This window comes from Pseudomonas sp. GW821-FHT09A09 (assembly GCF_059418405.1).
The window spans coordinates 241,413-283,842 of sequence record NZ_JBWKPU010000003.1 but is presented as its reverse complement, the minus strand read 5'-3'; the positions used below and the strand labels follow the sequence as shown (position 1 = coordinate 283,842).

At 61.0% G+C, this 42,430-nt stretch carries 40 protein-coding genes and 1 tRNA gene (1 of these 41 running past the window's edge); 18 read left to right on the top strand and 23 right to left on the bottom strand.

The features are described from left to right. Positions 1-84: 84 nt before the first annotated feature. The 7 genes from AC07OV_RS04360 to AC07OV_RS04330 all read right to left on the bottom strand — a co-directional run bounded on the left by AC07OV_RS04360 (position 85) and on the right by AC07OV_RS04330 (position 6,775). A complete protein-coding gene (locus AC07OV_RS04360; protein ID WP_495091672.1) occupies positions 85-1,038 on the bottom strand; it encodes a D-2-hydroxyacid dehydrogenase family protein in 954 nt (317 codons plus the stop codon). A gap of 26 nt (positions 1,039-1,064) precedes the next feature. Beyond that, the gene (locus AC07OV_RS04355) at positions 1,065-2,066 is read right to left on the bottom strand and encodes an alpha/beta fold hydrolase (protein WP_495091671.1); all 1,002 of its coding nucleotides are present in this window, start codon (positions 2,064-2,066) and stop codon (positions 1,065-1,067) included. A gap of 45 nt (positions 2,067-2,111) precedes the next feature. Beyond that, complete coding sequence (locus AC07OV_RS04350; RefSeq protein ID WP_176995945.1) at positions 2,112-2,555, bottom strand: YqaA family protein; 444 nt, start codon at positions 2,553-2,555, stop codon at positions 2,112-2,114. Continuing rightward, complete coding sequence (locus AC07OV_RS04345; protein ID WP_495091670.1) at positions 2,552-2,998, bottom strand: DUF411 domain-containing protein; 447 nt, start codon at positions 2,996-2,998, stop codon at positions 2,552-2,554. The genes AC07OV_RS04350 and AC07OV_RS04345 overlap by 4 nt, the downstream gene beginning before the upstream one ends. 112 nt (positions 2,999-3,110) lie before the next feature. Beyond that, positions 3,111-3,569, bottom strand: coding sequence for an SRPBCC family protein (locus AC07OV_RS04340; protein WP_494995908.1), 459 nt, complete (start codon positions 3,567-3,569; stop codon positions 3,111-3,113). An 81-nt stretch (positions 3,570-3,650) separates the two neighbouring features. Then, on the bottom strand, positions 3,651-5,645 hold the full coding sequence (locus tag AC07OV_RS04335; protein WP_495091669.1) for a methyl-accepting chemotaxis protein: 1,995 nt from the start codon (positions 5,643-5,645) through the stop codon (positions 3,651-3,653). A 134-nt stretch (positions 5,646-5,779) separates the two neighbouring features. Beyond that, positions 5,780-6,775 (bottom strand): aldo/keto reductase, encoded by a 996-nt coding sequence (locus AC07OV_RS04330; protein WP_495091668.1) that lies wholly within the window; start codon positions 6,773-6,775, stop codon positions 5,780-5,782. A gap of 117 nt (positions 6,776-6,892) precedes the next feature. Here AC07OV_RS04330 and AC07OV_RS04325 point away from each other — a divergent pair, with 117 nt between their 5' ends. After that, positions 6,893-7,804, top strand: a complete 912-nt coding sequence (locus AC07OV_RS04325) for a LysR family transcriptional regulator (protein ID WP_495091667.1) — start codon at positions 6,893-6,895, stop codon at positions 7,802-7,804. Positions 7,805-7,819: 15 nt separating this feature from the next. On the opposite strand, the gene AC07OV_RS04320 is transcribed toward AC07OV_RS04325, so the two are convergent. After that, the gene (locus tag AC07OV_RS04320; RefSeq protein WP_176995951.1) at positions 7,820-7,960 is read right to left on the bottom strand and encodes a hypothetical protein; all 141 of its coding nucleotides are present in this window, start codon (positions 7,958-7,960) and stop codon (positions 7,820-7,822) included. 186 nt (positions 7,961-8,146) lie between these two features. Here AC07OV_RS04320 and AC07OV_RS04315 point away from each other — a divergent pair, with 186 nt between their 5' ends. Then, positions 8,147-8,341: a hypothetical protein gene (locus AC07OV_RS04315; RefSeq protein ID WP_176995952.1), complete on the top strand. Its 195-nt coding sequence runs from the start codon at positions 8,147-8,149 to the stop codon at positions 8,339-8,341. Position 8,342: 1 nt separating this feature from the next. On the opposite strand, the gene AC07OV_RS04310 is transcribed toward AC07OV_RS04315, so the two are convergent. Then, positions 8,343-8,723 (bottom strand): fe2+ zn2+ uptake regulation protein, encoded by a 381-nt coding sequence (locus AC07OV_RS04310; protein ID WP_176995953.1) that lies wholly within the window; start codon positions 8,721-8,723, stop codon positions 8,343-8,345. Between the two features lie 238 nt (positions 8,724-8,961). Here AC07OV_RS04310 and pvdQ point away from each other — a divergent pair, with 238 nt between their 5' ends. Beyond that, a complete protein-coding gene (gene pvdQ / locus AC07OV_RS04305; protein WP_495091666.1) occupies positions 8,962-11,250 on the top strand; it encodes a bifunctional acylase PvdQ in 2,289 nt (762 codons plus the stop codon). 212 nt (positions 11,251-11,462) lie between these two features. Beyond that, positions 11,463-11,536: transfer RNA gene (locus tag AC07OV_RS04300), tRNA-Cys, on the top strand. Between the two features lie 406 nt (positions 11,537-11,942). On the opposite strand, the gene AC07OV_RS04295 is transcribed toward AC07OV_RS04300, so the two are convergent. Next, positions 11,943-12,239, bottom strand: coding sequence for a hypothetical protein (locus AC07OV_RS04295; protein WP_495091665.1), 297 nt, complete (start codon positions 12,237-12,239; stop codon positions 11,943-11,945). Positions 12,240-12,302: 63 nt separating this feature from the next. On the opposite strand from AC07OV_RS04295, the gene AC07OV_RS04290 reads away from it, so the two are divergent. Continuing rightward, positions 12,303-12,503, top strand: a complete 201-nt coding sequence (locus tag AC07OV_RS04290) for a hypothetical protein (RefSeq protein WP_494995901.1) — start codon at positions 12,303-12,305, stop codon at positions 12,501-12,503. Positions 12,504-12,594: 91 nt separating this feature from the next. Here AC07OV_RS04290 and AC07OV_RS04285 read toward each other — a convergent pair whose 3' ends face one another. The 6 genes from AC07OV_RS04285 to AC07OV_RS04260 form a co-directional block, all read right to left on the bottom strand. Then, the gene (locus AC07OV_RS04285; RefSeq protein WP_495091664.1) at positions 12,595-14,565 is read right to left on the bottom strand and encodes an acyltransferase family protein; all 1,971 of its coding nucleotides are present in this window, start codon (positions 14,563-14,565) and stop codon (positions 12,595-12,597) included. 494 nt (positions 14,566-15,059) lie between these two features. Continuing rightward, entirely contained in the window at positions 15,060-15,605 is a 546-nt protein-coding gene (locus AC07OV_RS04280; protein ID WP_495091663.1) for a hypothetical protein, read from the bottom strand. 414 nt (positions 15,606-16,019) lie between these two features. Then, positions 16,020-16,499: an ankyrin repeat domain-containing protein gene (locus tag AC07OV_RS04275; protein WP_495091662.1), complete on the bottom strand. Its 480-nt coding sequence runs from the start codon at positions 16,497-16,499 to the stop codon at positions 16,020-16,022. A 136-nt stretch (positions 16,500-16,635) separates the two neighbouring features. Continuing rightward, on the bottom strand, positions 16,636-18,057 hold the full coding sequence (locus tag AC07OV_RS04270; RefSeq protein ID WP_495091661.1) for an efflux transporter outer membrane subunit: 1,422 nt from the start codon (positions 18,055-18,057) through the stop codon (positions 16,636-16,638). A gap of 2 nt (positions 18,058-18,059) precedes the next feature. Beyond that, positions 18,060-19,622 carry an MDR family MFS transporter gene (locus tag AC07OV_RS04265; RefSeq protein ID WP_176995960.1) on the bottom strand — a complete coding sequence of 521 codons (1,563 nt, stop codon included), beginning with the start codon at positions 19,620-19,622 and terminating at the stop codon, positions 18,060-18,062. Beyond that, the gene (locus AC07OV_RS04260) at positions 19,615-20,724 is read right to left on the bottom strand and encodes an HlyD family secretion protein (RefSeq protein WP_495091660.1); all 1,110 of its coding nucleotides are present in this window, start codon (positions 20,722-20,724) and stop codon (positions 19,615-19,617) included. The genes AC07OV_RS04265 and AC07OV_RS04260 overlap by 8 nt, the downstream gene beginning before the upstream one ends. Positions 20,725-20,823: 99 nt before the next feature. On the opposite strand from AC07OV_RS04260, the gene AC07OV_RS04255 reads away from it, so the two are divergent. Next, positions 20,824-21,534, top strand: coding sequence for a CerR family C-terminal domain-containing protein (locus AC07OV_RS04255; RefSeq protein ID WP_495091659.1), 711 nt, complete (start codon positions 20,824-20,826; stop codon positions 21,532-21,534). 24 nt (positions 21,535-21,558) lie between these two features. Here the strand turns inward: AC07OV_RS04255 and AC07OV_RS04250 are convergent, their stop codons facing one another. Both AC07OV_RS04250 and AC07OV_RS04245 read right to left on the bottom strand, forming a co-directional pair. Further along, positions 21,559-22,083, bottom strand: coding sequence for a phospholipase D family nuclease (locus AC07OV_RS04250; RefSeq protein ID WP_494995894.1), 525 nt, complete (start codon positions 22,081-22,083; stop codon positions 21,559-21,561). Positions 22,084-22,107: 24 nt separating this feature from the next. Beyond that, positions 22,108-23,031, bottom strand: coding sequence for a LysR substrate-binding domain-containing protein (locus tag AC07OV_RS04245; protein ID WP_495091658.1), 924 nt, complete (start codon positions 23,029-23,031; stop codon positions 22,108-22,110). Positions 23,032-23,223: 192 nt separating this feature from the next. Between AC07OV_RS04245 and AC07OV_RS04240 the strand changes: the two genes are divergently transcribed. The 12 genes from AC07OV_RS04240 to AC07OV_RS04185 all read left to right on the top strand — a co-directional run bounded on the left by AC07OV_RS04240 (position 23,224) and on the right by AC07OV_RS04185 (position 36,729). Then, positions 23,224-24,144, top strand: coding sequence for an ABC transporter permease (locus AC07OV_RS04240; RefSeq protein WP_495091657.1), 921 nt, complete (start codon positions 23,224-23,226; stop codon positions 24,142-24,144). A gap of 7 nt (positions 24,145-24,151) precedes the next feature. Beyond that, positions 24,152-25,015, top strand: coding sequence for an ABC transporter permease (locus AC07OV_RS04235; RefSeq protein ID WP_495091656.1), 864 nt, complete (start codon positions 24,152-24,154; stop codon positions 25,013-25,015). 58 nt (positions 25,016-25,073) lie between these two features. Continuing rightward, positions 25,074-26,654 carry an ABC transporter substrate-binding protein gene (locus AC07OV_RS04230; RefSeq protein ID WP_495091655.1) on the top strand — a complete coding sequence of 527 codons (1,581 nt, stop codon included), beginning with the start codon at positions 25,074-25,076 and terminating at the stop codon, positions 26,652-26,654. 6 nt (positions 26,655-26,660) lie between these two features. Next, entirely contained in the window at positions 26,661-28,166 is a 1,506-nt protein-coding gene (gene argH, locus AC07OV_RS04225; RefSeq protein WP_495091654.1) for an argininosuccinate lyase, read from the top strand. A 10-nt stretch (positions 28,167-28,176) separates the two neighbouring features. After that, on the top strand, positions 28,177-30,009 hold the full coding sequence (locus AC07OV_RS04220) for an ABC transporter ATP-binding protein (protein WP_495091653.1): 1,833 nt from the start codon (positions 28,177-28,179) through the stop codon (positions 30,007-30,009). 170 nt (positions 30,010-30,179) lie between these two features. After that, complete coding sequence (locus tag AC07OV_RS04215) at positions 30,180-30,644, top strand: hypothetical protein (RefSeq protein WP_176995965.1); 465 nt, start codon at positions 30,180-30,182, stop codon at positions 30,642-30,644. Between the two features lie 202 nt (positions 30,645-30,846). After that, entirely contained in the window at positions 30,847-31,791 is a 945-nt protein-coding gene (locus AC07OV_RS04210) for an alpha/beta fold hydrolase (RefSeq protein ID WP_495091652.1), read from the top strand. 69 nt (positions 31,792-31,860) lie between these two features. Then, positions 31,861-32,469, top strand: a complete 609-nt coding sequence (locus AC07OV_RS04205; protein ID WP_494995886.1) for a LysE family translocator — start codon at positions 31,861-31,863, stop codon at positions 32,467-32,469. A gap of 153 nt (positions 32,470-32,622) precedes the next feature. Continuing rightward, positions 32,623-33,630, top strand: a complete 1,008-nt coding sequence (locus tag AC07OV_RS04200) for a hypothetical protein (RefSeq protein WP_495091651.1) — start codon at positions 32,623-32,625, stop codon at positions 33,628-33,630. Positions 33,631-34,043: 413 nt separating this feature from the next. Then, entirely contained in the window at positions 34,044-34,712 is a 669-nt protein-coding gene (gene lepB, locus AC07OV_RS04195) for a signal peptidase I (protein ID WP_494995884.1), read from the top strand. A 70-nt stretch (positions 34,713-34,782) separates the two neighbouring features. Next, positions 34,783-35,766 (top strand): GlxA family transcriptional regulator, encoded by a 984-nt coding sequence (locus AC07OV_RS04190; RefSeq protein WP_494996017.1) that lies wholly within the window; start codon positions 34,783-34,785, stop codon positions 35,764-35,766. A 45-nt stretch (positions 35,767-35,811) separates the two neighbouring features. Then, a complete protein-coding gene (locus AC07OV_RS04185) occupies positions 35,812-36,729 on the top strand; it encodes an ADP-ribosylglycohydrolase family protein (protein WP_495091650.1) in 918 nt (305 codons plus the stop codon). Here AC07OV_RS04185 and AC07OV_RS04180 read toward each other — a convergent pair. The 5 genes in view from AC07OV_RS04180 to AC07OV_RS04160 are tightly spaced (at most 58 nt apart) and all read right to left on the bottom strand, a layout consistent with a single transcriptional unit that may run on beyond the window. Then, on the bottom strand, positions 36,711-37,970 hold the full coding sequence (locus AC07OV_RS04180) for an NAD(P)/FAD-dependent oxidoreductase (RefSeq protein ID WP_495091649.1): 1,260 nt from the start codon (positions 37,968-37,970) through the stop codon (positions 36,711-36,713). The two genes, AC07OV_RS04185 and AC07OV_RS04180, sit on opposite strands and share 19 nt — an antisense overlap. A 3-nt stretch (positions 37,971-37,973) precedes the next feature. Beyond that, positions 37,974-39,545 carry an aldehyde dehydrogenase (NADP(+)) gene (locus tag AC07OV_RS04175; RefSeq protein WP_495091648.1) on the bottom strand — a complete coding sequence of 524 codons (1,572 nt, stop codon included), beginning with the start codon at positions 39,543-39,545 and terminating at the stop codon, positions 37,974-37,976. A 58-nt stretch (positions 39,546-39,603) separates the two neighbouring features. Beyond that, positions 39,604-40,551, bottom strand: a complete 948-nt coding sequence (locus AC07OV_RS04170; RefSeq protein ID WP_495091647.1) for a dihydrodipicolinate synthase family protein — start codon at positions 40,549-40,551, stop codon at positions 39,604-39,606. A gap of 42 nt (positions 40,552-40,593) precedes the next feature. Continuing rightward, complete coding sequence (locus AC07OV_RS04165; RefSeq protein ID WP_495091646.1) at positions 40,594-41,520, bottom strand: 4-hydroxyproline epimerase; 927 nt, start codon at positions 41,518-41,520, stop codon at positions 40,594-40,596. Positions 41,521-41,531: 11 nt separating this feature from the next. Next, positions 41,532-42,430, bottom strand: the 3' portion of a protein-coding gene (locus tag AC07OV_RS04160) for an APC family permease (protein ID WP_495091645.1). 727 nt of this gene lie beyond the right edge of the window; 899 of the gene's 1,626 nt are visible here — the last part of the coding sequence; the start codon falls outside the window, past its right edge; its stop codon occupies positions 41,532-41,534.

Sequence of the window (42,430 nt, the reverse complement as noted above, 5' to 3'; positions counted from 1 at the left end):
CCCCCCCCCCCCCCCCCCCCCCCCCCCCCCCCCCCCCCCCCCCCCCCCCCCCCCCCCCCCCCCCCCCCCACTACAGGTACTTTTTCAGCCGAGGGGGCGGATGGGCGCGCCGTTGGCCCAGGCCTGGATGTCTTCGATCATCTGTTGGTAGAACTGGTGGTAGTTTTGCTCGCTTACGTAGCCGACGTGGGGAGTGGCCAGCACGTTGGGCAGGCGGCGGAACGGGTGATCCACCGGCAGTGGCTCTTCGGCGTACACATCCAGTGCAGCCCCGGCCAGCCCGCCACTTTCCAGTGCCTGCACCAGCGCCTGCTCATCCACAATGGGGCCGCGGGCGGTGTTCACCAGGCGCGCGGTGGGTTTCATCCAGCCCAACGCCTGGGCATCTACCAGCCCACGGCTGCGGTCGCTGAGCACCAGGTGCACGGTGAGGATGTCGGCCTGTTCGAACAGTTCTCTCTTGCTGACCCAGGTCACCCCCGATTCGGCGGCGTGCTCGGGCGTGAGGTTTTCGCTCCAGGCGATCACGTTCATGCCAAACACTTTGGCAAACTGCGCGACCTTCTGGCCGATGCTGCCCAACCCCAGGATGCCCAAGGTTTTGCCGTACAGGTCGCCGCCCAGGCCAACTTGCCAGTGGCCGGCACGCAGGGAGTTGGCTTCGGCCAGCAGGTTGCGGGTGGACGCCATGATCAGTGCCCAGGTCAATTCCGGTGCGGCCTGTTTGTAGCTCTCGGTGCCACACACCTGGATCCCCAGGGCCTTGGCGGCGGCGATGTCGATGGCCGCGTTGCGCATGCCACCGGTCACCAGCAGCTTCAACTTCGGCAGGCCCTGCAACAGCGCCTTGTCGAAGGTGGAGCGCTCGCGCATCACGCAAATCACCTCGAACCCCTGCAAACGGTCGATCATCGTGGCGGTATCGGCGGGGTAGTCGTGCAGGAAATGCACCTGGCCGACGGTATCAAGCACCGACCAATCCACCACGCCACTGGCCACATTCTGCCAATCATCAATGACTGCGATCTGTACCGACATTCACGAGTGCCTCGAAAAAGGTTGGATTAAAGGGCGTTCAAACCCTGCAACAGCGCTTTATGAAACTGGGCCGGTTCTTCCATCTGCGGCGCATGCCCCAGGCCCGGGAACTCCACCAGGGTGGCGTGGGGGATCAGCTGTGCAGCCTGCTTGCCCAGCACGTCGTAGTGACCGAGCTTGGCCTTGACCGCTGGCGGTGCGATATCACTGCCGATGGCGGTGGTGTCGGACGTGCCGATCAGCAACAGGGTGGGCATCTGCAAGTCCTTGAACTCGTAGTACACCGGCTGGGTGAAGATCATGTCGTAAATCAAGGCCGAGTTCCATGCGACCAGCGTATGCCCCGGGCCTTTATTCAGGCCGGCGAGCATGTCGACCCAGCGGTCGTACTCGGGCTTCCAGCGGCCCACGTAGTAGGTGTTGAGTTCGTATTGTCGAATGCCCTCGGCGCTCAGCTTCAGCTCGCGCTCGTACCACTGATCGACACTGCGATAGGGCACGCCGAGAGCCTTCCAGTCTTCCAGGCCGATGGGGTTGACCAGCGCCAATTGTTCGGTCTGGGCCGGGTAGAGCAAGGCGTAGCGGGTGGCGAGCATGCCGCCGGTGGAGTGGCCGACGAGGGTGGCTGTGTGAATGCCGAGTTTTTCCAGCAGTTGGTGGGTGTTGGTGGCCAGTTGCTGGAAGCTGTATTGATAATGCTCGGGCTTGCTGGAGGTGCAGAAGCCGATCTGGTCCGGCGCGATCACGCGGTAACCGGCATCGCTCAAGGCTTTGATCGAGTCTTGCCAGGTGGCGCCGCAGAAGTTCTTGCCGTGCATCAGCACCACACTGCGGCCGTTGGCTTTGCCCTTGGCGGGGACGTCCATATACCCCATCTGCAGGGATTTGCCCTGGGATTGGAACTGGAAGTGCTCAACCGGATACGGGTATTGGAAGCCTTGCAGCTCGGGGCCGTAGGTGGCGGCGAAGGCGGGGGCGGCACTGGCGGTCAGCAGGCCGGCAATGCAGAAAGCGCGGATCAGAGGCATCGGCTGGGCTCCTAGAGAAGGTGCTCGGATGCTGTTGGGAGGCGATTAAGTGGGGATTAACACCCACTGCAGGGTCAAGGCAGCGAGCACGCCGTAACGTACGCCTTTGGCGAGGGTAACCAGCAGCAAGAAACGCCACAGTGGCTCACGCATCACCCCGGCCACCAGGGTCAGTGGGTCCCCGATGATCGGTACCCAGCTGAGCAGCAAGGTCCAATGCCCCCAGCGCTCGTAATGGTGGCGGGCCTTGCCCAATTGCTTGTCGCTCACCGGAAACCAGCGTCGGCCCTTGAAGTGCTCCACCCAACGCCCGAGCCACCAGTTCACCAGCGAGCCCAGCACGTTGCCCAGGGTCGCAACCCCCAGCAATAGCCACAGGCTGTAATGGCCGCTGAGCAGCAGGCCCACGAGCACGGCTTCCGATTGCAGGGGCAATAATGTCGCGGCGCCAAACGCCGCGAAAAACAACCCCAGGTAACCCGCGATCATTGCGCCGGGTAGTCAGCCACCACCACGTCGTTGCCTTCACGGGTCAGGCCGATGACTTGGTAGGCCTCGCTGCGGCCTGGGACTTCCATGCCGGGCGAACCCATGGGCATGCCTGGGGCGGCGATGCCCAGCAGGTCATTGCGTGTGCGCAGGGCCAGGACCTGTTCGGCAGGCACGTGGCCTTCGACGAACTTGCCGTCGATCACGGCGGTATGGCAAGAGCCCAGGCGCGGGGCCACGCCCAGGCGTTGTTTGACGGCGCTCATGTCGGCTTCGACGTGGTCATTGACCTTGAAGCCGTTGCTTTCCAGGTGGCTGATCCATTTTTTGCAGCAGCCGCAGTTGGCGTCGCGGTGGACGTCGATGGGAATGAGGTCGGCGGCTTGGGCCAGGGAGGGGATCAGCAGGGCGGAAAGCAGGACCAGGCGCAATGGGGTTTTCATGGTGGGGCTCGTAGGTCAGGTAAACGTCGTCATGAGGGGGGCGATCATGACGACGTCATCGCAGGCAAGCCAGCTCCCACACGATGCCGCGTGGGGCGGTAATGTTTCTAAATTATACGGAGGCGCCGTTTTCCAGGCGATGTTTGAGCTGGTCGAGGGCAATGCCCGACAGCTCGATCATGCGCTCATGCAGGGTGGCCAGTTGCAGCTCGGTTTCGTAGGTCAGCACGCGCTTGAACAGGGTGCCACCGCGATGGGGCTGCAGGAAATAATGGATGGAGCCATCCACGGCCAGGGAGGTGAACACGGTCTTGAATTCGCCGGGGCGCCGGGCGATCTGCACGCGGTAGCTCATGGGGACGCGTACGCCCAACAGGTCGATGATTTCGGTAAACCGCGTGCCCGCAGGCAGCGAACCGGTGGTGCCGGTGTCGGCACTCAGGGACGTGGGGTGCCACTCGTGCCAGCGGTCGGGCTGGGTCACATAGTCATAAACGGCATCGATGGGGGCCTGGATAAAGCGTTCCTGACTGATCCGCTCCAAGCGGACCGATTGCTCGGCAGCGCGCATGGCACACCTCCTGTGTGACGACTAGGAAATGTCAGAATAGTCCTACTCCCGCGCTTTGCACGGGAGCCTCCAGGCAATTGATCAACGGACTTTGAAGCGGCTCATCAGGGCAATCACCCGGCCATTGGCGTCCAGCAGGCTCTGGGTGTTGGTTTCGGTGGCATGGCCGCTGTGCACCAGCTCTTCGACCATTTGTCGGATCTGCACCATGCTGCGGTTGATCTCCTCGGTCACCGCGCTCTGTTGCTCGGCCGCCGTGGCGATCTGGGTGCTGAGGTTGTTGATGTGGCTGACCGAGCCGGCCATCTCATCCAGGCCGGTGTTCACCCGCGCCGTTGCATCCGCCGCCGACTGGCAACTGGCCTGGGTGTTTTCCATGGCGGCCACCGACGAACTTACGCCGGTGGTCAAGCGCGCCAGCATTTCGTTGATCTGCGAGGTGCTGGCCTGGGTGCGTGCCGCCAGGGCGCGTACTTCGTCGGCTACCACCGCAAACCCACGGCCTTGCTCGCCGGCACGTGCCGCTTCGATGGCGGCGTTGAGCGCCAACAGGTTGGTCTGGCCGGCAATCGCGCCGATCACGCCGAGGGTTTCGGTGATGCGTGCAGCGTCCTGGCGCATGTTTTCCACGGTGTGGGTGGCGCTGGAGACTTCGCCGATCAACGCGCTGACGCTGGTGGAGGCTTCACCCACCACCACGCGGGAACGGTCGGCGTGCTCGTTGGCGCGCTGGGTGAAGGCGGCGGTTTCGGCGGCATTTTGCGCCACGGTCTCGGCGGTGGAGCTCATTTCGGTGATGGCGGTGACGGTCTGGTCGGTTTCCGAGGCATGACGCACCAGGATCCGGTTGGTCTGCGCCGAGACCTGTTGCAACTGCTCCAGGCCCGACGACATGGCGCCCGTGGCCTGGGTCACTTCGCCGATCATGTTTTGCAGGTAGACGATAAAGCGGTTGACTGAATGGCCGATGGCGCCCAACTCGTCTTCCGCACGAATGGTGATACGCCGTGTCAGGTCCGCATCACCGGCCGACAGCGCGTCAATGTTGGTCTTCAGCGACTTCATGCGCTGCACCAGTTGACGAATCGCGTACACCGCGAGGAGCACCAGCAGCAACACCATCGGAATTTGCAGCAGGGCTAGGGTGCCGAGGACATCGTCGCGCTGGGCGGTGATCAACGAGGTGGGCAGGGCAGTGGCAAGGAACCACGGGGTGCCTTCGATGGGGCGCAGGTAGAAGGTGCTGGCCATGTCGCCGTTGTCGAACTCACTGCGTTGCAGCCCCTGGTCACGATGGGCAAGGGCTTTGCTGACCTGCGCGGCAAACGCCGAACTGCCGGCCAGTTCGCTGATGTTTTTCAACACCACCGGGCCATTGATGCGCGAGCTGTTGCTGATGATCTTGCCGTCGCCTTCGACGATGAGCATCTGGCCGCCGATGTCTTTTTCCTTGCTGGCCACCAGTTCATTGAAGAAACCCAGGGTCACGTCGATGGTGGCCACACCGTAGGCCGCACCGTCGCGCTGGATCGCCATGGCGCAGTTGGTGCGCGGCTCCTGGCTGGCGTCATCCTTGTAGGCAGCAGCCCAGGCACACTGGCCGCGTGGCGAGGCGAGGCCGCCTTTGTACCAGCTCTGGTCGTAGTAGTTGGGGGCGGCGTCGCTGTTCCAGAAGGTGTTCACCGTCAGCTTGCCCGAGGCATCGCGGTGCCAGAACGTGCTGTGCTTGTTGCGCCCCGGGGTGCGCTGGTTTGGCAATGGCCAGATGCCGCCGCCGAAGACTTTCAGCTCGCCATACTGGTCTACCAGGCCCGGCAGGACCTTGTCGATGGCATCGCTGTCGAGCAGAGGAATGGTTTGGGTGATGCTGCGTTGCTGGGCTTGAACCTTGTTCAATTCGCCCTTGATCTGTTCGGCCACCTCGGCGATGCGGTTGAGCACCACCTGTTCTTCGGTGTGGCGCAGCGTGGGCGCGACCAACTGGCCGATACCCACTACGGTCAACACGAATAACACCAGGACGAACAGCACCAGAAACAGGGTATAGCGGGCTTGGATGGAGCGCAGTGGGGGCATGGGGTCGTCCTTACGAAGCGTTTATGACCGACGTGGCTTTGTTAGAGCTTCGTAGGGCTATCGGCTTGGCAGGGCGGAGCTTTAGGTACGATCGTACAAGAAAGTGCGGGCGCCGTTGACCGGCGCCCCACGGGTCAGATATCCAGCATCGCCATGACCGCTTCGGGGTAGCGCAGGCCCGCGGTAGCGTTGGCGGGGAAGATCGTTTCGAGCGCCGCCAACTCAGCCGGGTTGAGGCGGATGGACTCGGCGGCTACGTTTTCTTCCAGGTATTTGCGTTGCTTGGTCCCGGGGATCGGAAGGATGAATTCGCCCTGGGCCAGCACCCACGCCAACGCGAGTTGCCCGGCTGTCACGCCTTTATCGGCGGCCAGTGCCTCGACCTGTTTCACCAGCAACAGGTTCTTTGCAAAGTTCTCGCCCTGGAAGCGCGGGCTGAGGCGGCGGTAGTCATCGGCGGCAAAGTCGTCCGGGCTTTTCAGGGCGCCGGTCAGGAAGCCCCGGCCGAGTGGGCTGTAAGGCACAAAGGCGATGCCCAGGCGTTGGCAGGCGGCGAGGCAGCCGTTTTCCTGCTGGTCGCGGCTCCACAGCGAGAACTCGCTTTGCAGGGCGCTGATGGGGTGCACTTTATGCGCTCGCTCCAGAGTGGCGGCGGACGCTTCGCTCAGGCCCAGGTAGCGCACTTTGCCTTGTTTCACCAACTCGGCCATGGCGCCGACGGTTTCTTCGATGGCCACTTCCGGGTCGATACGGTGCTGGTAATAAAGGTCGAGCGTCTCGATGCCAAGGCGGCGCAGGGTGCCGTCGATTGCATTACGGATGTACTCGGGTCGGCCATTCACGCCGCGCAGTGCCGGGTTGGCCGGGTCGCGCACGATGCCGAACTTGCTGGCCAGGAACACCTGGTCACGCTTTCCGGCGATGGCCTGGCCGATCAGTTGCTCGTTGGTGTGGGGGCCGTAGATGTCGGCGGTATCGAGAAAATTGACCCCCAGTTCCAGGGCGCGGTGCAGGGTGGCGGTGGCCTCTTGGGTGTCGGCGCCGGTGGTGTAGAAGTCGGTCATGCCCATGCAGCCGAGGCCGATGGCGCTGACGTGGGGACCGTTTGTTCCGAGTTGACGAGTGTGCATGGGTACAGCTCCTGGGTGAGTAGGCGCCCATTGTCATCCTCGACAAAACTGCGATAAACCGGCTAAAAGCACTATCACTGTTTGTAATTTCTAAATAATCGCCCCGGGAGCTTGCCTTTGGACCGATTCAACGCCATGCGTGTGTTTACCCGAATTGTCGAGTTGGGCGGGTTTGCCAAGGCGGCCGACAGCCTGCAGTTGCCGCGTGCCTCGGTGACCATCCTGATCAAGCAGTTGGAAGCGCACTTGGGCGTGCAATTGCTGCAACGCACCACGCGCCAGGTCAGTCCTACGCCGGATGGCGCCGCTTACTACCAGCGCTGCGTGCAATTGCTGACGGACCTGGAAGAAACCGAGGCGGTATTTTCCACCCATCGCCAGAACCCACGGGGCACTCTGAGTATTGATATGCCATCGGGGATTGGGCGGCTGATCGTGATTCCCGCATTGCCGATGTTTACGGCGCGCTACCCGCAGATCGAGCTGGAAATCGGCCTCAACGACCGCCCCGTGGATCTGATTCGCGAAGGTGTCGATTGCGTGCTGCGCGGGGGCCTGGCCCTGGATGAGTCGCTGGTGGCACGGCCCTTGGCGATGATGGACCAGTTGACCCTGGCCAGTCCTGGCTACCTTGAGCGTTTTGGCGTGCCCGAGACACTGGAAGCATTGGCCGGGCACCAGATGGTCGAGTACGTCTCTAGCGCCAGTGGCAAACGTTTTGGCCTGGAGTTTCAGGTGGGTGCTGAATTACGCGAGGTCAATTTGGCCAAGCAGGTGGCGGTGAACAGCTCTGACGGCTACTTCTGTGCCTGCGAGGCCGGGTTCGGCCTGATCCAGGCGCCGCATTATCACGCGATGCGGCAATTGGCGGCTGGCACATTGGTGGAGGTACTGCCCCAGTTGCCGGTGCCGAAGATGGCACTCACCGCCCTGTACCCGCCGCATCGGCAATTGTCACAGCGGGTCAGGGTGTTTGTGGATTGGTTGGTGGAGCTATGCGCTCAGCCCGGCACTGGGTTGCGACGCTAAATCGCTGTCAGTGGATCAGCGACGTTCGTAACCGTGACCGCCGTCATCGTAACGGTGGTCATGCCAGCCGCCACCGCCGCCATGTGGGAAGAAGAAGCAGCCGCTCATGCTCAGCATGATCAGCAATGGAATCAGCAGTGTGATTCGACGCAACATTTGAAAATCCTCAAGGGTACACACAAGGTCAGTCAGGCAAGCTCAATCAGGCTTGGAACAAGCCAAAGTTTTACATCGCCTGTAACATAGGACCCTGCCGACCCCCGTCCATCCCCGTAACCGGGTATGTGCTTGGCATGTTCGGCGATACAAAGTGGATACATCTATCAGGTTCAGGAACCCGTCATGACTCAAAAGCAGCGTTTGAAATATTCGATTCTGATTGCCCTGTCGGTACTGGCGATCATGTTTGGCCTGTCCTACCTGCAGAACACCGGCGTGATCAGCGAGAAAACCTTCCAGTACATCGCCATTGCCGTGGCGGTGATCGTGGTGGTGATCAACGGCATCATGCGCCGCAAGGTCAAGCCGCACTTCTGATTCAGGCGCGACCTTCCAGTACTTTGGCAGCCTCTTCATGGAGGCTGTAGCTTTTATCGGCATTGAGGGTGATCACGCCCTCGCTGCACAGGCGCTTGAGCACTTCGCGCACGCTGAGAAACGACAGCGGAATGCCCAGTTCCAGCAAATGGCTGTGCACGCCGCGCACCCCCAGGGTGCGCTGGTTGTCGGCAGCGGTGAGCAGGGCGTCGATGACCTTCAGCCGAATCAGGCTGGTGCGCAAACCGAAACACTTGAGCAAATGGCGAATCCGCTGGTTGCCTTGCTGTTCAGGCGCTTTGCCGAACGCGTGTGTGCCGTTGCCAAAGTTGGCATCGGCGGTCGGTGAATGTCCGTCCGTGGGCAGTTGCGAGTTGTACATGCAAAAAACTCCTTATCAGAGCCTGATCAGGAAAATGATGGCGCTCTTATTAAGTAAGACGTATGAGCGACAGAAATCATGAAGTCCCGGATGTAGAAATTTTGTCGGTATCCGGTTTGTGACCTTGTGGTTGCCCTAAATAAACGTGCCCGTCCGCTAAATTATTCCCGGTGCATTGCGTCCTTACGGTGGGGTAGTTGCCCCTTGTGAGGGTGTTCAATTTGACGGTGGAGTCGGCGTGATTATTTCCAATGGGTTGTCCAGGGCGTGCATGGCAGGGGTGTTGCTGGGGTTGAGCTTCGCTGCGTCGGCACGCGAGCCGGTGGTACAGGCATCGGCGGATATCCGTCGCACCACATTCGGCGTACCACACATTCGCGCCAACGATGAACGTGGTCTGGGCTACGGCATCGGTTACGCGTATGCCCAGGACAACCTGTGCCTGCTGGCCAATGAAGTGGTCACGGTGAACGGCGAACGCGCCCGTTACTTCGGCCCCGATCAGGCAACCCTGGAGGAGCGCAACAACCTCGCCAGCGACGTGTTTTTCACCTGGCTCAATACCCCACAGGCGGTCGCGACCTTTTGGAATGCGCAAACCCCGCAGATGCAGCAGCGCATGCAAGGCTACGTCGCGGGCTACAACCGTTACCTGAAAGAGCAGGGCGCGCCGGTGCAGTGCCAGGCGGCGTGGGTGCGGCCACTGGTTGTTGAAGACCTGGTGAAACTGACCCGTCGGCTGCTGGTGGAAGGCGGTGTCGGGCAGTTCGCCGAGGCCCTGGTGGGCGCGACGCCACCCCAGGCGACTGCCGGCGTGACAGTCGACGGCAAAGCCTTCGCACTGGCCGCTGCCAATCAGCAGCGTTTTACCCTCGACCGTGGCAGTAACGCGGTTGCGGTGGGCCGAGACCGTTCCTTCAATGGCCGGGGCATGCTGCTGGCCAACCCGCATTTCCCTTGGGTGGGCGGCATGCGCTTTTATGAAATGCACCTGACCATCCCGGGCCAACTGGATGTCATGGGCGCCGCGTTGCCAGGTTTGCCGGTGATCAATATCGGCTTCAACCAGCATGTGGCGTGGACGCATACCGTCGACACTTCCAAGCACTTCACCCTGTACCGCTTGACCCTCGACCCCAAGGATTCCACCCGCTACCTGCTGGACGGCAAATCCATCCCGCTGGATAAAAACCCGGTCACCGTGCAGGTCAAGCAGCCCGACGGCAGCCTCAAAACGCAAGCCCATACGGTCTACAGCTCGCAGTTCGGCCCGGTGGTGCAATGGCCGGGCAAGCTCGATTGGAACAACCACTACGCGTTCAGCCTGCGCGACGCCAACCTCGGCAATGACCGCGTGCTGCAACAGTGGTACGCCATGAACCGCGCGACCAGCCTCAAGGAACTGCAAACCTCGGTGCACACCCTGCAAGGCATCCCGTGGGTCAACACCCTGGCGGCTGATGACCAGGGCCAGAGCCTGTACATGAACCTGTCGGTGGTGCCCAACGTCAGCGCCGCCAAGTTGGCGCAGTGCAGTGACCCGCGTGCCGGCCTGCAACTGATCCTGCTCGACGGCGCCCACAGCGCCTGCGCCTGGGATGTCGACCCGCGTGCGGCCCAGCCCGGTATCTTTCCGGCTGACCAACTGCCGCAACTGGAGCGCACCGACTACGTGCAGCATTCCAATGACTCGGCATGGTTGGCCAATCCCAAGGCGCCGCTGACCGGGTTCTCGCCGGTGATCAGCCAGGACCACATCGGCCTCGGCCCGCGTGCACGCTTCGCCTTGCAACGCCTGCAATCCCTGGAATCGCAGCCCATCACCGTGGCCGCGCTGCAACACATGGTGATGGACAACGAGGTGTACCTCGCCAGCCAGGTCATGCCTGACCTGCTCGCGTTCTGCGCCAAACGCCTGGGCGCTGATGCAGTGGCCCTGCAACCGCTGTGCACCAGCCTCAAGGACTGGGACCAACGCGCCAACCTCGACAGCGGCCTGGGCCTGGTGCACTTCATCAACCTGGTACAGCACCTGCAGCAAATCCCCGATGCCTGGCGCGTAGCCTTCGACCCGGCCCAACCGCTGACCACACCACGCGGCCTGGCCATCGACCGCCCAGTTGTAGCCAACGCCTTGCGCGAGGCCATGCGGGCCTCGACCGCCGAAGTGGCCAAAAATGGCCTGACCGCCAACAGCCGCTGGGGCGACGTGCAGGTCAGCGGCCAAACGCCCATCCACGGCGGCCCGCAAGAACTGGGCATCTACAACGCCATGCAAACCGTCCCCCGCGCCGACGGCAAGCGCGAAGTCGTCAGCGGCAGCAGCTACCTGCAAATCGTCACCTTCGACGACAAGGGCCCCAACGCCCTCGGCGTACTGGCGTTCTCACTGTCCAGCGACCCTGCATCGAAATACGCGAAGGATCAAACCCAGGTTTTCTCCGAGAAAAAGCTGCGCCCGCTGCCGTTTACCGAGGCCCAGATCAAGGCCGACCCGCAGTACCAGGAACAGGTCATCAAGGAGTAGGGTGGCCACGCAACCCCTTGATGTCCCTACGAAATATTTTTGAAATCAAGGGGTTGCACGCATTGGCAAATACGTACATAATGGCGCCCATCGAACGCAACGAAGCATTAAAAACTTCAATGTATTCAATGAGTTAGAGTAGAGGCAGGGTTTTACAGCCCACTCAAGTTTTTATGCGGTGAGTGCCGGTAACCAGGGCATTGATCGTTTGAGGCCGAGTAGCAAAATGGTTATGCAGCGGATTGCAAATCCGCCTACGCCGGTTCGATTCCGACCTCGGCCTCCACTCTTAAAAACCCCGTAGATTAACGTCTGCGGGGTTTTTTATTGCCTGCAATTGAAGAACCGTTCCGCAACTATTGGCATGTGTTCCGCAACTCCCTGGGATTTTGGTCGCATCTAGGGAGCGGAGCGGCACCTGGTCATGTGGTGGGGATTTTCACTCCACCTGGCCACCCATCTGCATTTTACTTGACCAGCACAGTCCAACTTCGATCCAGAATAGTGGGACAGGTCAGACAGGGCACCAGAAGCGATAGCCGATTGAATGCGTTGTCCCTGCGTTGCGCCATGGCATTAAAACTCCCTTGCTGCCACCGGAATCGACCTGTAAAAAGTACCCATCTTCGATAGGTGCGACCGCAAGCAGCGGGACTCACCACCACACTGAACCCGGTCATTGCGCCGGGTTTTTATTTTTCAGGATTCTTCCTCTCCAGAGATTCACGCAGGTGGCACTTTAGGAATGCGCCCGTTGCCAATAAGACCAACACGCCTATCGCAGCCACGTTCAGTGTCAGGATTCGAAACAGAGTCATTGGCTCAGTGCTGCTGCACAACAGGTAGAGGCTGTGTGCATGGCTAATAACTAAAACTGCAAGACCGCACCAGGTAGCGAAAACTTTCAAGTCAATCAGCCGCTGGCCGCTAATCGAGAAATAAGTGAGAACGCCGGAAACGATGGCTGTGGCAACAGTAAATTTTTCCATTTAACACCATTAATTAATTAATTAATTAATTGAGTTGAGGACCCGAGATTAACGCTCGCGCTTTTGCTGACAGCCTGCGCGGAGCGGCAGACGGCCTTGCCGCTCGACTCGCAGCCAGTCAAACCAGCAGCCATTCCTGCACTGCCGCCGCAAGCGCGGCAGCTTCCCGTGCCGTCCTGGTGCTTACCGACGTGCTCAAGCGCTCTGATGCGAGATCGGGCGATCTGGCAGGATATGCTGATCAAAGCCGGAGCAGGGGAGTGACGTGCGAGCAAGCCTTTGACGGCGTAGTGAAGGCCACCAGCAGCAGACCTTGATTCGACCGGGATGCATTAATAGCATCCCAGGGCTTGGCTTATCTGCTGGACTCTAGAGCCTTGGCAAACATGGGGACAAGATAGGATGCGCCGTGCTCACTCAGATGATCGTCATCATAATAAATAGGAAGACCGCCCTTGGATCCCTTGCACCACTTCTCATCGCAGAAGTAAGGGATAGGGTCTAATATTTTTATTCCGCATTGTTCAACTGCTGTATCTTGAGCTTTCCGTGCAAGTTTTTGCCTTTGTGTATATTCATCAACTGATAGCATTACTTCTGGGTCTCGGCCTAGAAGTAAGGATTTCCCCATGGATTTAGGGACGAGAACGTGCATTTCTGGAATTGGGCGGACCATAAAGACTTGTCTTGTTTTGGATAGCCTGCAAGCTGTGTTGACAATTCCGTCTGTTAGTTCTTTGTTGAATTCTTCAGTTCTTGTATCTGATCTTTTGCTAATGTAGTAGCTAGGCTTTGTTATTTCGGCTTCAAGCCCTGCCTCTGTTGGGCCAACAATATAAAGGGACAGCCTATTCATTATGATTATCGGCGCTTTGCGATCCAGATTTTCCTGCTCGCTCACGGCCCAAGAAACAAAATCGCCGCATCGGTAGCCATCAATCTTGTCATTATGGATTCCTTCAATTGTGGGGCATTCACTTAGGCTCCAATCGAGCACATATAAATCTTTAGACGGCAAAGACTTTTCGACTGCGCGCATTATTGATGCCGAGTGACTGTCACCTATGACAATAGCCCCTAGCTGTTTGTCTCCGCCGTATCTGCATTGCGGTACGGGCTTCGCGCCATCCGCGAAGCATTCTGAGAATCTAGGGTTTTTATCTGCTGATTCGTTGAAGACACTATCAATATATGGATCAATCCTGTTTTTTATCCCCTTGTTAAGCCATATGAAAAGCGTAGGGACGGCTACTAGCAAAGATGCTGTCAACAGTATGGTGGTGACATTTTTATTTGATTTGCTAGCTATTTTATTTGTCAAGAATCTTTCTATAGTGGCATGCGATATGAAACCGAGTAAGAAAGATATCAGTAAGCCTACGATGATGGCGGCGGGCTCGCTCTGTAGTTCAAGATACCTAATGAATACAATGACCGGCCAATGCCACAGGTAGAGTGAGTAAGAAAGATTCCCAGTCAGCTGAAGAATGGGTGTGGATGACAGTGGCGAGCTATGCATGGATGATATGATGACCATCGCAGCTCCAGCAGATGGAACTAAGGCTCTCCAGCCCGGCCATGAACTTGATTGGTCAAACATAAATATTGAAGCTGCAATTAGTGAAAAACCTAAAAGCTCTAGTGATTTTCGTAAGTTAACTGACAGTGTTCTCGGATCGAAAAAGAAAATTATTCCGCCAAGCAACATCTCCCAAGCTCTTGTTGGTAGCATATAAAACGATGCGGCTTGCTTGATGGGAGTTAGGTATATGCACAGGGCTAGTGAAAAAATTAGTCCTGCAGCGGACGATAAAAATATTGCCCGCCTGTTGCTTTGCAGCTTCCAGATTATGCTCAGGGCTATTGGTAGTATTAAATAAAACTGCCATTCTGCGGAAAGAGACCAAGTATGAAGTAGCCAGTTATATTTTGAGTCTTCAAAGAAGTAGCCGGTCTCTCTCCAGAATTTAATGTTTGAAGTGAAGGTGAGTGCGGCAATTGTATTTATACTTAATGTGCTGTATTCGCTGGCTGGTAGTAGCACCCAGCCAATAGAAATTAGCACTGCGCAGAGTGCGATTAGCGCCGGTATTATACGGCGCGCTCTGGCCATGTAAAATGATGAAATTGAAAAGCCATTTTTGCTTTCTAATCCTTTTATTATTATTCCTGTCATCAGGAATCCGGAAATGACGAAAAATACGTCTACTCCGACAAAACCACCGTTAAAACCTGGAACTCCAAAGTGGTACAGAACTACCGAGACTACCGCCCACGCCCTTAGTCCGTTTATATCCGTTCGGAATTTGCCTGAATTGTTACGCATAAAATCCCTTTACATAGGGTGGTGATGTCAAATAAATATCGCGCTGCATTCTACAGCGAGTAGCAAAAAAAGGTTCATTTCTGATGCATGCCGCTTTATGGGGCGCTACGTTCGTGCCGGGCGCATGTTAGTGGTAGCCCGCCGGGTTCTACGATGCGAGCGGTGTATCGCAAAAGATTGGATGAGCTCCCCTTTAAAAAAGGGGAGCCTGCATGGATGGAATGACGCTCAACCCAAAGATCGAACGCGAGGAGGACAAGCTTCTGGCACAGATCAGCAGGTCGGACTCAATGATTGTTGCGGCGAAGGCTGGCGCTAGGGCCATTAGTAGCTGTCCCAATGACGGCGCCTCTTAAATGCCTGCTCAGGGCCGATTTGTACCTGCCGCCACCGTCCGCTTTGGGTCATCTTCTGCCCGTCGCGAGACGGAAGAAAACCACCCTTGGCTGCCGGTGGTGAAAGGAAGAAAAAACGCACAAAACTCAGGAGTAAATCTATTTTTTTGCGCAACTACTCGACGGGACTTCTGCGATAGGGCCGGGGGTCTCTAAACCGGAAAGAAGTCGAATCACGCCGCCGCATTTCCCGTCGTGACGGTCAAGGTATGCCTCATAATCCTTACCTGCCTCAGGAGTAAATACTCGGGTGCTTGGCACACAAGTAGCTTGGGCGGTGACCATTTTCATCAAGACCACAGAAGGGGCTCCTGCGGGGATGACAAACTCTGAGTACGACTCGCCATAGGTCAGATGGTCACTCCTCCATGATGCAGGCATTCCTATACTTCGTCTGGTGTGTTGTCCTACGGAGGAATTGACCTTATCTGCAACGGTATAGCCGTAGGCATAAAGAGGTTCTTTGCTCGAAGCGCAGTCTTGCCCAGGATTGATTGCGACGGGCAAACCATTGTTTCCAAAAAGACGGATCCTCGCGGAGGTTGCCTGATCGTAGGGCTGTTCTTGTATGGATTGCTCGTAATTCGTAGAACCACAGCCACTCAGCAACAGCGCAGAAAAAAGGGTCAGCAATCGGATGTTCAAAGATAACTCCTCGGTTCAGGTATCACACCGTATCGGCAAGTTTTTGCGTACCTTAAATGTCCCTGCCAACGCTATTGGAAAGCAATCTCCGGGGCAGGGCTTTGAAGCGGGGGCTTCTCGGCGTCCCGACGCACCAAACGAGCAAAAATTATAAAGCTGCCGTGGCAGCATGGATGGGGGCGTGTTTCACACAACAAGATGTGTGGAGCAGACGCTTATTGCTCCTGGGCGATGGCTGCCGGCTGTGCTGGTTTTTTGAAGGTGCAGTTCAGGTCGTGCGTTTAGCGACGGCGATGATGCTGACTAGCTAATCCCGCGACACTTGAGGGTCACCTCAACTGCACAATTTGAGAACCCCACTCAGGCTCCGGAGCCCCTCGTGCCGTCAACTCTGCGAAGACTTGCGCAGAGCACTCACCGTAACCCGAATAGCCGAGTTTGATAGCAGACATACCATCTTTCTTCCGAACATAGGTAGCGTCCGCTCCTGCTTGCAGAAGCAACAGCGCCGCCCAGACTTGCGCCTGCATCCATTAGCAACTTGTCCGTAGCAATCGTCCCGTTGTATACCGCCGCTCTCATTGCGGTACCGCCAAACTCATCTTTCAGTTCGACCTCTGCTCCGCGTTTGATCAGCAACTTAGCAAGCTTCAAGTCGCCCCTTGCGCAGACCGACGCCAGCGGCGTTGAGAACTCACCACTACCGTTGGGGTTTCCTCCATGGTCGAGCGCATGCAGGAGTATTTCTTCCCTGCCGTAATGGGCGGCTTTGTCGAGCACGCTGTGGGGATCAGCTTCAAAGTCATAGTCATGCCCAATGAAATCCAGAAGCTGCTGCAGGTCACAATCACGCATCAGATTGCCGAGATCGTTTTTAACCCTAAACTCGCTCATTCAGACAAGTCCATTTGTTGGCGGTGAGATTTCGAGTAGTTAGCTGATGGCAAAACAGTAGCAGACGATTGCGGGTCGTGGCTGAAGTGGAAAGGGCATCCGCCTGAGCCGTTGCAGCAGATACCAGAAAATCTTGTTACAACACCCACCCCAACCCCAACGCCTTATGCAACGACGCAAAATCCTTCAACAATTCCGCATCCCCCGAAATCCGGCTCTCCTGCGCCTGATACCGCGTGCGCTCCGCATCCAGCCAATCCAACGTGCTCGCCGTGCCCGCGCGGTAGCGTTGCCGCGTCAGGTCCGCCGCGCGCACGGCGGACGATTCCACATTGCGCAACAGCACCACGTTCTGCCGCTGGTTCCCATAACGCGCCAACGCTACGTCGGCATCGCGCAAGGCACTGAGCACCACGCTCTTATAGTTCGCGAGTGCCTCGTCACGTCCGGCTTCGGCGCCTTTGACGCTGGCGGCGACGCGGCCGAAGTCGAGGGCGTTCCAGGTGAGGCGTGGCAGGATCAGCCAGGTGCCGTTGTCTTTGCGGGCGAGGTGGCCCGGGTCGCCCGCGGAGAAGGACAGATCGCCCATCAGGCTGAGCTTGGGAAACCAGTCGGCGGTTTTTTCGCCGATCTGTGCGTTGCTGGAGGCCAGTTTGCGCTCGGCCACGCGGATGTCGGGGCGGGCTTTAAGCAGGGCGGCGGGGTCGGCCACGGGCACTTGGTTGGGGATGGCGGGCAGGGCGCGGGCGGTGGCGAGGCGGCTGTCCAGTTCGCCGGGCTCCAAGCCACAGAGCAGGCCCAACTGGTCGAGAGACTCGACGATGGAGGCTTGCAGTGGCAGGCGTTGGGCGCGGGTGTTTTCGGCTTGGGTCAGCACTTGTTCCAATTGCAGCTGTGAGGCCACGCCGCGCTCGCGTCGTTGCTGGGTGAGGTCCAGGGCCTGGTTTTCGATGTCGACGCTGGCGTCTACCAAGGCCAGTCGCGCTTGCTGGTCGCGCAGGTCGGTATAGGCCTGCACGACGTCGGCGGCGAGTTGCACCTGGGCGTCCGCCAGTTGCGCCTGCGAGGCGTCGGCTTCGGCAACGGCGGCTTCGACGGCACGGCGGGTGCCGCCGAACAGGTCGGCTTCCCAACTGGCGTCGAAACCGGCGAGGTACAGGCTCAACGGGCCGCGCCCGCCACCGCTGCTGCCGCCCAGGGCGGAGGTGTCGGGGGAGCGCAACTTGAGCAGCGCCGCGTCGCCGGTGACTTTGGGCATCGCGTTGGCGCGGGCGCCGCTGAGGCTCGCGCGGGACTGGCGCAAACGTGCTTGTGCGGTGGCGATATCGGGGCTGTTATGCAGCGCCTGTTCCACCAGTTCATCGAGTTGGGCATCCCCCAGCGTTCGCCACCACTGGGCAGCAGCCGGTGCGTTTGACGCGGCCTTGTCAGCATGGGGCAGGCGCCCGGCTGCCAGGGTTTTTGGCGCGACGGCGGGCGCCCCTTGGTAGTCCGGGCCGACGGTGCAGGCTGACAACAAACCAACGGTCAGCAGCAGGGGAAAGGAACGAGCAATCATGGTTATACCGTGCGCTTTTTCAGAATGAAGATCAGGGGCAGGCACGCCAGCATTGCGAGTCCCAGTAGGTAGAACGAGTCGTTATAGGCCATCACCGAGGCCTGTCGCGCAATGTCATTGGCCAACTGGGCGAATGCCTGCAACTGCGAGGTGGCGGCATCGCCACTCTGGGCCAGGTAGCTGGCGGTGTTGCTCGCCATGTGGTCCTGGGCCAGTTGGCTATTGGCCAGGATGCCTTCGCGCAAGCGGTCGTCATGGAAGTGGCTGCGGCGGTCCATCAGCACACCGAGCAACGCCAGCCCGATCGTGCCGCCAAGGTTGCGTGACATGTTGTAGAGCCCGGCCGCGTCGCCGGCGTCCTTGGTGTCGACCGAGCGCATCGACAGTTGGCTGAGGGGCATCATCACCAGGATCTGCCCGAAGCCGCGCAGCAATTGCGACCAGACAAAATCATGGCCGACGCTGTCGGCAGTGAGCTGGGTGTCGACGAAGCAACTGGCCCAGTACAACAGCAGGCCGGTGCCGACCATCCAGCGCAGGTCATAACGGCCGAGCATTCGCGGCAAAATCGGCATCAGCAGGAACGCCGGAATGCCCGACAGCAACATGATCGAACCGGACTGTTGCGCGTTGTAGCCCGACAAGATTCCGAGGAACTGCGGCACCAGATACGCCGTGCCATACAGCCCGGCGCCGACGGTGGTGCCAATCAGCAGCACGCTGCCAAAGCTTCTGTTGAGCAGCAATTGCAGGCGCAGGATGGGCGTACTTGAGCGGAATTGCCCGACGGCGATCAGGAAAAGGCCGGTGACGGTGGTGATGGTCAGCCAGGTGATCAGTGTTGAGTCGAACCAATGTTCACGTTGACCCTCTTCCAGCACCACAGTCAGCGAACTCAAGCCCATGGCCAGGCCGAGAATGCCCAGCCAGTCGGCACTGATAAAGCGTTGCAGGTTCATGCGCTCGGTCGGCAGGCCGGTGATCAGCAGGGTGATCAGGGCAATGCTGATGGGCAGGTTGAGAAAGAAACACCAGCGCCAGTTGATGTTTTCGGTCAGCCAGCCACCGATCACCGGGCCCAGCAACGGGCCGAGGATGACGGTCATGCCGAACATCGTGGTGCCGATCGCCAGTTGATGTGGCGGCAGGCGCGTGCGCACGATGGTTTGTGCGGTGGGGATCATCGCGCCCCCGGCAAAGCCCTGGCCGATCCGCCCGGCAATCATCGCGCCGAGGCTCGAAGACAAGCCGCAGAACATCGAAAACGCGGTGAACATCAGCGCTGTGCCGATCAGGAAGCGGCGCAGGCCGAACACGCGGGTGAGCCAGGCGGCGAGGGGGATCATGACGATTTCCGACATCAGGTAGCCGGTGGCTATCCAGGTGCCTTCGGTGCCCGTGGCGCCAATTTGCCCCTGGATCTGCGGCAGTGCCGAGTTGGTGATCGACACGTCCAGGGTCGCCAGCAACGCGCCGAGCGCACCGGCGGCGACGGCGATCCAGTCGGTCAACGAGGCGTTGCGCGGTTTCTCGGCGGCCACCGTGGCCATCACGGCTTCAGCCATGATGGGCGTCCGCGCCTTGGGTGCGGGTGTCGACTTCCACCGTGGCCGACAGGCCCGGCATCAGGGCGACGCGCACGTCATCCGGTACATCCAGGGCGATACGCACCGGCACGCGCTGGACGATCTTGGTGAAGTTGCCGGTGGCGTTGGACGGTGGCAGCAAGGCGAACTGTGCGCCGGTGCCCGGTGAAAGGCTGTCGATATGGCCCTGCAAGTCGCGGCCCGGCAGCGCATCCACGTGCACGGTGACGCTTTGCCCGGGGCGCATGTCGCCGATCTGGGTTTCCTTGTAGTTGGCGGTCAGGTAGATCGCGCTGATCGGTACCACGGTCAACAAGCGCGTGCCGGGCTGCACGTACTGGCCGACACGCACGCCGCGATCGGCCACGCGGCCGTCCAGCGGGCTGCGAATGACGGCGTCATCCACGTCCAGTTGGCTCTGGGCTTCGCTGGCCTTGGCCACGCCAAGTTGCGCCTGGGCCTGTTTGAGTTGGGCCTCCAGCGTGCCATAGCGGGTTTGGCTGGAGCGCAACGCCGCTTGTTTGGCGGCGACGGTGCTGCGGGCCTGGGCCAATTGGTTGTTGAGCTGCGCCAGGCGCTCTTCCGGCTCGGCGCCGGAGCGAGCAAGCGGAGCGTAGCGGGCGACTTCGGTCTGGGCGTGCCGTGCGTCGGCCTCGGCGCCTTGCAGCTGAGCGCGGGCTTCGGCGATGGTTGAGTCCTGCTGCACCAGGTCGGCCTGGGCCTTGGCGTAGTCGGCGTTGCGTGCGGCGATGGTGGCCGTGGCTTCGTCGCTCACCGCCTGGTATTTGCGCGCATCGAGGCGCACCAGCACGTCGCCGCGCTTCACGTTCTGGTTATCGGCCACCAGCACGTCGGCGACATAGCCATTGATCTTCGGCGCGACGCTGATGCTGTCGGCCTGCAAATAGGCGTCGTCGGTGGTTTCGATAAAGCGCCCGGTGAGCCACCACCAGGCGCCCCAGCCCACGCCGACCAGCAGGGCCACGGTGGCCAATGTCAGCAGGATGCGTCGGGCTTTGCCGCGCTGGCCGTTGACGGTGTCTTCAGGAATGACCTGAGGGGAGGGCGGTGCAGCGGACATCGAGGTCACTCCAGTTTTATAACAGGTGGAATAAATTCTATTTTTCGCGAAATTTTGTCAACTGGTATATTTTGGTCCGGTCTTTAAAGGGAGCTGCACATGGCACGACATAAACCGGCCGCCGAAGGTGGCTACCAGCGCGGTGAAGAAACCCGCGCGCGGATTGTCGAGGCGGCGGTCGCGGTATTTGGCGAGCGTGGCTACGACGGCGCGTCCACCCGCGACATCGCCAGCGCGGCCGGGGTCAACGCGCCTGCGATCCAGTACTACTTCGATGGCAAGGAAGGCGTGTATTTGGAGTGCGTCGAGCACCTGATCGCGCTGTTGTGGCGCAAGATGGCGCCCTCCGTGGAAGCTGCCGAGCACGCGCTGGCCGATGCCGGAACCGACGATGCCGTCCTGATCGAGGCGTCACTGGGTATCCTGGGCACGGTGGTGTCGACGATCCAGGACAGCCCGCAGACCAGCGCCTGGCGCGCATTTCTGGACCGTCATCAAGCCGGCCTGTGCCCGGAAAGCGCGACGATGGCCTTTGAAGAACGCTTCAAGGCGCGCATCGGGCGGGTGATCCGCCAACTCATCGCGCGCCTGGCCGGTTTTGCGGTCGAGGACGATCGCACGGTGATTCATTCCATGGCGCTGTTTACCCAGGGCCTGGCGTTCCGGTTACAGAAACCCAAGTTGCTCGCGGCCTTGAAGTGGACCGAAATCAGTCAGAAAGAAATGGAGCAGGTCCGTGACGTGGTGCTGATGCAAGCACGCTTTACTCTGGAAGGGTTGGTGAGGCAGCGAGGCCTCAACGGCGCTTGATACAGGCCTTGGAGAGCCAGCCGATCACCGCGCCGAATACGGCACACCCAGCTCCCACCGCGATTGCCAGTGCTCCACATACTGGCGCGCCACCACCGGCTGATTACGGATGACCACCACGTTTTCCGAGTTCAGCGTTTCGGCCGAGGCGGCGTAGTTGAACGAGCCGGTCTGCACCGTGGTGCCATCGACGATGAGGGTCTTGTCGTGCTGCAGGTGGAAGTGATCGCTGGTGCGCAGTTCCACACCGTTGCGGCTCACGAAGTCCATGGCTTTCTTGCTGGCCTTGCCCAGGTTGCGTTTTTTGTCGATGACCACACGCACGTTCACGCCGCGCTGTTTGGCATCAACGAGCGCCCGGGTGATGTCTGTGGCCTGGAAGGAATAGGCGAGCATCTGGATGCTGTGCTGGGCACTGCCGAGGGTGTCGAGCACCAATTGGCGGGCGGTGCCTTCCGGTGAAAAGCCGACCTGGATGTCGCTTGCGGCCAAGGACAAGGTCGGGATGCCCAGTAAAGCAATCAGCGCGATGCAGCGAATATTCCACATGGTTCAGCTCCCCGAAGAGTAGGGTCAATAGGCTTCGCGTGGAATCAAGGAAACGAATTCCGACTTGAAGATAGTCTCCATCACGCGCATGAAATCCGACGCCAACTGTGAACGTTGCTGATGGCCGGGGAACACGATGGACACTTCGAACGGGATGTCCTGGTCGAGTTTGCGGAACGTGATCCCCGGGTATTTCGTATACGACGCTGTAAAAGGATCGCAGATCGTAATGCCCAGCCCGCCCGCGACCATCCCGCATGCCGAATGGGCGGCCGTGGTTTCTACCGATGAAAGCCCAGCCACACCGCGCGCTTCCATGGCGGAGCGGATGCGGCGCTGCAACGGGTTGTTCGCGTTCATCGTCACCAGCCGGCGCCCGTGCAGGTCGTCCAGGGTCACCATGCTCTTGCTGGCCAGCACATCATCTTCCGGCATCACGCACACCGCACTGATCGGCGGCAAGGGAATGGCAAAAATACCGGGGTACTCGCCCGAGGGGATCTGCACAAAACCGATGTCGAGCTGGTTGGCCGAGGTTAATTCCAGAATGCCCAGGGAGTTGCGCACATCGAGCGAGGTCTTGACTTCGGGGTGCCTGCGGGCGAAGCGGCACACCCCTTCAGCCACCACACTCAAGCCCAGTGTGCTCATGGCGCCGATGCGCAAGGTGCCTGTGCGCAGGGTGACCAGGTCTTGCGCCACACGCTCGATACGCTCGATGCCCTGATAGAACTTGTCGACCTCGGCATACAGCACCTGGGCTTCGGCCCCCGGGATCAGCCGGTTGCCTTCGCGGCGGAACAGCCGGATCGACAGCGCCGTCTCGAGGTCGCGTATCAACCGGCTGACAGCAGGCTGGCTGACTTGCAGGGCTTCTGCGGCAATGGTCATGCTGCCGGTCAGCATCACTGTCCTGAAGGCTTCCAGTTGGCGCGGGTTGAGTTTCATTGTTCGGCTCGGTGGTAAACAGGAAAGAGGCACTTTTTTGAGCGTATAACATTTTGTTATGTGCGTCCAACAGGTTGCCGGTTTGCTATCAAGTTGTAACGGGGCGATGATTTAGTTGCGTCATTTTAATCGATCGCAACCCGGTCAAACTGTTGGGCGGCGTTATCGTAAAATAAAAAAAGAGGATGCCACGTGCTGAACTACACCTTGCGTCGGTTATTACTCCTTTTTCCCATACTATTAGGTGTGTCCGTGGTGATATTCCTGGTCATGCATTTTATTCCGGGCGATCCCGCGCAACTAGCGGCAGGCCCGGATGCAACGGAAGAGGATATAGCGCAGATACGTATCAACTACGGCTTGGATAAACCCCTCGTCAACCAATACTTCATCTATATAAAGAACGTCGTCAGCGGCGATTTTGGCGAATCCTTCCAGACGTTCACGCCGGTGCTGGAAGGCATCTCAAGAACGCTCCCGGCCACTCTGGAACTGACGGCTGCGGGTATGTTACTGGCGGTGATCATCGGCGTGCCGCTGGGCATCATCGCCGCGCTGAGGCCTCGGGGCCTGCTGGACAGCTCACTGACCACATTCGCCGTGTTGGGCATTTCGGTACCCGGTTTCTTCCTCGGGCTGATCCTGATGTCGGTCTTCTCCGCCAGCCTGGGCTGGTTGCCGCCCACGGGGCGCGGCGGATGGCAACACTTGGTATTGCCAGCGCTGACATTGGGCCTGCCGTATGTGGCGACATTCTCCAGGTTATCCCGTTCCACCCTGATGGACGTATTGCAGGAAGACTATATACGCACGGCCTACGCCAAAGGCGTACCCCGTTATAAAGTCGTGATCAAACATGCACTTTCCAATGCGGCAATTCCCTTGGTCACTGTATTTGGTATGGACTTTGGCCGCTTGTTAGGCGGTGCCGTTATTGTCGAAACAGTCTTTGCGTGGCCAGGCATGGGGCGTTTTTTAATTGATGCAATCATGGCGCGCGATATTTATGTGGTTCAAGGCACGGTACTGGTATTTGCCGCCTTGGTTGTCATCATCAACTTAATGGTGGACTTGGTCTATGGCGTCCTCGACCCTCGCATCACCTACAACTGAGGCCAGTATGCTTACTTCCAAGAAGCGTCGGCCTGGGTTTGTCCGTTTCCTTGTTTCCCATAAGCGCTGGTTCGCCTTCAGTGCATTGGTCGTGATTGTGATCATGACCGCCGCTGCGGTGTGCGCACCGTTGTTTTTTGACTGGGATGCGGTGACCAAGATCAACTTGTCCCGCTCTCTGGTCAGCCCCGGCAGCGACTTTCTGTTCGGCACCGACCAGATGGGCCGTGACTTGCTCGGCCGTGTGCTGTGGGGCGCGCGCATTACCTTGACTGTTGCGCTGTCCAGCGTGGCCATCGCCATGGCGATTGGGGTCGCGGTGGGCGCGGCGTGCGGTTACTACAACGGCACCTTGGCCAGCCTGGTGATGCGTGTCATGGACGCCATGATCGCCTTCCCCCGCACGCTGGTGGCCATTCTGGTGATCACCGTGGCGGGCAACAGCATCCTCAGCCTGACGCTGGCCATTGCCATCTCCAGCATTCCCATCTACGTCCGCTTCTTCGCCGGGCCGGTGGCAGCCTTGAGAAACCGCGAGTTCGTGCTGGCCTCCAAGTCGATTGGTGTCAGCGACCTGCGCCTGTTGTGGGTGCACATCCTGCCCAACATCGGCTCGCTGGTAATCATCCAGGCCACCGTGTCGCTGGCCGAAGCCATCCTGATCGGCTCCGGGCTTAGCTTCCTGGGCCTGGGCCCGCCACCGCCGATGCCGGAGTGGGGTTCGATGATTGCCGAGTCACGGCCATTGCTGACCACCCACCCTTACATCCTGCTGGCGCCGGGGTGCGCCCTGGTCCTGACCATCTTGAGCTTCAACATTGTGGGCGACGCACTGCGCGATTACATCGATCCCAAGTCACGCAATGCGTGACGGCGATCGGCGCGGTGCCTGCACCCGAACACTCACCCATTTTTCAGCGAGAACACTGATGGGGCGTTTAAAACTCCTGGCAGCGCTGATCGGCAGCCTGCTTGCATTCAACGTGCTGGCACTGTCGACAGGCAACGCCGCGCTTGCCCAGGCAAAAGAGCAAGGCCAGATCACCTTCGTGCAGGGCTCGGATATCGACACCCTGGACCCGGCCATCTCGCGCAGCGTGCCGTCCTACAACGTGATCGATCATGTCTTCAACCGCCTGGTCGCGTGGGAAGGGCACGACCATGAACGTTTCATGCCTGACCTGGCGCAGTCCTGGTCGAGGACCGACGACGGCAAGCAATGGACGTTCGTACTGCGCCAAGGCGTCAAGTTTCATGACGGCACCGACTTCAATGCCCAGGCTGTAAAGTACAACCTTGACCGGATTCGCGACCCCAAGCTCGGTTCGCCCCACCGTTCCTACTATGCCGACATCGTGGCAGTGGAGGCGATCGCGCCCTATGAGTTGCGGATCACCACGCAGCATCCGTCACCCACCATGCTGGAGTTGCTCGCCAAGCAATCCTCGTCCATCAGCAGCCCGGCGGCGGTGGTCAAGTACGGCAGGGCCTACGGGCATCACCCGGTCGGCACGGGGCCTTATGTCTTCGACAGCTGGATACCCAATGACCAGGCGGTGATCGAGCGCAACAACGCCTTTTTTGGCGAGCCCGGCAAGCCGTCGAGGATCGTGTTCCGCCCGGTCAAGGAAGACGCTTCGCGGGTGATCGAACTGCGCACCCAAAACGCCGACATCGCCGCCAACCTGTCACCCGAAGCCGCAATGGAATTGAAGGCGCTGAACACGTCCACATTGCTGCGCGTGCCCAGCACCTTCCAGGTGTTCTTTGAAATGAACCTGACGAAGCCGCCCTTTGACGACTCGCGCATTCGCCGTGCGGTCAGCCTGGCCATTGACCGCCAGGCCTTGGTCAACAAGGTGCTGCTGGGCTACGGCAAGGTGCCCACAGGTCCATTCCCAGAAGGCACACAAGCACGCCGTGCGTTCGCGCCAGCGCAGTACGACCCGCAGAAAGCCAGGCAGATCATCAATGAGGTGTACCCGGGCGGGTACCCCGGCACGGTGGTGCTGTGGACCCCGGCCGGACGCTACACCAAGGACCGCCAGGTCGCCGAGGTGGTGCAGGGCTACCTGAATGCCGTGGGCCTGAAAACCGAGTTCAAAGTGTGGGAATGGGCTACGTACCAGAAAAACCTGTATCGCCAGGAGCCCGGTAAAGGCACCGGCAAAGGCTCCAACGACGCGAACATGTGGTTGCTCGGCACCGGGCTGTCGGACGCCGATATTCGCCTGCGCCGCAAGCTGTCCAGCGGTGACCCGCAAAACCTCACCGGCTACAGCAACCCCGAGGTGGACACGCTGCTCCAGCTGGCCGCACGCGAGCTGGATCAGCAGAAACGCATGGCCTATTACGGCCAGATCCAGCAGATCTTGTGGGAAAAGGACCCCGACAACCTGCCGCTGTTCGATCAGGAACAAGTGATGGGTTTGCGCAAAGGTTTGAACGGTCTCGACGTGGATTACGAAGGGACTCTCGATTTCAAGAATGTAGAATTCAGTGAGCGGTGATTGAAAATGTCTAATGCACATGCCAGCGAAACCTTGTTGACCGACGCCCGTTTGAGCGCGCCCCCGGCCGAACGTATGGTCAAGTACCACGACATCCCGGCCCTGGAGACCGAGAAACGCCAGTTCCACGAGTTCATCGAAGTCGATCTGGCCCACACGGTGATGCTGGTCGAACAGGGCATCCTGTCGCGGCCGGTCGGGCAGGCCATCCTCGCCGAGTTGCGCCGGATACGGGGGATGTCTCCCGCAGATTTCCCCTTCGATGTGAAGAAAGGCAGCTTCCTGCTGCAAGTCGAGTCTTACCTGTTCGCCAGGATCGGCGAAGACTCCGCCGGCCAGATGCACACCGGCCGTAGCCGTATCGATCAGGGCGCGACGGTGCGTCGGCTGTATGACCGCACGCGCATCCTGGCAGTGCTCGAGCGTATCAATGAATTCCAGGTGGCCCTGATCGAGAAAGCCGCGCAGCACGCCGGCACCATCATGCCCGGCTACACCCACATGCAGCACGCCCAGCCCTGGGTGTTCGGCCACTACCTGCTGAGTTTCACCTCGCGCCTGCACGACAGCTTCAGCCGGTTGATGCACGCCTATACCCGGGTCAACCGCAACCCGTTGGGCGCGGTAGGCCTGGCGGGCACATCCTGGCCGCTGGACCGTGAACGCACTACGCACTTGCTGGGTTTCGACAGCCTGGTGGAAAACTCCAAGCTGGGCCGCGAAGCCTGGTATGCGGCTGAAACCATCGGCGCTTTGTCCTTTGTCATGGCCGATCTGAATGACCTGGCGACCGACCTGCATATCTGGTCCAGCGTCGAGTTCGCGACGGTGGAAAGCCACGACGGTTACTGCGGCACCAGCAGTATTTTCCCGCAAAAGAAAAACCCCAGCGGCCTGGAGACCATCAAAAAAGCCGCAGGGGGGTCGGTGACCTGGCTCAGCACCGCGCTGGCCACCTTTCGCTCCGAAGGCACCGGCGACCAGGCCATGCGCGACCTGCCGTTGATCCACGACGCCCTTGCCACCACCGAAGGCATGCTGGACCTGTTCACCGGCATCATCGAAACCTTGGTGGTGCACGAAGACCGCATGGCCGAGCTGTTGTCCGGCAGTTGGTGCACGGCCAGTAACCTGGCCGATGTGATTGTGCGTGAGCGCGGTGTCTCGTTCCGCCAGGTGCATCACGTGGTGGCGCGGCTGGTGCGCAACTGCCTGGTGGCGGGTGTCGCTCCGGGCACTGTCACGGGGGCGGCGCTGGATGACGCGGCGTTGGAAACCATCGGCTCCACGCTGGGCTATTCCGATGAGCAGGTCCGTGATGCCCTGAACCCTCGGCGCTTTGTCGAAACGCGTACCTCCACCGGTGGCGTCGGCCCCGGTGAAGTCACCCGCCTGCTGGCGGTCGCGAGAAGCGAGCTGCAGCAGGACCGTGACTGGGTCGCCCAGCACCGGCAACACGTCGCTCGTTCGCGTGCCGACCTGGATGCCGCCGTATCGCGCATCGTCGATTAAAGGAGCAGGCATGGAACAGAATCTGGTAGCCCGTGTGCGTAACCTGAGTGTCGGGTTCGGGCCGCGGGGCAGTGAGTCCGCCGTGGTGCGCGATGTGTCCTTCGAGGTGATGCGTGGCCAAACCCTGGCCATCGTCGGCGAGTCCGGCTCGGGCAAGTCCGTTACATCGATGGCCATGATGGGCCTGGTCAAGCGCGCCGGTGGCCGCGTGTTGTCCGGCTCGATGGAGTTGCACACGCGCAGCAACGCGATCATCGACCTGGTCAACGCCCCCGAGTCGGTGCTGCGTCGCCTGCGGGGGGCGGCCATGTCGATGATCTTCCAGGAGCCGATGACCTCGCTCAACCCGGTGTTCAAGATCAGCGCCCAGCTCACCGAAGCCATCGTGCTGCACAAACGCTGCAGCCGTGCGGAGGCCGAGACGCAGGCCTTGCGCATGCTCGACCTGGTGCGCATCCCCGATGCCCGGCAGGTCATGGGCCGCTATCCCCACGAACTGTCGGGCGGCATGCGCCAGCGCATCATGATCGCCATGTCGTTGGTGTGTGAGCCGACGTTGTTGATCGCCGACGAACCGACCACCGCGCTGGACGTCACGGTGCAGGCGCAGATCCTGCGGATCATCAAGGAACTGCAAGGGGACCTGGCCATGGGCGTGATCTTTATCACCCATGACATGGGCGTGGTGGCCGAAGTGGCCGATCAGGTGATGGTGATGAAGAAGGGCGAGACCGTCGAACACGGCGCGGCCCGCGAGGTATTGCTGGCGCCCCGGCAGCCTTACACCCAGGCATTGCTGGCGGCGGTGCCGAGGATCGGCTCGATGCGCGGCACGTCGTTGCCGGCCAAGTTTGCACTGATCGAGGACAGCACCGAGCAAACCCAGGCATTGCCGCAGCAGGCGCCTGACTACGCCGGTGCGCCGATCCTCAGCGTGAAGGCGCTGTCCATCCGCTACGACCTCAAGGGCGGGCTGCTGGGCAAGGTCCAGCGCCGGGTGCATGCGGTCGAAGGGATCGACTTCGATATCTATCCGGGAGAAACCCTGGCCCTGGTGGGCGAGTCCGGGTGTGGCAAGTCCACCAGCGCCCGTGCGGTAGCCGGATTGATGCCGATCCAGGGCGGGGATATCCGGTTCGGCGGCCAGAACCTCGCCACCCTGAGCAAAAGCGGCATGCAGCGCCTGCGCCGGGATATCCAGATGGTGTTCCAGGACCCCTATGCGTCGTTGAACCCGCGCCTGACCATCGAGGACAGCCTGCTGGAACCGCTGCTGGTGCACCGGATAGCCCAAGGCGAGGCTGCGCGCAAGATCGTGCGCGATTTACTGGAGCGGGTCGGGCTGTCGGCCGAGCATGCCCAACGCTATCCCCACGAGTTCTCGGGTGGGCAGCGTCAACGTATTTGCATTGCGCGGGCGCTGACCCTGTCGCCCAAGCTGATCATCGCCGATGAGGCGGTGTCGGCGCTGGACGTGTCGATCCAGGCCCAGGTGATCAACCTGCTGCAGGACCTGCAACGGGACATGGGCATTGCGTTTCTGTTTATCTCCCACGACCTGGCGGTGGTGGAGCGCGTCAGCCATCGGGTGGGTGTGATGTACCACGGGCGCATCGTCGAAATCGGCCCGCGCCGTGACGTGTTCGAGAACCCGCAGCACGCCTACACGCAAAAATTGCTGAGCGCCGTGCCGTCGGCAGACCTCAATGCGGTCAGGACGCCCTTCAGCCTGATGGAGGAGGCGGTGCCGAGCCGTATCTACGGTGTGAATCACCGTGCGCAGGGCATGAGCTATCGGGAAGTCAGCCCCGGCCATTTTGTGGCGACTTCGGCAGTTGCCTGAGGATTGACGGGCAGGGGAGCGGCTGAATGTCGGCCGCTGCCCGCGAAATATTCCGGTTCTTGTGAATTGTTGTGAAGCGGGTGATTAATGGCCCATTGCCCATGCTACCGTCCGCGACGGGGTATCGTCAGCACGACGATTTCATTCGTTTCATTGAGGGAGCAGCGCCGATGTCTACTACCGTAACGCCCGCGACCGGCGGGCCGAGCACGCCAAAGTCTTCACCGTCCTCGTTCGATGACAAGTTGAACATCGCCAAGTCCAGCAAGGTGATTGCCGACTACATGCGCCAGTCGGGCAAGTCGGCCATTACCAAGCAAGAGCTGACACAGCTCGCTAACAATGCTTCGGGCAAGGTGCCCGCCAATGTGTCCGATGCGGCCAAGTACATGGAGCGTCATCCGGACGTATTCACCGCCATCGAAACCCACGACGTGGCCGGTGCCGATAACCTGTCCGGCGTGTGGAACTTCGATTGGGCGGCCAACGGTGGCCTGAACGGCACCTCGACCGATGCCATCGCCAAGATGCAGGACACCTTTGACCTGGCGATTGCCAAATCGGCGCAGATCACCGAAATCAGCACCGCGAAGAAAGCCGAGCTGGATTCGACCAAGCAACGGCCGCAGAACTGAGTGACGGGCGCTGTCAGGCCTGATAAACGGTTCCCGCGAGGTTGGTCGGGAACCGTTTACCCATCTTTCTTCCTTTCGTGATGTGTTCAGCGCCGATTCAAGCGAAGTGCGCAAGTATACCGATCAGTGAAGGCAATCCAATTGCAGTGCGCCCGCGATTGCCTGCCATCCGTTTATTCACCTCGCTGTCGGAGATGCCTTGATGCTTGTCGTGGTTGCTGTGCTTGCCATCGTTGCCGCGTGCGTGTGGTGGACGTACCCACGGGTGGGGGATGTGCTGTTCGAGGTCATCGCCCGTGTCGAATCGCGGCGCTCACGGCTCAAGGCGATCACCGTGCCGATCAAGGGCATGACCCTGGCGACTTACCAAGGGGGGGAGCGTCACGCGCCAGCCCTGTTGCTGTTGCATGGGTTCAGTGCCGACAAAGGCGTGTGGCTGGGGTTTGCCCGGCACTTTGTCGACGACTACCGGCTGCTGATCCCGGACCTCGCCGGCCACGGTAAAAATGCGTTTGTGGCGGGCGGCGACTACAGCATCGCGGCCCAGGCGCGGCGCATGGTGGCGTTGCTGGATGCGTGCGAGGTCGACAAGGTGCATGTGATCGGCAGTTCCATGGGGGCGTATGTCGCCACCTGGCTGGCGACCCATTACCCGCAGCGGGTGATTTCCCTGGGGCTGATTGGTGCGGCGGGCGTGCACTTGCCGCAACCCAACGAAGTGGAAGAACTGGTCAACCGCGGCGACAACCCGTTCCTGATTCATTCACGGGCACAGTTCGATCGCTTTTTCGCCATGACCATGGCCGCGCCACCCTACATTCCTGAAGTGCTGCTGGCCGCCGAAGCACATACCTACATCCGCCGTCGCGAGGCCTTGACCGAGATCTTCGCCAACTTCTCCGACAGCCCACGCCTGGAACCCTGGCTGCCACAAGTGCGGGTGCCCAGCCTGATCCTGTGGGGTCGCGAAGACCGCATGGTGCCGGTGGCCAGCGCGCACACCTGGCTGGCGGGCATTCCCCATGCGCACCTTGAGATCCTCGACGGCATCGGCCACCTGCCGATGATCGAGTGCACCGAGCAAACCGCGGCGCACTGTCGCCAGTTTCTCGACCGCGCCAAAGTGTATTCCTCGATCCGCCCTTAGCTGTACGGGGCGGTTGGATCCAGAAACCACTACTGTCGCAGGCATACCTCTTCGCTTGGATGCCGCGCCATGTTCATGTCTACCAGCCTGTTGTCGGCCTTTGTGCTGTTCGCCTTTGTGTCGTCGATCACGCCGGGGCCCAACAACACCATGTTGCTGGCGTCGGGGGTGAACTTCGGTTTTCGTCGTTCCATGCCTCACGCGCTGGGGATCAGCGTGGGGTTCATGCTGTTGGTGATTTCGGTCGGGCTGGGGCTGGGTGAGGTGTTCAAGGTCTTCCCATGGGCCTACAGCATATTGCGCTATGCCGGCGCCGCGTACTTGCTGTACCTGGCGTGGAAAATCGCCAACGCCGGGGGCATGTCCGAGGGCAGTGATGCACAGGGCAAGCCGATGACATTCCTGGGCGCCGCAGCCTTTCAGTGGGTCAACCCCAAGGCGTGGATCATGGCGTTGGGGGCGATCACCACCTACACGCCGGCCGAGGGCTACGTGACCAATGTGCTGGTGATTGCCCTGGTGTTTGCCGTGGTCAACTTGCCCAGTGTCTGTGTGTGGGTGGTGTGTGGCAGTGGGCTGCGCAATGTGCTGCGCGAACCGCGCTGGCTGCGGCTGTTCAACTGGTCGATGGCGGGGCTGTTGGTGGTGTCGTTGTACCCGATGCTGGTTGCCAGCTGATATAGCCGCGTGCCGCCATTGACGGGGTTTGATGGGCTACTGCATGCTCGGCGCTGCATGTCAGGCCTGCTACGGGATGTTGCGGCACGAAGCGATTGAACGGGCGTCGGGTTCGAAGTATCGCTTCAGAATCCTTCTATGAGAAACCCGAGCGTGAAGCGTCCCCTCGTCCTTGCTGTGCTCATGGCGGCGTCCGTCGCCGCCCATGCCGACAACCTCGTCGGCATCCGCGCCATCGAAACCACCTACCACCAATTACTCACCGAGCTTGACCGCAGCCGCGGTGGCCGGCCGGATGCCGACACCCGTCAACGCATCACCACGGCCGCCCAGGCGTTCCAGGCGACGATGCAGCGCGATGGCGGTGCGCGTGACAACCTCAACACCGACGTGAAGAACATCGTCGCCTCCCTGAGCGACGGCAGCTACAGCGCCGACGGCAGCATTCGCGCGTTGCAGCGTGATGCCAAGGGCAGCGTGATCGACGCCGGCCCCTGGAAGCCGGCCCTGGCCGGTAACCCCATCGCCGAGCCGATCGGCACCCATCTGAACCAGACCAGCGAAGGCGACTGCGTGGGCATTTCGGTGGTCAAGGCGTTCTCCAACACCCAGATGGGCGCGCAGATCCTGCAACGCGGTGTCACGCTCAATACGGACGGCAGTTTTAATGTGAGCCTGCCGGGCGCGCCTTCAACGGTGTTCCACCTGCAAGCCGCCGACCTCGACCAGTACGGCAAGGGCGACGCGCCCGCTGCGGCGGTGGTAGGGGCGATGTTCCAGTATTTCCACCTCGACCCGGCCAAGGGCTCGCTGCCAACCAACAAGGTCATGGAGCTGCTGGCCGGCCAATACGGTGATCACCAGCGCCTGGCCGATGCCCACAGTTCACCCCAGGACATCACCCAGTTTCTGCTGAGCCACGCGAGTGTGGTGGGCAGCCGGGCGGCCATCGTGTTCGGCGGCAAACCGGCGCGTAATGGGGATTGGTCCAAAGGCGACGGGCATGCCTTTGCGATCATTCATATCGACCCGGCGAGCGGCCAGCTCAGTTACACCAACCCCTGGAACGAGGGTGTGCAGGTGCGCACGATTGCGATCAGCGACCTGGCGGCGCAGGCCGCGGGTACCTCGGCAGATTTCGAAATGGTGACGTTCCGCTGACTACTGCTTAAACCGGGGAGATGGTTGCCAGCAGGCCGATGCCGATGGTCAGCACCAGAAAGCCGAACAGGAAAAGTGCCATCTTGGTCATAAGGCCTCCGAAGGGAAGGGGACGGCAGGGAGATTCCTGCCGTGCTCGACAAGGGTGTCGGGAGTGACGCCATTGTCCGCCCGGGGCAGATTTCGATACAGACGCAGATGCAAAAGAAAAAACCGTATCAGATGGGGTTGTGAGGGCTCAGTACAGGGCTTTGCAGAGCACCGGCTTTATGAAGATCAGGCGTTGATGCCGTGCATTGCACGCCTCGCCCTGTGCCTTAATGTAATCTTCATGCCGGGCAGTGATTGTTGCCAAAAGTGACCGTGGCTGGCGTAGAGACGGCTCTACGCCGATTGATGCAGAGCGAGGATGTATGCGACGTTGGCTGAGCAAGTACCGTTACGCGATCATTTTTTGGCTGTGCTTCGGCATCTTCCGTACCTCGTTGGCCGACTGGAACCCGATCCCCTCCGGCTCCATGCGCCCGACCCTGGTGGAAGGCGATGTGGTGTTGGTCAACCGTGTCGCCTATGACCTCAAGCTGCCGCTCACGGACATCTCCGTGGCCGAGTTGGCCAACCCGCAACGCGGCGACGTGGTGACGTTTTCCTCGCCCAAGGACGGCGAGCGCCTGATCAAGCGCATCGTCGGCATCCCCGGCGACACCCTGCAAATGAAGGACGAGGTGCTGTGGGTCAACGGTGTGCCGGCCATCTATCAGGATGAGCAGGCGATCAGCGAACCCATGGGGCCGGGGCAGACCATCCCGGGCATCAAGCTCACTGAACTGGCCAACAGCAGCCGGCGCACCGTGCAGTTCATGCCGGCCGTGCGCGCCGCACGGGACTTCGGCCCGGTGGTGGTGCCGGCCGACAGCTACTTCATGCTCGGCGACAACCGCGACAACAGCGCCGATTCACGCTACATCGGCTTTGTGCCGCGCCGCCTGTTGATCGGGCATGCGCACCATATCCTGGCCTCCGCGAAGATCCTCGATAACTGGATGCCACGATTTAGCCGCTTTGGCTCGCCAATCCTCTAAGATAGCGCCCACTGCATCAACAATAAGAGTGGGCCAACCCTCGATGGAAAGACGCCAATTCAGCGGTGGCATGAAAGGCAAGAACCTGCGCTACCTGAATGAAAACCCGCAACAGCCGACGCCGGCCACCCGCGTCGGCTTCTTGTTGCTCGAACATTTCTCCCTGCCGGCCTTCACCCAGACCCTCGACACCCTGGTGACCGCCAACCTGTTGCGCCCGCAACTGTTTGCCACACGCACCTTCGGCTGGGGCGATGGCGAAGTCATCAGCGACCTGGGCCTGGTGATCCGCCCGGATGCGCGCCTTGAACCGGCAGTGATGCAAGACCTTGACCTGCTGGTGATCTGCGGCGGTTTTCGCACCGAGCTCAAGGCCAGTGATGAGTTCAACCAGTTGCTGTGCAGCGCCGCCGAACACGGCGTGAACCTCGCCGGGTTGTGGAATGGCTCCTGGTTCCTCGGCCGCGCCGGGTTACTGCAAGGCTACCGCTGCGCCATCCACCCCGAACACCGCCCGGCGCTGGCGGAAGTGGCCAAGGCGGCGCAGGTCACCAGCGAACCCTACGTGATCGACCGCGACCGCCTCACGGCCTCCAGCCCTTCGGGCGCTTTCCACATGGCGCTCGACTGGATCAAGAGCCTGCACGGCAAGGCGCTGGTCGAAGGCATCGAAGACATTCTGTCCTTCGAAGAGTCGCGCTACCGGCGCATCAAGCCGACCGAAAACGTGTGCGTCAGCGCGCCCCTGCGTGAAGTGGTCAAGCTGATGGATTCCAACCTCGAAGAACCCCTGGAGCTGGACCAACTGGCGGTCTACGCCGGTCGCTCGCGCCGTCAGTTGGAGCGGTTGTTCAAGGAGCAACTGGGCACCACCCCGCAACGCTATTACATGGAACTGCGGGTCACCGAGGCGCGGCGGCTGTTGCAGCACACCGAGCTGTCACAGGTGGACGTGCTGGTGGCGTGCGGGTTTGTGTCGCCGAGTCATTTCAGCAAGTGTTACAGCGCGTATTTCGGATATCGCCCCTCCAAGGAGAAACGGTTGGTCAAGTAGCATGGCCCCTGTTTGTCTGGATGGGCTTTTTATCAAGGAATGCTGATGTCTGTTACGTGTGTGGACCGCTATCGCGGGAGTTTGCTGGGGTTGGCGTGCGGTGATGCGGTGGGCACCACCGTTGAATTCAAGCCTCGGGGCTCGTTTGAACCCCTGGTGGATATGGTGGGCGGTGGCCCGTTCAACCTGAAGCGTGGCCAATGGACCGACGATACGTCGATGGCGCTGTGCCTCGCCGAGAGCCTGATACGCAAGGGCGGCTTCGATGCCGCGGACCAGATGGGGCGTTACCTGAACTGGTGGACATGGGGCTATTTGAGCTCGACGGGCGAGTGTTTTGATATCGGCCTGACGGTGCGTACCGCGTTGGCGAAGTATCAGGAGGACGGTGACCCGTTTGCGGGCTCTACCGACCCGTTTTCTGCGGGCAATGGTTCGCTGATGCGCTTGGCACCGGTGGTGTTGTTTTATTTCCCGGACCGGGAAAAGGTTCGCCTCTACAGTGGTGAAAGTTCGCGAACGACCCACGCCGCTCAAGAGGCCATCGAGTGTTGCTGGCTGCTGGCCGAAGCGCTGTCAAATGCCTTGGACGGACGCCCCAAGGACCAGGTTCTACAGCTATCTCATCTCACAGTGAGCGCGCCCAAAGTCGAGGCCATCGCACGCGGTGAGTACCGCGACAAACCCCGAGAAGACATCATCGGCTCGGGGTATTCGGTGGCGGCACTGGAGGCAGCATTCTGGTGTTTTCATCACACCCACAGCTTTGCTGGCGCCGTGTTGGCGGCGGCCAACCTGGGCAACGATGCCGACACCACGGCCGCCATCGTAGGGCAACTGGCTGGCGCTTTTTACGGTGTACAAGGTATCCCGGCGCACTGGCTGGATACCTTGCATATGCGCGATGAGATCCAGGAGATGGCCGACGCGCTATTGAAGGCTTCTCAAAACCTGTCCAGTTGATAGGACGCAATCGTAGGCAAGCCTGAGAATGTCGGGGCTGGTGAAGCTAATTGCCCCACCATCTCCGCCGTCACCGCCGCCTGCGTCAACCCCAGGTGCTGATGCCCGAACGCAAGCAGCACCTTGCCGTCGCACACCCGGTCGATGATCGGCAACGAGTCCGGCAGGGAGGGCCGAAAGCCCATCCAGGGGGTGGCGTTGCGGGTGTTCAGGTCTTCGCGGAACAAGCCCTGGCTCAAGCGGTGCAGTTGCCAGGCGCGTTGCATGTTGGCCGGGCGTTCCAGCCCGGCGAATTCCACCGTGCCGGCCAGGCGCAAGCCGCCGGCCATGGGCGTCATGATGAACTTGCGCTCAAGCGACGTAACGGCAAACGGCAAGCGTTGATGTTCATGGGGCAGCATCAGGTGGTAACCACGCTCGGTGTCCAGCGGCACGTGTTTGCCCGTCAGCGCTGCGGTGAGCCTGGCTGAATGGGCGCCGCAGGCGATCAGCACCTGGCGGGCCGCGAAGGTACCTTGATCACAGACTAACGAAACGCCATCGGCGTGTACTCGGCCATCCACGGCGCGTTGCTTGAGAAACTGCACGCCCTCGGCCTTGGCGGCGCTGACCAGCTCGCACACCACCTGGTACGGGTCGAGAAAATGCCCGGTGGCGGGGAAGAACAGCCCGCCTTGAATACCCTCGCTCAATTGCGGCGCGGCTTCACGGATAGCATCGCCAGACCAGTAGGCCACCGGCACGTTTTGCTGCTGCATGCGCACCTGCACCGCATCAAGGGCGGCACGGGAGTCGGCGCGTTCATACACCAGCAGCGAGCCGTCTTCGCGCAACAACTGCGGGCGCCCGATAGACCCCAACACACGTTGCCAGGCACCCAGGCTGCCTTCGTTCAGCGCGCGGATACCCGCCACGGTACGCCGGTAGCTGGTCGGGCGCAGGTTGAGCAGCAGGCGCACAAACCAGGGCAGGGCGCGGGGCAGGTACTTCCAGTCCAGCCGCAGCGGGCCCATGGGGTCCAGCAGCATGGCGGGCAGGCGCTTGAGGATCGATGCGTCGGCGATGGGAAACACCTGCTCGGTTGCCAGGTGCCCGGCGTTGCCGTAGGACGCGCCCATGCCCGGTTCTTGCGGGTCTATCACAACGACGCGCAGGCCCTGACGCGCCAATTGCAGGGCAGAGGCGACGCCGATGATGCCGGCGCCAACAACGGCGATGTCTGCGCGGTGGGAGTCGGGCATGGTTTAGGCCTCTCTCTGGCCGTTGAGCAAGCGTCGCAACAGCAGCGGGTTGCCGTGTTGCAGGGCGTCGGGCAGCAGGGTGTCGGGGAAGTCCTGGTAGCACACCGGGCGCAGGAACCGCAGGATTGCCGCCGTGCCGACCGAGGTGCTGCGCGAGTCGGAGGTGGCTGGGAACGGCCCGCCGTGGACCATGGCGTCACACACTTCCACCCCCGTCGGCCAACCGTTGACCAGCAAGCGTCCGGCCTTGCGCTCCAGCACCGGGAGCAATGCCTTGGCGCAGGGCAAGTCAGCCTCATCCAGGTGCAAGGTGGCCGTGAGTTGGCCTTCGAGGTGTTCGGAAACCTCGCGTACTTCAGCTTCGCTTGTGCAGATCACCACCAGCGAGGCCGCGCCGAATACTTCAGCTTGCAGGTGCGTGTTGGTCAAAAACGCCTTGGCCTGGGTGACGAACAGATGGGCTTGGCCCTGGTTCGGTCCCTGGGCTTCCAGGCCTTTGGCGACAACGTTGGCATGGGCTGCCAAGCCGCCGACGCCCGTTTGGTAAGCGCTGAAAATGCCGGGCGTGAGCATGGTCTGGGCGGCGCACTGTGCGAGGTGTTCACCGGCCGCGCCGATGAAGCGATCCAATCCGGTTCCAGCGATGGCAATCACCAGGCCGGGGTTGGTGCAAAACTGCCCGGCGCCCTGGGTCAGCGAGGTGACAAACCCTTGGGCCAAACCTTCAGCCCGCGCTTCAAGTGCCGCAGCAAACAGGTACACCGGGTTGATCGAACTCATTTCGGCATACACCGGAATCGGCTCCGGCCGTGCCTGTGCCGCCTGGGTCAAGGCAACGCCACCGCTGCGCGAACCGGTAAACCCGACCGCCTTGATACGCGGGTCAGTCACCAGCGCAATGCCCACCTCACGGCCTGAGCCGTACAGCAGCGAAAACACACCGTCTGGCAGTCCGCACTGATTGACCGCCTGGGCCACCGCGCGCCCCACCAGCTCACTGGTGCCCGGGTGTGCACCATGGGCCTTGACGATCACCGGGCAACCCGCGGCGAGTGCCGACGCCGTATCGCCGCCTGCTACGGAAAAGGCCAGCGGGAAATTGCTGGCGCCAAACACCGCCACCGGGCCCAACGGCACATGGCGTTGGCGCAGGTCGGCACGGGGCAGGGGCTGGCGCTCGGGTTGTGCGGTGTCGACGCGCACGTCCATCCATTCACCGGCGCGCACGGTACGGGCAAAGGTGCGCAGTTGCCCGCAGGTCCGGCCGCGCTCACCGAGAATGCGCGGGCGCGGCAGGCCGGTTTCGGCCACGGCGCGTTCAATCAGCTCATCGCCCAAGGCTTCGATCTTGTCAGCGATGGTTTCAAGAAACGTCGCGCGGTCCGCCAGGGAGGTTTCACGGTAAGTGTCAAAAGCGGCCCAGGCCAAGGCGCAGGCTTGAGCGACATGCTCGCCGTTGCCACCGGCGTAGGCCGGTTCCAACGCTGTGTCGGTGGCGGGGTTGATGGCCCGGATCGCTTCGCGATTGCCAGAGAGTGAGTGCTGACCGATCAGCATCTTGCCCGTCAGAGTCATAGGGTCGTCCTGAAAAAAAGAGGGTGGGCCGCTGTGAGAACCACAGCGGCGCGCAGGGTCAGGCTACGTTCTGTTCAGCCGACCAGTTGGCATACCACTGGCGGAACAGCGCGTATTGCTGCTCGGCATAGCGGCGCTGGGCGTCGCTGAGCACGTCGGTCTCGTTGAAATGCAGGGCGTAGCCCTGGTCGCCGTTGAGCACCATCAAGTGCTTGTAATACAGCACCAGGTCGCAGCCTTCGTCGAAGGACGACAGCACTGCCAGCGCCGCTTCCAGTTCACGGGCCAGGCGACGGGCCTTGGCATCGCCCTTGGCGGCTCTTTTGCTCAGCGCCACCAGGTGCAGCACTTCTCGTGGCAGCGCGTTGCCGATGCCGGTGATGGCGCCGGTGGCGTTGCAGTTGACGAAACCGTGGACCACTTGGGTATCGACGCCGACCATCAGGGTCACGGCATCGTCCTGGGAGGTGATGTTCTCTGCGGCGTAACGCAGGTCGGCACCGCCGCCGAATTCCTTGAAGCCAATCAGGTTAGGGTGTTCGCGGCGCAGTTCGAAGAACAGGTCGGCGCGGGTGGCGAAGCCGTAGTACGGGCTGTTGTAGATCACCGCCGGCAGGTTAGGCGCGGCATTGAGGATCGCGGCAAAGTGGGCCTTTTGTGCGGTGGCCGAAGCACCCCGCGACAGCACCCGTGGAATCACCATCAAACCGTGGGCGCCGACCTTGGCGGCATGGGCGGCGTGGGCCACGGCTTCACGGCTGTTCACCGCGCCGGTGCCGACGATAGTCGGTACGCCGGCCGCAACCAGGCGCGCCACGCCTTCCTGGCGTTGGGCTTCGGTGAGCAACGGCCAGTCACCCATGGAGCCGCAATACACCACGGCGCTCATGCCGATGTCGATCAGTTCACGGCCCTTGGCGACCAGTGCGTCGAAGTCTGGCTGGCGCTCGGCGGTGCACGGGGTCATCAGCGCGGGGATGCAACCGGTGAAGATGTTGTCGCTCATTGTTCTTGCTCCTTACAACGTTCAGATAAACACGGCGGGGGCTCAGATGCCCCAGGCGAAAGGGTCTTGCTCGTCGATCAGCAGGGTGCTGTCGGCGGTCATGTAGGCGCGGCCGGTGATGAAGGGGCTCACGTGTTCGCCATCCCATTCATAACGGCCTTCGAATTGGCTACCGGTGATGCTGGCTTGTACCCAGGTTTCACCGGGCTGCAATTTCCTGTCGGCGGCCAGGCACGCGAGTTTGGCGCTGGTGCCGGTGCCGCACGGCGAGCGGTCGTAGGCTTTGCCGGGGCACATCACGAAGTTGCGGCTGTTGGCGTGGGCGTCGTCGGCGAACAGTTCGATGTGGTCGATCAGTGCGCCGTCCGCCCCGTGGATGCCCTGGTCTTCCAGGGCCTTGAGCATCGCCCAGGTGTAGTCGGTGAGGGCGTCGACGTTGCCCATGTGCAGGACCTGGCCGTGGTCCGACACCAGGAAAAACCAGTTGCCGCCCCAGGCAATATCCCCGAGCACCTCGCCGTAGCCCGGAACCTGGACCGCCACCTGCTGGCGCAAGCGGTAGGCTGGCACGTTGCGCAGGGTCACGGCGCCGTCGGCGTGCAGGGTGGCAGTCACCGGGCCCACTGGCGTATCAATCGTGTGATTCCCCGGCGTGATGCGCCCCAAGTGGTGCAACGAGGCAACCAGGCCGATCGTGCCGTGGCCGCACATGCCCAGGTAACCGGCGTTGTTGAAGAAGATCACCCCGCAGGTTGCCCCGGGCGTGACGGGTTCGCAGTACAGCGCACCCACCAACACATCATTGCCACGCGGTTCCAGTAGGCAGGCACGGCGCCATTGATCGTGCTGGGTGCGCAGGTTGTGCAGTTTGTCGGCGATGGTCGCGCCGGTGAGTTCGGGGAACCCGTTCATCACCAGGCGCGTGGGTTCTCCGCCGGTGTGGGAGTCGATAACGTGCAGCCGTTTCATAGAACGCTCCATCAATGGGTAGCCGGGGACAGTGGGGCGCGGTAGGGGGCTTCGCTGACGGCTTCGCTTTCGTCGTCTTCGGTTTCCAGGCGTACCAGGTGCGCCGGCACACCAGTCGCCGCGCCCCAGTAATAGATGCCCAAGGCGCAGACCGCGACGACCACCGTGTCAAACGGATGGCTGATTACGCCGATGCCACCAAAACTGCCGAGCTTGGACAGCAGGATGGTCACCGCGTAAAAGCCGATCAGCCACGCCGACGAGCGCACTTGTTGCTTGAGATTCAGGTGGGCGGTGGGCACCCAGCGCGCGCACAACAGGTACACCACGAACATCAGGATCTGCAGGCCGAGCAGCCAGGACACGGTGCTCCACCCCGACCAGTACACGATCAGCGCCGCGATGATGAACGACAGCGGGCCGAGCACGCCCAGGCCCTTGACCCGGAACGGGCGCACCATGCCGGGGGCGTTGCGGCGCAGGGCGGCGACGGTGACCGGGGCCACGGCGTAGCTCAGGATCAGCGCAGCCGAGACCACGTTGATCAGCGCTTCCCAGGACGGGAACGGTAGGGTCCAGAACACCGACAGGCCAAAGGTCAGCCACAGCGCCGGGCGCGGGATGCCGGATTTCTCATCGATACGCGTGAAGATCTTGAAGAACGTGCCGGTCTGCGCCCAGCCATACACCACACGCGGCGTGGCGTTCATGTAGATGTTGCCGCAGCCGCTGGGAGAGATCACCGCATCGGCCACCACCAGGTAGGCCAGCCAACCCACGCCCAGGGCCAGGGCAATGTCGCGGTAAGGCAGGGCCAGTTCCTTGCTGATCCCGGCCCAGCCGTTGGCGAGCATTTCGGTGGGCACGCCGCCGAGGAAGGCGGTTTGCAGCAGCACGTAGATGGCGGTGG

Coding starts and splice junctions, on each gene's coding strand:
- AC07OV_RS04360 (WP_495091672.1), bottom strand. CDS start 1,038: ATGTCGGTACAGATCGCAGTCATTGATGATTGGCAGAATGTGGCCAGT.
- AC07OV_RS04355 (WP_495091671.1), bottom strand. CDS start 2,066: ATGCCTCTGATCCGCGCTTTCTGCATTGCCGGCCTGCTGACCGCCAGT.
- AC07OV_RS04350 (WP_176995945.1), bottom strand. CDS start 2,555: ATGATCGCGGGTTACCTGGGGTTGTTTTTCGCGGCGTTTGGCGCCGCG.
- AC07OV_RS04345 (WP_495091670.1), bottom strand. CDS start 2,998: ATGAAAACCCCATTGCGCCTGGTCCTGCTTTCCGCCCTGCTGATCCCC.
- AC07OV_RS04340 (WP_494995908.1), bottom strand. CDS start 3,569: ATGCGCGCTGCCGAGCAATCGGTCCGCTTGGAGCGGATCAGTCAGGAA.
- AC07OV_RS04335 (WP_495091669.1), bottom strand. CDS start 5,645: ATGCCCCCACTGCGCTCCATCCAAGCCCGCTATACCCTGTTTCTGGTG.
- AC07OV_RS04330 (WP_495091668.1), bottom strand. CDS start 6,775: ATGCACACTCGTCAACTCGGAACAAACGGTCCCCACGTCAGCGCCATC.
- AC07OV_RS04320 (WP_176995951.1), bottom strand. CDS start 7,960: ATGTTGCGTCGAATCACACTGCTGATTCCATTGCTGATCATGCTGAGC.
- AC07OV_RS04315 (WP_176995952.1), top strand. CDS start 8,147: ATGACTCAAAAGCAGCGTTTGAAATATTCGATTCTGATTGCCCTGTCG.
- AC07OV_RS04310 (WP_176995953.1), bottom strand. CDS start 8,723: ATGTACAACTCGCAACTGCCCACGGACGGACATTCACCGACCGCCGAT.
- AC07OV_RS04295 (WP_495091665.1), bottom strand. CDS start 12,239: ATGGAAAAATTTACTGTTGCCACAGCCATCGTTTCCGGCGTTCTCACT.
- AC07OV_RS04285 (WP_495091664.1), bottom strand. CDS start 14,565: ATGCGTAACAATTCAGGCAAATTCCGAACGGATATAAACGGACTAAGG.
- AC07OV_RS04275 (WP_495091662.1), bottom strand. CDS start 16,499: ATGAGCGAGTTTAGGGTTAAAAACGATCTCGGCAATCTGATGCGTGAT.
- AC07OV_RS04270 (WP_495091661.1), bottom strand. CDS start 18,057: ATGATTGCTCGTTCCTTTCCCCTGCTGCTGACCGTTGGTTTGTTGTCA.
- AC07OV_RS04265 (WP_176995960.1), bottom strand. CDS start 19,622: ATGGCTGAAGCCGTGATGGCCACGGTGGCCGCCGAGAAACCGCGCAAC.
- AC07OV_RS04260 (WP_495091660.1), bottom strand. CDS start 20,724: ATGTCCGCTGCACCGCCCTCCCCTCAGGTCATTCCTGAAGACACCGTC.
- AC07OV_RS04255 (WP_495091659.1), top strand. CDS start 20,824: ATGGCACGACATAAACCGGCCGCCGAAGGTGGCTACCAGCGCGGTGAA.
- AC07OV_RS04250 (WP_494995894.1), bottom strand. CDS start 22,083: ATGTGGAATATTCGCTGCATCGCGCTGATTGCTTTACTGGGCATCCCG.
- AC07OV_RS04245 (WP_495091658.1), bottom strand. CDS start 23,031: ATGAAACTCAACCCGCGCCAACTGGAAGCCTTCAGGACAGTGATGCTG.
- AC07OV_RS04235 (WP_495091656.1), top strand. CDS start 24,152: ATGCTTACTTCCAAGAAGCGTCGGCCTGGGTTTGTCCGTTTCCTTGTT.
- AC07OV_RS04230 (WP_495091655.1), top strand. CDS start 25,074: ATGGGGCGTTTAAAACTCCTGGCAGCGCTGATCGGCAGCCTGCTTGCA.
- argH (WP_495091654.1), top strand. CDS start 26,661: ATGTCTAATGCACATGCCAGCGAAACCTTGTTGACCGACGCCCGTTTG.
- AC07OV_RS04220 (WP_495091653.1), top strand. CDS start 28,177: ATGGAACAGAATCTGGTAGCCCGTGTGCGTAACCTGAGTGTCGGGTTC.
- AC07OV_RS04215 (WP_176995965.1), top strand. CDS start 30,180: ATGTCTACTACCGTAACGCCCGCGACCGGCGGGCCGAGCACGCCAAAG.
- AC07OV_RS04210 (WP_495091652.1), top strand. CDS start 30,847: ATGCTTGTCGTGGTTGCTGTGCTTGCCATCGTTGCCGCGTGCGTGTGG.
- AC07OV_RS04205 (WP_494995886.1), top strand. CDS start 31,861: ATGTTCATGTCTACCAGCCTGTTGTCGGCCTTTGTGCTGTTCGCCTTT.
- lepB (WP_494995884.1), top strand. CDS start 34,044: ATGCGACGTTGGCTGAGCAAGTACCGTTACGCGATCATTTTTTGGCTG.
- AC07OV_RS04190 (WP_494996017.1), top strand. CDS start 34,783: ATGAAAGGCAAGAACCTGCGCTACCTGAATGAAAACCCGCAACAGCCG.
- AC07OV_RS04185 (WP_495091650.1), top strand. CDS start 35,812: ATGTCTGTTACGTGTGTGGACCGCTATCGCGGGAGTTTGCTGGGGTTG.
- AC07OV_RS04180 (WP_495091649.1), bottom strand. CDS start 37,970: ATGCCCGACTCCCACCGCGCAGACATCGCCGTTGTTGGCGCCGGCATC.
- AC07OV_RS04175 (WP_495091648.1), bottom strand. CDS start 39,545: ATGACTCTGACGGGCAAGATGCTGATCGGTCAGCACTCACTCTCTGGC.
- AC07OV_RS04170 (WP_495091647.1), bottom strand. CDS start 40,551: ATGAGCGACAACATCTTCACCGGTTGCATCCCCGCGCTGATGACCCCG.
- AC07OV_RS04165 (WP_495091646.1), bottom strand. CDS start 41,520: ATGAAACGGCTGCACGTTATCGACTCCCACACCGGCGGAGAACCCACG.